We start from the raw sequence: 57,671 nt of genomic DNA on the forward strand, positions 1-57,671 counted from the left end.
ATTCCTTTATCTTAGGGTATATGGGAATGTTCGATTAAAACCGCCACTTTGCGTGGCGACATCGAACCACCAGCTTTGAGCTGGCGCAGTCGCTACGTTTCTAGGCAGGGCGCTTGCGCTTTTCTTATATGACAACGGGAATTGTTGACTTCCAAAAGCTCGATTTTGTTGGAGAGCATCAAATACCTCAACCAAAACGCACATCATTTAATGAATAAATGATGTGCGTTTTTTAGTGCTTATGGCATGTGTAAATAAAGTAATCTTTAATCATAACGTCAATGTACAAGCATAAAATATGGTAGGGATTAATACTACGGGAGGAAGCCTACTATGCGTATTTCTTTATGCTTTATTTTTCTATTATTTATAGTCTTGTATTTTCCCGGTTTTGTTCAAGCATCTGTCGATGTATCGGCTAATAATGCTGTTCTTATGGAGCAATCAACCGGTAGGGTGTTATATGAAAAGCAAGCACATGAAAAAAAACCGATTGCAAGCATTACGAAGGTAATGACCGCAATAATAGCAATTGAATCAGGTCAAATGGATAAAAAAGTAAAAACGAGCAGACGTGCAATTTATACGGAAGGTTCTTCTATTTATTTGGAACAAGGAGAAAAGATGAAACTTGAAGATCTTGTTTATGGATTGATGTTACGTTCAGGCAACGATGCGGCAGTTGCGATAAGTGAGCAAGTAGGAGGAAGTGTTGAGGGATTTGTATATTTAATGAATGAAAAGGCAAAATGGCTCGGCATGACAAATACAAACTTTACAAATCCGCACGGACTTCATGACGATTCTCATTTCTCAACAGCTTATGATATGGCATTATTAATGCAATATGCGATGAATAATGAACAATTCAAAAAAATATCCGGCACTATCACTCATACCGCTGACAATAGATCTTATGCATGGAAAAATAAAAATAAATTATTGACGTATTACTACGATCATTGTACGGGAGGGAAAACCGGATTTACTAAAAAATCAGGACGGACATTGCTTACAACTGCCAAAAAAGACGATTTTGAATTAATTGCGGTTACGTTAAATGCTTCGGATGATTGGCGTGATCATATCCAAATGTTTGAATGGGGCTATAAAAATTTCAAGCTTCGTTCGCTGGAAAACAGAGAGGAGATTAATTTTAAATTAAAAGAAACAAACGATCTTTTTACTGGGTATTTACAAGAACCTGTATATTATCCTTTAACAGATGACGAATATTCACATGTTCATTCTTATATCCGACCAGACGATAAAACCACTCAAGGTGTTTTGGGTCAAATGATATTTTCACTAAAATCTAAACCAATTCATCAGACAACAGTTTACAGCAATCCGCCACGGCTAGATCGTAATTATAGTACATCTTTTTTTCGGATAATAAAAAGCATCGCGGGGTTGGAGATAAATGGTTAACATCATTTGGGCGTGCATGGCCATGATCGGCATTATTTATGCGATGTTCAATGGGACGATGGAGCAGGTGAATAACGCCTTATTTGAAAGTGCCGGAGAAGCGGTGACACTTTCGATCGGACTTATTAGCATATTAGTGTTTTGGCTAGGGATAATGAATATCGCTGAAAAAGCAGGTATATTAAAAGTTTTGACATCAATTTTCAAGCCAATTGTCATTCGATTATTTCCGGAAATACCGAAAGATCATCCGACACTTGGATATATTTTATCGAATATAACTGCAAATTTATTTGGATTGGGAAACGCTGCTACACCGATGGGAATTAAAGCAATGGAGCAAATGAAACAACTCAGCGGCACAGATAAAGCATCCAGGTCGATGATTACTTTTTTAGCATTAAACACTTCGAGTTTAACCATTATTCCAACAACTGTTATTGCAATAAGAATGCAACACCACTCTGCTTCCCCGACTGAAATTGTCGGCACTACCATCCTTGCAACGATATGCTCAACAATAGGAGCTATTTGTGTTGACCGTCTATTTTACAAAATGAATAAAAGTAAATATGGAGGGGATTAGGTTGAGCGTAATCACAACAATCAGTACGTGGCTCATTCCATGTTTTATTTTAATCGTTTTACTCGTTGCGACGTGGAAAAAAGTGCCGACGTACGAATTGTTTGCAGAAGGAGGAAAAGAAGGTGTGAAGATGGCATTTTCCTTGCTTCCTTTTCTAGTAGGCATGATTGTATCTATTTCCATTCTTAGAAGCTCCGGAGCGTTGGAAGCTTTTATTCATTTTATCGCTCCAGCCCTTTCCCTCGTCGGTATCCCGGCGGAAATTGTTCCACTAGCTCTTGTGCGGCCGATATCAGGAACAGCGGCACTCGGTATGACGACAGAACTCATAGATCACTATGGTCCGGATTCATTTCTCGGCAGACTAGCCTCTACAATGCAAGGAAGTACCGACACAACCTTGTATATAATTACTATTTATTTTGGTGCTGTCGGAATTAAAAAAATGGGGTACGCACTAAAGGTTGGACTAATTGCTGATTTAATTGGTATAATAGCGTCCATAGTAGTAGTAAATATCATATTCGGGTAAAATTAGAAGCGTTAATCTAGATTAACGCTTTCATTATGGAAAAAATAGGTGATATTAATGAGTGAATCGTTGGAACGATTGCAGAAAGTTATAGCTCAAAGTGGGATTACTTCTAGAAGAAAAGCTGAGCAATTCATTCTTGATGGAAGAGTGAAAGTAAACGATGAAGTAACGACAGTACTTGGAACAAAAGTTTCCCTAAAAGATAAAATCGTTGTAGACGGGGTCCCGTTGGAAAAGGAAGCTCCAGTTTATTATATGTTGTACAAGCCAAAAGGCGTTATATCGAGTGTAAAAGATGATAAAAACAGGAAAGTAGTTATGGACTATTTGGCAGGTATTGATGAACGTGTATTTCCAATCGGGAGACTCGATTATGATACGTCAGGACTTATTTTGCTAACAAACGACGGCGAATTTGCACATTTATTGATGCATCCAAAACATGAAATTAAAAAAGTGTATATGGCCAAAATAAAGGGTATTCCTTCCAAGAAAGAACTATCTCGATTAAGGAAGGGTGTTATATCAAATAACGAGCGCCTCAAAGCGATCGATTATAATATCGTGTCAACTGACAAGAAAGCAAATTCAACCGTTTTGGAAATAACGTTGCATGAGGGAAAAAATAGGCATGTTAAACGAATGATGGAGCAACTAGGTTATCCAGTTTTAAAATTGAAAAGAGAAAAATATGGCATGTTAACACTTAAAGGCCTTAAAACGGGAACATATCGAGAGTTGACACCATATGAAGTGAAGCAAATGAGAAACATGGCAAATCAAAATGTTAAACAATAGACAAACATCGCACCACCTATCAATGATACAATGGCTGTGGGAGTGATTAGCTTGAACATGGAAGAAGTTAGAAAAAAGAAAAAAGGACGAATTAAAAGACGCTTGTTTTTCAGAACAGTCGTTTTGGTTGTGTTACTAGCTGCAGTAGCTTTCGCTCTATTTTCCAATTTTAATAAGGATAAGACAGTTTATGACGTGGGTGATAAAGCTCCTGATTTCAAATTACAGCAAATAAGTGAAAACAATGAATTGGAGACCATTCAATTAAGTGATCTAGAAGGTAAAGGTGTTATGCTTAACTTCTGGGCGACATACTGTAAACCTTGCGAGGCAGAAATGCCCTTTATGCAAAAATTATATCCGGAATATAAGGATAGAGGAATTGAGATCGTAGCGGTTAGTCTGGATGCCACTGAATTGGTAATCGACAGATTCATTGATAAGTACGACCTAACCTTTCCAGTCCCGCATGATAAAAAAAATCAAGTGAGCGACAAATATAAAGTAGGGCCTATACCTAGCACGTTTTTTATTAGCCCGGAAGGTATCATTGTGGAAAAGATAGAAGGTGCCCTAACACTGGAACGACTGGAAGGCTATTTTCAAGAAATAGAGCCAAAGCAGAATTAGTATTGTGAGGGATTTGAATGAATAAAATAAAGTGTGAATGCGGGCATGTGAATCCAGAAGGTACCGTACTTTGTGAAGCTTGCGGTAAACCGATAGAGGAAAACCAGCATATTGATGGCAATAATGATAAGAAGTTATTGAATATGCGTTATGACGGAACTGCTCGAAGGTCACAAACTTACAATAAATCAATTATTGATAAAACATGGAGTTTTTTTTCATCCGTTAAAGTAGGCGTTTGGTTAATTGTACTTGCTCTAATCGGTTCGGCTATCGGCTCAATTTTCCCCCAAGAAATGTACATACCTGCCGATGCTGTTTCACGAGAACCTTCGATATTTTATGAAGCACGATATGGGTTGTTCGGTAAAGTGTTTTATCAACTGGGCTTTCATAACCTTTATAGTTCCTGGTGGTACATGCTGTTAATTGCGCTCATCGGTGTCTCCCTCGTTATTTGCAGTCTTGACCGCGTTGTACCATTGTATAAAGCGTTAAAAATGCAAAAGGCTAAACGTCATAAAACGTTTTTAAGCAGACAGCGTTTATTTAGCGAAACAGATGTCGTATCAAATAAAGATAAAAAAACGGTGATCGAGCGGCTTAAAAAACAACGCTATCGCGTGCGGGATGAAGATGGCCATATTTTAGCCGAAAAAGGGCGATTCTCAAGATGGGGGCCGTACGTTAATCATATTGGATTAATTATTATTTTAGCGGCTGCTTTATTACGCATGACCCCTTTTTTATTTCTTGATGAGTATGTTTGGATTCGTGAAGGGGAAGAACTGGCTATCCCTGGAACGGACAGTGAATATTTTATCAAAAATGAAAAATTTACGGTTGAATATTATGATGAAAATGATGAGCGATTTAAAGATGCCCTTGAAAAAGAAGGCGCAATGGTTGCCAAAAACTATCAGACAGATGCGATTATTTATAAGGCAAAAGAATCTTCTTTAACCGGAGCGAAACCAGAATTAGAAAAAGTCGTACAAGGACAGATTAGAATGAATCAGCCAATTAAGTTTGACGGCTATACGATTTATCAATCAGGCTATCAGGAAAACGAATTTACAAACATGACGTTTAAGATTCATGAAACGGACGATGAAGAGGAGAAGGCAATCGATACCGTTACAATTGAACTTACTTCGCCGAAAACAGAATATGAACTGGAAGATGGTTCAAAACTTGTTGTCGACCAGTACTATCCGGATTACTACCTTGATAATGGCGAACCAAGATCGGAATCCAAATATCCTAGAAATCCCGCATTTGTATTTTTCTATTATCCTTCTGGAGAAGAGGAACCAGAAGTTAGCTTTGTTGGGATTGGAAAAAACATTGACGCTACTGGTGAAAACGACTATAAATTGGGGATTGTAGATTTTGAAATGCACAATGTCAGCGGACTTACTGTACGCAAGGATTATACGTTGCCGCTATTTGGACTGGGAGCACTAATATTTATGATTGGTGTTGTACAGGGAATGTATTGGCAGCATCGTAGAATTTGGATCAACCCTACTGGTGAAGGTGTTTTACTCGCTGCACATACGAATAAAAACTGGTTTGGTGTGAAAAAAGATATCGAAAAAGCGGTAGCAGATACGAATATTAATATGGTCGTCGATCAACAGGAATTGGAAGAAGATCAGAAGTAACTACGATAAAAAAACAGAACACAAAAATGTAAATCATTACCGAAAGTATTCTGTTTTGTTTCAGCGATAAAGGAGGATCTTCATGGAAAATTTATACAGTATTAGCAGTACGGCACTTTATACAGCGTTTGTTCTGTATTTAATTGCTACATTCTTTTTTGGTGCTACGATTCGCGATAAAAATAAAAATCAAATGGATGGGCGACGCGGTAAAGCAGCGTCCATTGGAATTACCATTACAATAATTGGTTTCCTGGCGCAAATTGTTTATGTAATTACCCGGTGGATGGCAAGTGGACATGCACCAGTCAGCAACATGTTTGAGTTTATGACATTTTTTGGAATGTGCATGGTGTTGGCATTTATTATCTTGTATTTCATTTATCGTCTGACAGTTTTAGGGTTATTTGCACTTCCGATTGCATTAGTCGTCATTGCTTACGCAAGTATGTTCCCAAGGGAAATTGCTCCACTTGTTCCTTCCTTGCAGAGCCATTGGTTGTATATACATGTAACAACCGTCTCTCTGGGGAACGCTATTTTATCACTAAGCTTTGTGACTGCCTTAATTTATTTAACAAGGCAGGTTGATCAAACTACACTTAATAAACGAAGCGCTTGGTTGGAGGCAATATTATACACAATCGTCGTGGCTATAGGGTTTGTTGTCATCACAACAACCTTTAATGTGATGGGATACAACGCACAATTTGAATATCCTTCCGGTAATGGAACAATTGTTTCCAATTATCATTTACCAGCGATTGCGGGTCCGAATGGCGGTGTATTAATAACAGAAGGGGCTATGGCTCCATTGTTTGAAACACCGAGTTGGATGCATGGTGCTGATGCCGGTCGAAAATTTAATACGGTTGTTTGGTCTGTAATTGTAGGAACTATTTTATATGGGTTGATTCGCTTGTTTACCAGGAAGCGAATTGGTGCAGCGATCCAGCCACTTTTGAGAAAAGCGAAACCGGATTTATTAGATGAAATTACGTATCGTGCAGTAGCGATTGGATTTCCAGTATTTACGCTTGGCGGTCTTATTTTTGCAGCCATTTGGGCGCAAATAGCGTGGGATCGTTTCTGGGGTTGGGACCCTAAGGAAGTCTGGGCACTTATAACGTGGTTTTTCTATGCAGCATTTTTGCATTTAAGATTGTCACGCGGTTGGCACGGAGAGAAATCGGCATGGTTAGCTGTTGGCGGATTTGCGATTATTATGTTTAATCTGGTTGCTGTAAACCTTGTATTGGCAGGTCTGCATTCTTATGCATAATACATTGAAAAAATAACCTATTAATGAACATGATATCTTCCGCTTTAAGGAAGATGTCATGTTTCTACTTATACTTTTACTCGTAGTTCGTTTATACTGAAAGAAGAATGAGTTGGAGGAGGATCCTAAATGCCCGAAAATACATCCGTATTAGTAGTTGATGATGAAGATAGAATTCGAAGGTTGCTCCGTATGTACCTGGAAAGAGAAGGTTATACCGTCGAAGAATCAGACAATGGGACCGACGCCCTTCATATGGCATTGTCAAATGATTATGATGTTATATTACTTGATATAATGATGCCTGGAATGGATGGAATAGAAGTGTGTCAAGCGTTGAGAGAGGAAAAGAATACACCTGTTATTATGCTCACTGCTAAAGGGGAAGAATCGAACCGTGTGCAAGGGTTTGAAGTGGGAACAGATGATTATATTGTTAAACCTTTTAGTCCAAGAGAAGTTGTCTTACGTGTAAAGGCTGTACTTAGAAGAACTTCAGATGCAAAATATAATAAAGATATGACGCAATCAGCAAATTTGCTAGCATTTCCCGAGCTAACAATTGATCTTGATGCATACCGTGTTACTTCAAACGGTAAAGAAATTAGCTTAACACCGAAAGAATATGAATTACTATGTTTCTTAGCGAAGGCTCCTGATAAAGTGTTTAAACGGGAGGATTTATTAAAAGAAGTCTGGGAATATGAGTTCTTTGGGGATTTGCGTACGGTTGATACACACGTAAAACGATTACGCGAAAAATTAGCAAGTGTTTCCAAAGAAGCTGCGAAAATGATTGTAACTGTTTGGGGCGTTGGATATAAACTTGAGGTAGATGATGCATAATGTTTTGGCGCAGCGTAGTAGGCAAACTAGCAATAACTATACTATTGCTAGTTTCTTTTGTGTTATTTATACTGACAATCTTATTACTTGAATTTTTCGAAGGCTTTCATATTCAAGAAGCAGAAAAGGATATGATGCAAACGGCGACAAAGGTTTCTGTTTTAGTGGAACAACATGATGAAGAGGATTTAGTTATGGGAACGACGGAACGAGTAAAAGATCCTGTAAGTAGAGTAGTCATTGTTTTTCAGGATGGATCCTTGTGGTCTTCTGATACGACAAATGAGGATTTACTTCATTTGGATAATGAGTGGTTTTTAAACAACGAAGATATTAAACAAGCAGCTGCGAATAACAAGTCCTTCAATAAACAAATGGTTATCCCCGACAACGAAGTCGAAGTAATGATTGTTGCAGATCCGATTAAACATAACAATGGTGTTGTTATAGTGTATCAATCTCTTGATGCAGTCGATCAAACAAAGGCGGAAACGACGAAAATTATCTTTGTTGCTGCTGGGATTGCGATTATATTAACAACTGTTTTTGCGTTCTTTTTGTCCACTCGAATAACATCTCCGTTAATAAAAATGCGGGAAGCTGCCTTCGATTTAACGAGAGGAGAATTTAACACGAAGGTCCCTATTTTGACTCATGATGAAATAGGAGAGCTTGCCATTGCCTTTAACCGAATGGGGAGGCAATTGAAGTTTCATATAAATGCACTAAGACAGGAGAAAGAGCAGCTATCTGGAATTGTGACCTCGATGGCTGATGGGGTTATCACACTTAACAGATCAGGTGAAATGATTATAACGAATCCACCTGCTCAGAAATTTGTTCGAGATTGGTATTTTGAAAATGGCAAAGTGTTGGATAAGGATAATATGTTATTACCGGAAGAGTTAAACCAAATTTTGCAAAAAGTGATTAATGGGGAAAATGAAGTATTGCAGGAGCTTAGCTTACAAGGCCGCAATTGGGTAATGATAATGACACCGTTATATGATCAAGCTTATGTACGAGGCGCCGTAGCGGTCATACGTGACATGACCGAAGAAAGGCAAATGGACAAGCTTAGAAAGGATTTTATTGCTAATGTGTCACATGAATTAAGAACCCCTATTGCTTTATTACAAGGGTATAGTGAAGCTATTGTTGACGATATTGCTGATACAAAAGAAGCGAAAAATGAGCTGGCTCAAATCATTCATGAAGAATCACTACGAATGGGACGTCTTGTGAATGAGTTACTTGATATAGGCAGAATGGAAGCCGGCCATATACAACTACAGCTTGAGTCGAACAACGTGGAAAGTTTTATTGATCGGATTCTTAAAAAATTCACACAAGCCGCAAAAGAAAATAATGTTCGATTGGAATTGACGAAAAGTATTGAAAAAGATGAAGCGGTTTTTGATGCCGATCGTCTGGAGCAAGTGTTGACCAATTTAATTGATAATGCACTCAATCATTCAAATGACAATGGTAAGGTCCACATTGAGGTGACAAATACAGCAGACATGCTATACGTTGAAGTAATAGACAATGGCAGTGGTATACCGGAAGAAGATTTATCTTTTGTTTTCGAACGGTTTTATAAAGCGGATAAATCTCGTACTAGAAATAAAAAGAAAAAAGGAACCGGGCTTGGATTGGCGATAGCCAAACATATTGTTGAGGCACATTCTGGAACGATTGCTGTAAAAAGTAAATTAAATGAAGGGACAACATTCAGCTTCAAAATTCCACAAAACAAAGAAGATTAGATTGTTTATACGAAACAAATTCGTTATAATAAGGTTTCAAAATATAGAATGAATTTGGTGACTGCTAAGTCTTAATAGGGAATCCGGTGAAAATCCGGAACTGTCCTCGCAACTGTAAATGAAGCGAAATAAGCATAATCCACTGTATGTTTTGGCATATGGGAAGGCGCTTAAAGTAGGTATTCATCAGTCAGTAGACCTGCCAAGTTTATAAATTTTTGCTTCGAGGATTGAGCGTCTAAAGAGATGATGAATAATCATTACGACTTGATATTGTAATAAATCATTCAGTATGTAAACTTTACACTGAAGGCTTGTTCATTTAATTTAAACCGAATTGCGAAATATCCTCGATGCTCTAATACAATACAGGAGGAAAAAAATGACTAATTGGAGCAGACGTTTTATCGTATTTATTCTTACTATCGGGTTACTTGGGGCTTGTGCAGCGAATAATGACAACCAAAATCAAGAACCGACTGCCGAAGAGGAAACAAACCAAACAGAACAGAGTGAAGAGGCTCAAGAAGAAAACATTGTTGTCACATTATCAAAAGATGATGGTGAAGAAATTATAGAGGAAAAGGAAATACCTATTGAAGAAGGAGCCATTCTTATGGATGTCATGAAAGCAAACTTTGACATTAAAGAAGACGGTGGTTTTATTCATTCAATTGAAGGGGTTGCTCCTGAAAAAGGAGAAGAGAAAGCATGGATGTATTTCGTTAATAACGAAATGCCTATGGTAGGTGCATCAGAGTTTGAATTGTCTGCAGGTGATGAGGTCACATTTGATCTTCAGTCCTATGAATAAAGTGAATTTCAGCCCGTATCGGATCACTTTATTGGCACTACTTGCGGCACTTGCCGTCGTAGGGAGATATGCATTTGTATTTCTCCCAAATGTCCAACCGGTAACATCACTAATCATTATTTGTGGGGTCTTGCTAGGCCCCCTTTCTGCAGTGCTTTTGGCGATTTTGACAACTTTTTTATCAAATATGCTATTGGGAATGGGTATCTGGACAATATGGCAAATTGTCGCATGGGGAGCCATCGGAGTAATTAGCGGTATGATTGGCAGTGTATTCGGGGAGCTGAGACTGCATACTATCATGATTTATTCGATTTTTTGTGGCTATTTTTATGGACTTATCATCTCGCTTACTACATACCAAGTAACCGGGAAGTTTTGGCCTTACTACATACTTGGACTTCCGATGGATACTTATCATGCGATTGGTAATGCAATATTTATGCTTCTTGTATATCCGATTATATCACTTTTATTTAAAAAGTATTCCAAAGCACACTTATAAGATTTCGACGAACTTCACTGCTCGGTATGGAAATAATCCGTGTTCTATTAAGCGTAAATAAACATGAGAGATGGTTTGAAATGAGTGGAGGGAAGAACTCTATGTTGTTGAAAAGCGTGATACTAACTTGTTTTGACAAACTACAAAAAGAAAGATCCTCAAGCGCAGTATATCATATTTTAACCGCAAAACGTTCCATACAGACGATCCAGGATATTCATTTATATCAATTGCAATCATTTTATGGTATTTATAAAACTTTGAAAAAAAGTATATTTGAACATACATTACATCAAATGAATAAAGATGGGTTGCTAAATGGTCTATCCGAAGAAGCGATGGTCCATGATCTCACGCCTGCAGGGGAAAAGTGGTTGAAGGAGAACTATAAAGTATGTAGCCTACACTATTTTAATGGAATTATGTTTGAAGAAATGAGTTTACCATTTGCTGAGAGGCTTTTATTGCTCATTCAAGTTTTTACAAATAGTAGGATGAATCATAATACATATATCCCTGTAGTTGATAAAAGAGAAATTGAATTATGGGTAAAAAAATATTATAAACAGATGAATAATCAACAAGAAAATTTTTTAGAAAAACTATATAACGAATTGGAACAAATTTTGGATTGTTTCTCAAATAAAGAAGCAGAAATATTTGTACAGCGCCTAACAGGATATAAATATTATGGTAAAAGCATGGAACAAATCGCTATACGATATGCATCTACTTTTCAGGATGTTCATTTGTTGCTTGAACGAACATTACATCGCATGCTCCAGATTATTATCACCAACAAAACGACTTATCCACTATTATTCTCCATCATTAAAGACCTTGTGCAAACAGATAAACTAACCCAATCAGCAAGAAAAACGTATTATTATTTGGACAAGCAATACACTCCGCATGAAATAGCGAAAATTCGTAAGCTAACTGTAAATACAGTCTATGACCACATTGTGGAAATTGCCGTAGACGATAAACATTTTCCAATTGAAACCTACGTTGATCAGTTCAAGCAAAAAGAAATTATGAATGCTGTACAAAGAAGCGGCTCCTATAAACTAAAATCGTTGAAACAATATGTTAGTGAAGAGATCACCTATTTTCAAATACGCCTTGTATTAACGATGATTACACATATTAAGGGAGGAGAGGAGTATGAACCAAACGCCAGTGCTGGAGACACAACTTCAAAGACATTTTAACTATTCCACATTTCAACCGGGACAGAAAGAAATTATAGAAGATGTATTAAAAGGAAATGATGTGATAGGCATATTACCGACCGGATCAGGGAAATCTTTATGCTATCAATTGCCGGCCAAACTTCTTGAAGGCACAACAATTGTAATTTCACCTTTAATTTCTTTAATGATGGATCAGGTTAAGCAACTAAAAGCTAGCCAATTCAAAGAAGTAGTTGCTCTAACCAGTTTTATTCCATACGGGCAGCGACAATGTTTATACAAAACTCTTCATCGGTATAAATTGGTATATATGTCACCCGAATTATTGCAGCAACAGGAAGTGATGGATGAATTAAAAAAAATTAAAGTGAGTTTATTTGTTATTGACGAAGCACATTGCATCTCACAGTGGGGATTTGAATTCAGGCCGGATTATTTAAAGCTCGATCTCATTATCCGTCAGTTGGAAAACCCGCCTGTTTTAGCGTTAAGTGCGACTGTCACTGAAGCAATACAACGGGATATTCGAACGGCTTTAAAAAGACCACACATGATTCAGCATATATACCCCATGGACAAAGAAAACATTATATTTACAGTAAAAGAAGTATTGAATAATAATGAAAAAATGACGTGTCTTCTGCGAATCTTACGTCCTTATCGATTGCCTGCAATTATTTATTTTTCAAGCAGAGCAGAAGCAGAAATAATTGCACAAAGACTATCTAATGAACTCGCAGCTTTTCGAATTGCTTATTACCATGGGGGAATGGAAAGTATAGACCGTGTTATGGTTCAACAACAATTTATGAATGACCAATTGGATATAGTATGTTGTACGAGTGCATTTGGCATGGGAATTAATAAAAGCAATATTCGGTTAGTTATTCATTATCATCTGCCTGCACAGTTAGAGGCCTTTATTCAAGAAGTAGGAAGATCAGGGCGTGATGGAAAAAGCAGTGTAAGCTTGTTGTTATACTCCAAAAATGATGTTAATATCCATCAACACTTAATACATAAAGAATTGCCTTCCGAGGAAGAAATTAATGAAGTATGGGAAAAATTATATATCATGCATTTACAGCGACAGTTAATACCGCCGGAAGCAGAAAAAAAGTTCGAATTAAATGAAAATCAATGGCGATTTTTGCACTATCAAGCCGAAAAGCATGGTATGATTACTAATAATATCATTAATTTTGAACCAAAAACATGGGAAAGTTCTCGAAAACAAATACAACAATTTAAAAATGAGAGACAATTGATTAAACAACAGAAATTAAATGAAATGGTTGATTGGATATATGAAAAAGGGTGTCTCCGTAAACGATTATATGCCAATTTTCAAGAAGGATATAAGGAACCGGCAGTTTCATGTTGTAAAAATTGTGGTTTCTCTTTAACCGATTGGAATGCGGACAATCCGGTTATTGATATGGAACAATCATTGACTTGGCGAGATCAATTAAAACAAATATTGTTAGTTGGAGAATTAAATGAAACAGACGGAGTTAATTAAAAAATTGTCTGATAAAGAACTATTTAAACAATTAATCATAACACAAATGATATTATTATTTATAAGTTTTGTGTCCAGCTTTTTTTTATTTGATAATGTGTCAGAGTGGTTTACATATTTTGACTTTAATGGATTTAATATTGTTTATTATGGAGTTATTCCCGGTATTGTGATTGTGTTGATCGACTTAGTTCTCATCGTATTGGTACCAAAGCGGTTTTATGATGACGGGGGAATAAATGAAAGGGTATTTAAAAATCGAACCGTATTAGAAATATTTGCAATAGCATTGATTGTAGCCGTTGCAGAAGAATTTTTATTTAGGGGAGTAATACAAACCACATTCGGCTATATTACAGCCAGCATCATATTTGCACTTGTACATGTTCGTTATTTGCATAAACCGATTATGTTTTTATCCGTTTTATTTGTCAGTTTCTATATTGGGTATTTGTTTGTACTTACCGAAAATCTGGTCGTTACAATCACTGTGCATTTTATTGTTGATTTCATACTAGGCATTGTCATACAAAAGCAAAAGTGAGGTGTGGTAAATTGAGCGTGCAAAATAATAATGAAGATCATCAAGCAGCAAAACTGCAACAGTTATTTGCAGAGATTAACCATGAAGGAACAAAAGATGAACCAAATGAACCTGAAAACAATGGGTCAAACAAAGATGATGATGCACAGGATATGATTGATAAAGTGGATATATTGAACTTGCCACCAAGAAGTGAAATACATGGAAGTAAAAATAAAAACACACGGATTAAATTTAAAATGCCATTTATTAGAATAGTCGCTGTTATAATCCTATTGATCATCGTTTCAGGATTGGCTTATTATATGTACCTAAATGAATTGCTTATATTTACTATATTTAGCTAAATGTATTGGCTACTACATAATCAGCAGGAGTCATACTGGTTATTATAAATGTCATAATTATATGCTGATGAATCTGCATATAATGTAACTAAGGCGATTCAAATTCCCTAATATTTTGTTCGATGGTAACCGCAACATGAAAATGTTCCGAAACTAGATCGGAGGAACTTAGTTTTGTTATTAGCTGCCTTTTTCCTGCTGTTGATTTTAATTTTTTATATGATATATAAGGCACACTACGATATAATCAATTACCAAACAATCGTAGATAATAAATTGCCAACGGCTTTTAATGGGATGAGCATATTTTTTATAGCGGATATCCACCGCCGACTTATAAAGGATGCAACATTAAATAAGATCAGTCATCCTATTGATTTTGTTATGATCGGGGGAGATTTAACGGAAAAAGGTGTACCTTTTGAACGGACCAGAAAGAATATAACGAAACTCAAACGATGGAATGTTCCGATCTATTTTGTTATGGGGAATAACGATTATGAAGTGTTGCCGGGTACATTTGAAACCTTACTACAACAAGAAGGTGTTGTAGTGTTAAAGGATGATTTTACACAAATACATAAAAGAACGTCTTCTATATATTTGTATGGATTTGATTATGATCCTGATCATGCTAATCATTTATTTGTTAATTGGGATAAGGAGTCAGTCGCATTTCGGATTTTGCTTACACATACACCTCGTTCATTTGAGGAGTTGCCTCATGAAATTCAGAATAAATTCAACATTGTATTTGCTGGTCATACGCATGGTGGTCAAATACGATTGGGTCCTCTTGGATTGTATCGAAACGGAGGATTAAGTAACGTCGGGGATACGAACGTGTTGATTAGTGAAGGATATGGGTATTCACTTTTACCCTTTCGACTACAAACAACAGCTGAATGCCATGTAATAACGCTTAAAGAAAAAGAGTGATCGGAAGACAGAGCAGAAGCGGTCTTACACACGGTAACTCGTTAAACAATAGAATTAAATGATACAAGTTCAAATTTACATTGATCATCATATAATGTAATACACAAATGATACCAACATAGCTTAATCTTATTCGAATTAAAAGTTACATTATTTAGGAGGGTGCGGCATGCGGATTGAGCGAGTTTCTGACGATCAATTTACCATTTTTTTAACCTTTGATGATTTAGTTGAACGTGGCTTTACACGCGATGATTTGTGGCGGGATGCGACAAATGTGAAGAATTTATTCAGCGACATGATGTATGAAGCAAGTACGGAACTGGAGTTTGAGTTAGAAGGTTTACTACTTGTGCATGTTCATTTAATGCAAGCACAAGGGATGCATATCATTGTTACACAAAAGGCAGATCCATTTGATTTTGATGAGGAATTTATTGAAATGGAAGTTTTATTGGATGAGAGTAGAGAATTGATCTTTTACTTTGATGACTTTGAAGACGTTATTAAAGTGTCAGATCATTTATATACACGTAATATAATAGATGGACAAATATATTTCTTTAATAATAACTATTATGTACTATTGGAACAAAAAGATTTGAAGCAAAATAAAGAAGATATTATTGCAATTATGTCAGAGTATTCGACACCGAGCATTATTACATCTTATCGATTAAAAGAATACGGAAAAGAAATTATTAATGCTCGTGCAATCGAGAAAATTGTTCACTATTTTCATCCAGATCACTCTTGAAAATGATAGTATGTTACCCGTAAAAATGATACTATTTAATTAATCAAAAGGAATAAATAGATCAGTTTTAAGCGACAGGGAGTGTATGGTGTGAAAATAGCAGTTTTATATGGCGGTGTTTCGAAAGAGAGAGAAGTATCGTTATCATCAGGAAAAGGTATTATAGAAGCTTTGAAACAAAATGGACATGAAGTCGTTCCCATTGATTTTCATCCAGATAAGTTGGAGAAAATTATTGAACTTGATGTAGATATTGTGTTTATTGGATTGCATGGAAAATTTGGCGAGGACGGTACAATTCAAGGTTTATTGGATTTATTACGTATCCCTTATGTTGGATCTGGTGTTCTTGCTTCTGCTTTAGCGATGGATAAATCAAAAGCAAAGGAAATATTTTCATTGAATAAAATCCCGGTTGCTAACAGTAATGTGTATACCGTAAACGATGCTACAAATATAGAGGAAATAGCGAAGCAAATTAAACTAAATTATACTCCGCCATTTGTAATTAAGCCAAACAGAGAAGGTTCCACCCTTGGTTTGACAATTATTAAAAATGAAGAGCAAATAAATCCTGCAATTCAAAACGCTGCGGCAAGTGACGACAAAGTGTTAGTAGAAGAGTTTTTAGAAGGGATTGAGATTACAGTACCGGTACTTGGATCCATCGGTAAGGAGCAAGCTTTGCCAGTAATCGAAATTATCCCGAAAAATGATTTGTATGACTATGATGCAAAGTATTCGGTAGGTGGTAGTGAGCATGTTATCCCTGCAAATATTAGCGATGCATTGACAGAAAAAATTCAACAATACGCTGTTCAAGCACATCAGCTGTTAGGTTGCGAAACGTACTCGCGAGCTGATTTTATTTTAACAAAAGAAAATATTCCTTATATTCTAGAAGTAAACACATTGCCCGGTATGACACCGACCAGTTTATTTCCAGATTCAGCAAAAGTAAATGGGATGAGTTACGAAGAAATGATTGAGGCTTTCGTCCAACTTTCAATGTAAAATTTATTTCAGTAATTTGCAAAAGTTTATTTCATATTATTGATTATTTATAATGAAAGTGTATACTAATCACTGAGTAGAGCTATTATAAAATATTTATTAGACAATCTAGGAGGTAAATTTATGGTAGCCGATAAAGCAGCAGATTCTTCCCAGGAAAATACAGAAAAAATGGATGTACTGACTTCAACACGAGCTGTTGTTAAAGATGCATTAGAGAGACTAGGTTATCCAAATGAACTGTATGAGTTGTTGAAAGATTCACTTCGTATGCTGACAGTTCGTATCCCTGTAAGGATGGATGACGGGTCTATCAAAGTTTTTACTGGCTATCGTGCCCAACATAATGATGCGGTCGGTCCAACTAAAGGGGGCGTAAGATTCCATCCGGACGTTACGGAAAAAGAAGTTAACGCGTTGGCGATCTGGATGAGTTTGAAAGCAGGCATTGTAGATTTGCCTTATGGTGGTGGTAAAGGCGGTATTATTTGCGACCCGCGAGAAATGTCCTTTCGAGAGCTTGAGGGATTAAGCCGTGGCTATGTTCGAGCAATAAGCCAAATTGTTGGACCAACAAAAGATATACCAGCACCTGATGTATTTACAAATTCGCAAATTATGGCCTGGATGATGGATGAGTATAGCCGAATTGATGAATTTAACAACCCAGGATTCATTACGGGTAAACCAATCGTATTAGGCGGCTCACACGGAAGGGAATCTGCAACTGCAAAAGGTGTGACCATTTGCATTGAGGAAGCTGCTAAAAAAAGAGGCTTTGAAATAAAAGGAGCAAGAGTAGTTGTTCAAGGTTTTGGTAATGCAGGGAGCTTTTTAGCTAAATTTTTGCATGAAGCAGGTGCGAAAGTGATCGGAATATCCGATGCGTATGGGGCTTTGCATGATCCGGATGGCCTTGATATTGATTATTTGCTCGATAGAAGAGACAGTTTTGGTACAGTAACAAAGCTTTTTGACAAAACAATAACGAATGAGGATTTACTGGAACTTGATTGTGATATTTTAGTTCCTGCCGCAGTCCAAAATCAAATTACTGAACATAACGCACATAACATAAAAGCAAATATTGTAGTTGAAGCTGCAAATGGCCCGACAACGATGGATGCTACAAAGATATTGACAGATAGAGGTATTTTATTAGTACCGGATGTATTGGCTTCTGCAGGCGGCGTTACCGTTTCGTATTTTGAGTGGGTACAAAATAACCAAGGATACTACTGGCCTGAGGATGAAATCGAAGAGAAACTTTATAAAGCAATGATTAAAGCTTTTAATGCCATATACAATACAGCTGAAACACGCGGAATTGATATGCGTCTCGCTGCATATATGGTTGGGGTAAGAAAAATGGCCGAAGCTTCACGCTATCGTGGCTGGATTTAAAATCTAAGATTACGACAAAAACTCCTAACATTATGATTAGGAGTTTTTTGGTTTAACGCATAAAGAAAAGCGCAAGCGCCCTGCCTAGAAACGTAGCGACTGCGCCAGACGGGAGCTGGTGGTTCGATGTCGCCACGCAAAGTGGCGGTTTTAATCGAACATTCCCATATACCCTAAGATAAAGGAATCATGCCCCTGCAAAAGGGGATACGTGAGTTGGGCGCAAAGCCCGTTTTTAGTTGGCCTTCCTTTGTCTTACCGAATCGATGATAACTTTCACCCAAGGGCATAAGGGCGACTAAGCCTCTGGCTAAAGACATCGGCAAGTCTTCTTTATCGCAAGGCGCTGCGGGAAGTCGCCTAGTTTCTGGGCTGGCAGGCTTAGAACGCCACGTCTTGTGGTGCCGCCTGGGACTGCGCGTAAATGCTCGCCCCACCGAAAAGATTTGCACTAGAACATCCTGTACGTCGAAGCTAGACAGCTATGCACAAAATTATATACATTCTTATCTTGTAAAAAAGGAAGTGCAAGTGATGAATAATGAACATACAATTATTATTGGCGGCGGTCCCTGTGGTTTATCCTGTGCACTTGAATTGCAAAAACATGGCATACAACCACTAATCATTGAAAAGGCTGGAATTGTAAATACGATCTATAACTTTCCTACCCATCAAACCTTTTTCAGTACAAGTAAAAAGTTAGAAATAGGAGAGATTCCTTTCATTACAGATAAACTAAAACCGGTTCGTAGCCAAGCTTTGGCTTATTACCGCGAGGTTGCTAAAAGAAGTAAGCTGCGAATTTACACGTATGAAAAAGTTCAAGATGTAACGAAGATTGGTCGAACATTTGAAGTCTTGACAGAAAAAGATTCAGGAGAGCAATGTACCTATCATGCAAAAAATATAATTGTTGCTACCGGTTATTATGATCAGCCAAATAAATTGAATATTCCCGGCGGAACCTTGCCAAAGGTTAGCCATTATTTTAAGGAAGCACACCCTTACTTTGATAAAGATGTTACAGTGATTGGTGGAAAAAATTCAGCAGTAGATACCTCGTTGGCTCTATATAAAGCGGGCGCAAGAATTACTGTTTTATACCGTGGCAATGACTACTCCAAGAGTATTAAACCATGGATACTGCCTGATTTCGATTCATTGGTCAAAAAAGAAGTAATAAATATGGAGTTTAGTGCACGTGTTACAAAAATCACAACAAACCATGTGCATTTTGAAACGAATGGCAGATCAAAAAAAGTTAAAAATGACTTTGTTTTTGCCATGACCGGTTATAGACCAGACACAAATTTCATGGAATCGATCGGAATAAATATTAATCCCACCAGCGGAAAGCCGAGCTATCATGAATCAACATACGAAACAAATGTGAAAGGAATATACGTAGCTGGAGTCGTTGTATCTGGATATAATGGGAATGAAACTTTTATCGAAAACGGAAGATTCCATGGAGAAAAAATAGCATCAGCCATTATGGAAAATTAAATGTTTATCATTAGAACTCTTTCTTTAAATGGAGAAAGGGTTCTTCTTATTTTTCATGAATAAAAAAACTCTTTTCACAGAAAATAGGTGTACAACCAATATTTTTTGTGGGAGGAAAAAAGATGAAACGAAAAAAACTGTTCCTTTTATTCATTGGCTTTATTGTTTTTTCGTTCGGATATCATCCGTCAAATTCTATACACACAGTGCAAGCATTCAGTTCTCAAGTAATTCAACAAGGAGCAGTTGGTGAAGATGTCATTGAATTGCAAGCAAGGCTCCAGTATATCGGGTATTACAACGGAAAAGTTGATGGAGTTTTTGGATGGGGAACCTATTGGGCATTACGAAATTTCCAGTATGAATTTGGATTGGAAATTGATGGAATGGCAGGTGCCACGACAAAACAAAAACTGGCTGATGTAACAAAATACAATGAAAAATACGTTAAGCAACAAATAAATGCCGGGAATAAATTTACACATTATGGTGGTGCGGAACAATCTGATAATCAATCACAAAAAGATTCGGGTAAAAAGGAAACGGGAGAAAAGCAAACAGAAAAGCCTCAATCAACCGCGGTTAACGTTCCTAAAGGATACTCACAAAATGATATTAAACTATTGGCGAACGCAGTCCACGGAGAAGCAAGAGGGGAACCATATGTCGGACAAGTTGCGGTTGCAGCGGTTATATTGAATAGAGTAAAAAGTCCTACGTTTCCCAATACAGCATCCGGAGTAATTTTTGAACCGAGGGCATTTACTGCTGTAGCAGACGGTCAAATATGGCTTACACCAAATGAAAGTGCAAAACGGGCAGTTCTGGACGCGATCAATGGATGGGACCCTTCAGGAAATGCACTCTATTATTTTAACCCAGATACCGCTACATCAGGTTGGATATGGACTCGCCCGCAAATCAAGAAAATTGGCAAGCATATATTTTGTAAATAGAAAGGTGTGAAGTAAATGATTCGGGGCATAATTATAGGAGTTCTTTCTATAGGTGTAATTGGACTTGGGTATTTTGGATACCAAGAACATCAAGAAAAAAATGCAATTTTGATCCAGGCAGAAAATACGTATCAGCGATCCTTTCATGAACTTAGTTATCATATGGATATACTACATGACAAAATTGGTACGTCACTGGCAATGAACTCTGAAGATAGACTGTCGCCACAATTTGTTGATATTTGGCGAATAACTTCCGAAGCACTTTCCAATGTAGGTCAGTTACCTTTGACACTACTGCCATTCAATAAAACAGAAGAATTTCTTTCTGATATCGGTGATTTCACGTACCGTACAGCTGTACGGGATTTAAATGATGACCCATTAACCGATGAGGAATTAACAATTTTTAAAGATCTTTATAAACAAGCGGGGGATATAAAAGATGAATTGCGCCAAGTGCAGCATGTCGTATTGAAAGATAATTTAAGATGGATGGATGTGCAACTGGCACTTGCGACAGAAGATCAACAATCGGACAACACCATTATTGATGGATTTAAAACGGTTGAAAAAAAGGTTGAAGGTTTTTCGGAAGGAAGTACGGATTTTGCCGCTCTTGGAGCAACAACAAAGGAGCATCAATATAAAAATATTTCCGGTGAAAAAATAAGTGAAAAAGAAGCATTGAAAATAAGTAAAGAATTATTTCAAACTAAAAATGAAAAAAATGTAACAATTGCTGAAAGTGGGGAGGGGGCTGATGTACCCACATACAGTATTTCATATAAAAACGAAAATAAGAATGCCTATATGGATATGACACAACAAGGTGGACATCCCATTACCATTTTAGTGGAAAGACCATTGCAAGATAAAGAATTAAGTTTGAATAAAGGGCTGCAGAAAGCTGAAAATTACTTGAAGCAATTTGAATTTGAAAATATGCAAATTTATCAAAGTACAGAATTTGACGGAATTGGTGTTTACTCCTTTTTGTATCAAGAAGATAATGTTCGGGTTTATTCCGACGCAATAGAAGTGAAGGTAGCGCTGGATAATGGAGATATATTAGGTTTAACAGCTAGAAACTATTTTATGAATCATGAGGATCGAAATATAGCCCAACCAAAATTGACCGCTGAAGAGGCGAGGGATAAAGTTAATAGTCAAGTCGACATAAAAGAGGAGCATATGGCGATTATCGACAACGATCTCGGCGAGGAAGTGCTAACGTATGAATTTTTAGGTGTTTTAAATAATGAAACCTATCGTATTTTTATCAATGCATTAAATGGCACAGAAGAAAAAGTAGAAAAATTATCAGGAGCGGAAGGAATATTTTAAATAATCCTTTTCTTTTTAGAAAACTTCTGTAATAATAGGCATATGGAACTATGTAAATTAGACTTTTTATAGTTCTTAGTGCTTGGTTATTTGCAGGGGGGATACATATGAAAGTCGGTACCGTTCTTACATTGGAAACAGAGACGTCAACTTCGAAACAAATAGAGAAATTGCGGTGTAAAATTATTGATATAAATGAAAATTATTTATTTATTGACATTCCTGTCAACATGCATTCACATAAAACTGTCTTTGTTGGACGAGGAGAAAAAGTTAAGATCACATATGTCGATACAGATCAAGCAGTATATCAATTTCATTCGATAGTAAAAGCAAGTGTGAAACTTCGAATACATGCACTTAAAATTCCCATACCCAGAAAAGAATTTATTAAGCGGATCCAGCGAAGACAGTATGTTCGCATAAAAACAGCAGTAGATGTAGCAATTCATTGCCATGAAGGGGATTCAACAGCATTTACAACTGTAACTAGAGATATAAGCGGCGGCGGATTATCCATGATAGTACCAGAACAGGTAAACGCAGTTAACTTAAATAAGGTGGAACTTTGGATTTCATTCCGTCTAAACTCAGGTAAACACATATACATTAATACCGATGCTAAAGTGATTTCGGTTAAAGTGGAAAAAGGAATCACGACCGCTTCGCTTAAATTTGAGTCAATTACTCAACAAGACAGACAGCATCTAATATACTTCTGTTTTGAAAAACAAAGAGATGCAAGAAAAAAAGAGTGGATGTAGTATTTTTGCAGATAAGAGTATGAATCTTTTCTACCGCTCACTGATTAGAATGTCACGTCTTGGAACCTACGCTTTCGTTCCACTGTAAAGATTTAGAAGATGCGTATAACTCCTCGCCCCATCAAAACCATAGTGGCAAAGACAGTACTAGCCCATCCCGTGATTCATAAATGCATTTAGAGCTTTTTCACTATAAAGGCATGGTGATGAGCCAAGATTTCTAATTTAAATTATGTTATTATTTAGTACAGGGGAAAAAACTTGGCAAGTGCCAAGTTTTTTCAAATTTATTGTAGGTTACACGGCAAGGAGAGGAATGGGATATTTAGTATGAAAAACGATAAAAAAGCAGCTATTGCTATTGATGGTCCAGCTGCAGCGGGAAAAAGCACAGTTGCAAAAATAGTTGCTAAGAAACTTTCTTTTGTATATATTGACACAGGTGCAATGTATCGGGCACTTACATTGAAAGCCTTAACTGAAAAAATACGCCTTGATGACGAGGATGTATTGTCAAATTTACTTAAAACGACCACCATTGATCTTAATTTACAATCCAATGGACAAAGCGTATTATTGGATGGGAAAGATGTAACACGTGACATTCGAAATGATCAAGTGTCGAATAATGTTTCCCTTATTGCAAGGTCATCAACAGTACGTAAAGAGATGGCGTACAGACAAAAGGCTCTTTCAGAACAATATTCTGTTGTAATGGATGGAAGAGACATTGGAACGAACGTGCTTCCGAATGCAGACGTAAAATTTTTTCTAGTTGCATCTGTTGAAGAGAGGGCCAAAAGAAGGTATGAAGAGAATCTAGAAAAAGGGTTTGCCTCTAACTTGCATGACTTAAGAAAAGAAATTGAAAAAAGAGACTTGATGGATACAAAACGTGAAATTGCTCCACTCCAAAAAGCTGCAGATGCAATTGAAATTGATACTACTTCCTTATCCATTGATGAGACCGCAGAAACAATTATAAATGAAATAAGGACTAAATTAAAAGTTTAAACAAGACGCAAAACGGTAATAGGAAAATAATTGAGAATACGTATGAAATTGATTCTTCACACACGTAAATACATATCTTTTACTTGACAATTAAAAATAAATAGTAGAAGTTAATAAGAAGAAGTGTGTTATACTGAAGATAATCATGAATAATGATTAACAAAAAGTTACGGTTTAAGAAAACACATTTGTACTTTTATTTTCTAATAGGTTTAGGAGGCAATAGGTCATGAGTGAAACAAATATGAACGGTTTTGAAGCAGTTAATGTAGGCGATACACTTAGCGGGAAAGTAGTAAAGATTGAGGATAAACAGGTTTTTATTGATATTGGCCATAAAGCAGAGGGGATCGTGCCAATAAGTGAATTATCCAATTTGCATATAGAGCACCCGTCTGATGTTGTATCGGAAGGCGATGAAATAACATTAAAAGTTAAAAAAATAGATGATGAAGATATTGTACTTTCAAAAAAAGCAGTAGAAGCAGACAGTGCTTGGGCAGATTTGGAAGAAAAATATGAAAGTAACGAAACATTTGAAACCGAAGTAAAAGAAATTGTTAAGGGTGGACTTGTCGTAGATGTTGGACTGCGTGGTTTTATACCGGCATCGTTGGTTGAAACGTACTTCGTAGAAGATTTTTCCGAATACAAGAATAAAACATTAAAAGTAAAAATAGTTGATTTGGATAAGGAACAAAATCGGGTCATATTATCACATCGTGCAATCACTGAAGAAGAAGAAGTAATGAAAAAGCAGGAATTGTTGCAGTCAATTGAAGCAGGACAGGTATTGGAAGGAACTGTGCAGCGGTTGACCAACTTTGGTGCTTTTGTAGATATTGGTGGAGTTGATGGATTGGTTCACATTTCCCAACTGGCGCACGAACACGTGGAAAATGCCTCTGATGTTGTGTCTGAAGGTGAAACGGTCAATGTGGAAGTCTTATCCGTAGACAGGGACAATGAACGTATTTCCCTTTCACGTAAAAATACACTTCCTGGACCATGGAGCGGAATTGAGGATCGAATGTCCAGAGGCGACACGGTTGAGGGTACGGTAAAAAGACTTGTTGACTTTGGTGCATTTGTTGAAATAGAGAAAGGTGTAGAAGGCCTCGTTCATATTTCTCAAATAGCGAATCGGCATATTGGTACACCGCATGAAGTACTAGAAGAAGGGCAACAGATTCAAGTCAAAGTTCTTGATGTAAATGAAAATGAGAAAAGAATTTCATTAAGCATTAGAGAGTTGGAGCAAGAACAAGAAGAAGCAGAATACAAGCAGTATACGAAAGAAGAGGACCAGTCTAGCTTTCAATTAAGTGATATTATTGGCGATCGATTAAATAAGTATAAATAAAGGTTGAAACGTATTTTGAGTTGCCTCTTTAGTTGGTATATGACCGACTATAGGGGCATTTTTTGGGTGCAGTGTTAAGAGGGAAAGTCGTGTTAGTTGCTGAGTCTTGCATGCTTTGTCGCGATGTAGTATCACAAAATCTACACTAGCGCATCCTTTGCCTCGGGGCTAGATGTTGATTTCATGTAGTATAAATTATCCGTAACTGCTAGAGTATAAACAATAAAAGAACGAATTTTACATTTGAATCATCTAAATATATTATTATTACGTTCGTTGTTTTTCATCCGGGTAACTTTTTTTCTCAGGAAAAGCTACAAATATTACGATAGTACGATTAGTGACGACAATATACTTTATTAAGATTGTAAATTCAAAAGTATTTTCTGTCCTCATTATCGTTTAAAAACCCTTCTGTTAAGCTATAATGCTAATGGTAGGTGGTAATGTGGAAGATGGAATGATTTATTATTGGCTAAGCTGGATATTCTGGATTGCTGTAACTTTTTTTATGGAAAAGACTTGGATCCGGGTCTTTTTTTCTGCATGGATTTTACTCATGATCATCGGTTCAAGCCTATATATCCCCCTTTTGAAAGGGAATGTTTCATTGTCCTTCTTGATTCTATTTGCCGGGACTATTGTACTTTATACTAAGATTAAAAACGTTTATTATGCTTTATTTGCTTCGTTTACAATTACAATAGGTTATGCGGCAATTTTAATATGGGAAAAGGTAACGCCCATATGGTTTATTCTGCCTAGAGAAATCTTTATTTCCCTGATCATATGCATTATGGTGACTGTTTTTACAGACAATTTTATAAATCGAATATTGATCGGCTTGCTAGGTGTCATCTTTGGTGAAATATTGTATTCTTTTATGTTGTCAAGTTATAATATGCAGCATTCTACAGGTCAAATGGAATTTTTTGATCAAGTAACAGTAATGGTACTATTTTTATTTCCACCTTACTTGTTGCAAAAAGCGAGAACGATAATGGTAGATATATATCGCTATACACGGTTTTCTGCAAAATAAAAACAGAACAATCGTTGTGAATTATTTTTTATTTTGCTAAACTGAATTGAAGTTAATGGAAAGTAAGGGTGAACCTTTCATGAGGAAATCAACTGTAGCAATTGTAGGAAGGCCAAATGTCGGTAAATCAACTATTTTTAACCGATTGGTTGGCGAACGAATTTCGATTGTAGAAGACGTACCTGGGGTGACAAGGGATCGAATTTATGCTCATGCCGAATGGCTTGCTGCAAATTTTAATTTAATAGATACCGGTGGAATTGAAATGACGGACGAACCATTATTGGTAAAAATGAGACATCAGGCTGAAATAGCAATCGACGAAGCAGACGTTATTATTTTTTTAGTCAATGGTCGAGAGGGAATCACAGCTGCAGACGAAGAAGTCGCTAAGTTACTCTATAAATCAAAAAAACCGGTTGTACTTGCTGTTAATAAAATTGACAATCCTGAAATGCGCGAACAATTATATGAGTTTTATGCGCTTGGTTTCGGGGAACCATTCCCTATATCAGGGGCCCATGGTTTAGGACTGGGAGATCTATTGGATGAAGTTGTACGACAGTTTCCAGCTAACAAGGGACAAGTAGAAGATGAACAGATTATTCATTTTTCATTAATTGGGCGACCGAATGTAGGAAAATCATCTTTAGTAAATGCTATTCTGAATGAAGATCGCGTAATTGTCAGCCCAATTGAAGGAACGACAAGAGATGCCGTGGATTCATATGTGCAACTAGAAAATAATGAATTTGTTATTATTGATACTGCAGGAATGCGTAAAAGAGGGAAAGTATACGAAACCACTGAAAAATACAGTGTATTGCGTGCGCTAAAAGCGATAGACCGCTCGGATGTTGTACTTGTTCTTTTGGATGCGGAGACAGGGATTAGAGAACAGGATAAAAAGATAGCCGGTTATGCGCATGAAGCAGGACGTGCAATTGTGATTGTAGTGAATAAGTGGGACACAGTAAATACAAAAGAACAAACAATGAAAGCTTTTGAAGAGAAAGTTCGTGTTCATTTTCAGTTTTTGGATTATGCACCGATTATCTTTTTATCAGCAAAAACCAAAAAAAGACTGCATACGCTTCTGCCTGGAATACGTCTGGCCAGTGAAAATCATGCAAAACGAATTGCAACAAACGTTTTAAATGATGTTATTATGGACGCACTCGCGATGAATCCAACACCGACGATAAAAGGACGGCGTTTAAAAATACTCTATACAACACAAGTGGCGGTAAAACCTCCGGTATTTGCTGTATTTGTAAATGATCCGGAACTAATGCATTTTTCGTATAAACGATTTTTGGAAAACAGAATTAGAGAAGCATTTGGATTTAGCGGCACTCCAATTAAAATAGTTGCCAGAAAAAGAAGTTAAGGGGGAATAGAAATGACTAAAGTTGCAGTAATGGGTGCGGGTAGCTGGGGGACAGCATTAAGTATTGTTTTAGCTGACAATGGACACGATGTACGGCTATGGACACACAGGCAAGAACACGCAGAATTGATTAATTCTACGCATAAAAACACACAGTATCTCGACGTTCCTATACCGGAGAAAATTAATGCCTATTCCGACCTGAAAAAAGCAATAGAAGGAGTAGAGGCGATTATAATTGTTGTGCCGTCCAAAGCAATTAGAGAAGTATGCAGCAAGCTAGAGCCATATATGAGTCCAAACATTACACTTATTCATGCGACTAAAGGTATTGAACCAGGCTCTCTTAAAAGAATTTCACAAATGATCTGTGAAGAAATTCCCGACTACGCATATGAAGATATTGTTGTGCTTTCAGGCCCTAGTCATGCAGAAGAAGTTGGTAAGCGACATCCTACAACCGTAACTGTGTCTGCAGTAAATTTAAACAAAGCAGTGTATGCCCAGGATTTATTTATAAATAAATTTTTCCGGGTCTATACAAGTTCTGATGTCATTGGGATAGAACTGGGTGGTGCTTTAAAAAACATTATTGCTCTAGGTGCAGGCATGTCAGATGGATTAGGGTTTGGAGACAATGCAAGAGCAGCTTTGATTACGAGAGGTTTAGCAGAAATTGCGAGACTTGGAACTTCCTTGGGAGCTAATCCACTTTCTTTCCTTGGCTTGCCAGGAGTAGGTGATTTAATTGTAACGTCGACAAGTGTACACAGCAGAAACTGGCGAGCAGGTAATTTGCTAGGTAAGGGCAAACCATTGGAAGAAGTTTTACAACAAATGGGGATGGTTGTTGAAGGCGTAAGGACAACTAAAGCTGCTTATGAATTTGCCAAAAAGCAGCAAGTTGAAATGCCTATTACAACAGGTATTTATGATATTATTTTTAATCATAAAGCACCTAAAGAAATAGTTGAACAACTAATGAACCGCGATAAACGAGAAGAAATGGACGATCTGGCATCATTACTAAAAAACCGAGATGCTCGATAACAAGAAATGTCTTCCTTGCATATAATATGTTGACATATTAGCAAGGAGGGATTGTGTGAGTAAACAAAAAGGACCATTTGATAAAATAGAAAAAAAAACAAATATGAATCAAGGGGATATTTACAAAATAGCTAATTCAGTTAAAAATGCCGATTTCTCTGATGAAAAAACGGTAAGAAATCTTGTCCGCCACTTATCAAAAATGGCAAATAAACAAATATCCAAAGAAAAGGAAGACAAGATTGTACAAACAATAATTCAAAATAAAATGCCAACAGACATGCAGTCATTAAGCAAATTTTTTAAATAATTACTTTCATGGGCAAGTGAGGATACATTCATTTGTATGCTCGCATAATATAATACGCACAAGCATTCATGGATAGAGTTGCTGTGGGAATTGTTTAGTCAAAACCGAGGTGAAGTCGCCCCTTCATCTCGGAATTTTTCTGTTAATTAATCCATAAGCTTCTCGCTGTGAAAAAAGGTGGTATTAACTGCTAACGGATAGGAACCTATGTTATAATCGTCTTGCACCGGAAGTATAGGGAGTGAAGATATGTCGGCATCGGGTTTAAAAGAAATAATTTCATTTGCTGGAATAGCGTTGCTCATATTAGCAATTGCATTTATACAATTAAGCAGGAGAAAGTTAACCGGATGGCTTGCTGGAGTTGTTTCCCTACTTGCATACATATGTTTAGTGATAGGGGCACTCATTGTGTTTTTTATTGTTTTCAGCGGACCATCGAGTTAATAATGGAGGAAACTTTACATGAAATTTATGCAAAAATGGCTCGCTTTAATTTTTATCACAACTTTTTTAACGGGATGCTTATTTCCTCAAAGTGAACTTTCAAAAAACCAAAAACCAAACCAGGATCAATTGGATATGGTCCAGCAAGCTGTCGATAAGTACAAAGAAGAAACAGGCGGGTTATTGCCAATTAGAACTAAGCCTAATGAAACACCCATATTTCAGAAATATTTAGTTGATTTTAACATCCTTAAAGAGAACAATATTATTACAGAAACACCAGGTAATGCATATGAATCAGGTGGGGTTTATCAGTATACGATCCTGACCCCTGAAGAGGATCCTCGTGTTAAACTTATTGATTTACGCAACACGGAAACGATTCGCAATATTAATGTCAAGCTGGAGATGTATCGTTCAAAAAATATATATCCACCTTTTGCAAAAGAAATTGAAAAAGGCATATATAAACTGGATTATGAAAAACTTGGCTTTAACAATGAACCACATGCAGTGAGTCCATACTCCAGAGAGAGCCTTCCAATTGTTATGGATACAGACGGAAAACTTTATATCGATTACCGAATTGATTTAATGAAAGCATTAAATGAGTTCTCACATGATTATGAAGAAGGTGACGATATACGATATATATTGGCGGATAATACTCCATTTGTACCAGTATATTCTTTGCCGTATACAATAAAGAATGGTGAACCCATTTTTCTCGTTAATAATTAATGACCCGCATAAAAACTGCCCTTGAAACATATATTGTTTCAAGGGCTTTTTCATGTTTAAGGAACATCGGCTTACTGCCGATCTATTCGTACATATGAAAGAATGTGAACGAGTATACGAAAGCTTAAAATAAAATTTATTCAATTAAATCATATTTAAGTCATATTTTAATAGGACAACGTCATAGACTTGTAATGTCAATTATTCGTAGGTTGTATGTAATGGTATGGAATGAAACTGGGAGGGGATCGTTTGGAGAAAATCGATATTTTTAAAGATATTTCGAAGCGGACGAATGGAGATATTTATCTTGGGGTCGTAGGTGCAGTCCGCACCGGGAAATCCACATTTATTAAAAAGTTTATGGAGCTTGTCGTGTTGCCGAACATTGATGAAGAAAGCGAACGGGGACGCGCGCATGATGAACTGCCTCAAAGTGCAGCAGGTAAAACGATTATGACGACGGAGCCTAAATTTGTTCCGAATCAGGCTGTGTCCATTCATGTCGAAGAAGGTTTGGACGTAAATGTAAGGCTTGTTGATTGTGTAGGATATGCTGTGGAAGGTGCAAGAGGGTTTGAAGACGAAAATGGGCCGAGGATGATTCATACTCCTTGGTATGAGGACCCAATTCCTTTTCATGACGCAGCTGAAATTGGTACACGAAAGGTTATTCAAGAGCATTCCACTATTGGAGTTGTTATTACAACGGATGGTACATTTGGAGAAATTGAACGCTCCGATTATGTGGATTCCGAAACGAAGGTAGTGGAAGAGTTAAAAGAAGTTGGCAAACCTTTTATTATGATCATTAATTCTGTTCGACCTACGAGTACAGAAACGGAACTGCTTCGTCAGGAACTATCAGAAAAGCATGATATTCCTGTATTGGCGATGAGTGTTGAAACGATGACTGAACATGACGTTTACAATGTATTAAGAGAATCACTGTATGAATTTCCTGTTCTGGAAGTTAACGTTAATCTACCGAGTTGGGTAATGGTTTTAAAGGAAGAGCATTGGTTGCGGCAAAGTTATCAAGATGCCATCCACTCAACAGTAAAAAATATAAAAAGGCTTCGTGATGTTGACCATATTATGGGGGAATTTTCGGAATATGATTATATTGATAAGGCGAACCTGGCTGGGATGGAGATGGGTGAAGGAATTGCCGAAATAGATCTGCATGCACCTGATCACTTATACGACCAAGTACTAAAAGAAATTGTTGGAGAAGAGATACGAGGAAAAGATCATTTACTTGAATTGATGCAGGATTTTGCGCATGCAAAACGCGAATATGATCAAATCGGTGGAGCCCTCCAAATGGTAAAACAAACAGGGTATGGAATTGCAGCTCCCTCAATTGAGGATATGGATTTGGAGGAACCGGAAATTATTAGGCAAGGATCGCGATTTGGTGTTCGTTTAAAAGCGGTTGCACCATCCATCCACATGATTAAAGTTGAAGTTGAATCAGAGTTTGCTCCAATTATTGGTACTGAAAAGCAAAGCGAAGAGTTAGTTAGATATTTAATGCAGGACTTTGAAGAGAATCCTTTGTCCATATGGGAATCCGATATATTTGGAAGATCACTCAATTCAATTGTGAGAGAAGGCATACAGGCTAAGATTTCATTAATGCCCGAGCATGCCAGGTATAAATTAAAGGACACATTGGAACGGATTATTAATGAAGGTTCTGGTGGTTTAATAGCGATTATTTTATAACAGCTTGCCAAAAGCTGTTTTTCTTTTTGGGTTTTACTTGAATCAATAATGAAACGAGCTTATGTAATCTATGCCAGCTTTTTTTCCCATTTTGTTCTTTATCACATAAAAAATTGAGTACTATTAACTAAAAATGCAAAAAATCTTGAGAAAATCAGTAAATAATGTTGAATTTTATTGCAAAGTCAGTTAGTATAAGCCTTATCATCAATGAAAATGATGACTCTATAGTATAAAACTAGACGAATTGGTGAACAAATGGAAGTAGTATAATCGTTTGTTCTATGTTAGTCGATTTCATTGGGAGGAGGTGAATGTCATGAATAAAACGGATTTAGTAAACGAGGTTGCTGAAAAAAGCGAACTTTCCAAAAAGGATGCTGCCAAAGCAGTAGATGCAGTATTTGACTCTGTCATGGATTCACTTAAAAAAGGTGAAAAAGTTCAAATCATTGGATTCGGTAACTTTGAAGTACGTGATCGCTCAGCTCGTAAAGGCCGCAATCCTCAAACAGGAGAAGAAATTGAAATTCCTGCAAGTAAAGTTCCAGCATTTAAAGCAGGTAAAGCCCTTAAAGATATTGTTAAATAACGATAGCTATTTTTACATAGGGCATAAGGGTACGTTTATTCGTACCCTTTTTTATATTGGACAAATAATGTAATTGTACAATCGACCTTTCTTATTAACGTCTAACGATTGACAACGTTGTTTTAATAAGCGATATTAGGATAAGTAATTTAACAAAGGTAGGTTTGTCATGGAGAATCCAAATTTAAAATCCGATTATTTTGTGATTAAGGCATTAGAAGACGGTGTTCACGTAATAGGTCTAACAAGAGGTGCTGATACTAGGTTTCATCATTCCGAAAAATTGGATAAAAACGAAATAATGATTGCTCAATTTACTGAGCACACTTCAGCGATGAAAATTCGAGGAAAAGTAACGATCCAAACCGAACACGGTGAAATGAGTAACGACCAATAAATTTTTAACATCAGAAATTTCGAACATCCGATCAAACATTATTTAATTTCACGGTCACTTTTATCAGGAGGATTTCTATGGGCTGATGTATAAATTATGTTATAATAGCTAATAGAAACAGATGAAAGGGCTTAGGTGGTTGTATTGTCCAGTTCTACGATCGATACCGAGGAAATGCTAGCTTTAATTGATGACAAAATTCAACATTCATATATAGAGAAATACATAGAGAAGCCTGTTATTGATGAAAATAAATTGTACGTATTAATATCGATATTGAATAAAGCAGCGATATCTGAATGCAAGAAAAAGCAATATATTATTACAGCAATGCTAGTACAAATTGCATTAGATACACATGAACTTGTACCTATAAAGACCAGTGAATCGAATAAAGTAAACAAAACAAAAAAGCAGCTATTTGTTTTAGCTGGCGATTATTACAGCGGTCTTTATTATTCATTGTTGGCGGACATTGAAGATGTTAATATGATTCAATCATTAGCAGCAGCAATTAAAGAAATTAATGAATACAAAATGAACTTATACTATGGTGAATATAATACGTTTCAAGACTTTGTCAAATTAACCGGTAAAATTGAAACATTACTAATTAAACGTGTTGCTGAATCGATGGATGAACAATATATAATCCCATTAGTCGAAGAATGGCTAACGTTAATCAAACTAATTAGAGAAAAAGAAAAAATGTTTGAAGATCAATATTCCAGCATGTTTGAATATTGGTTTTTATCTACAAGCAGTGGTTTCTCTTCCATTTCTTCTATGCTAGATCGTTCAGTAAATACAAAAGTACAAAATATAGAATCTTTATTGGGAGAGGTACCGTCCCAATATGGCCTACTGGAATTTCGTGTACGGCAGCAGCTAAAACAAATAGAACATAACAGCAGCTCATTGGTGGAAGAAGGGTAATGGATGAAAGCGAATAAGAAGGAAGAGCGAGTGCATCATGTGTTTGAAACAATTTACGACAAATATGATGAAATGAATTCAATTATTTCGTTTAGGCGCCATAAAGCATGGCGAAAAGACGTTATGAAGCGTATGAATGTTCAAAACGGAGCGAAGGCTCTCGATGTTTGTTGTGGTACAGGTGACTGGGCAATTGCACTGGCACATGCTGTGGGCGCTTCAGGTAGTGTGATTGGACTGGATTTTAGTCAAAATATGCTGTCCATTGCTGAAGAAAAAAATGAAAAATATCAATTAGAGCAACTTTCTTTTATCCATGGAAATGCTATGGAATTACCTTTTGAATCTGAATCGTTTGATTATGTGACAATAGGATTTGGGTTACGGAATGTACCCGATTATATGTCGGTGTTAAAGGAACTTCACCGCGTTGTTAAGTCTGATGGAACCGTGGCCTGTCTAGAAACATCCCAGCCAACCTTAATCGGATTCAGACAACTGTACTATTTATATTTTCGCTATATTATGCCGCTTGCCGGCAAACTTTTTGCGAAAAGTTATCAAGAATACGCTTGGTTACATGAATCAGCAAAAGATTTTCCCGATAAAAATAAATTGAAAGAAATGTTTATACAAGCTGGCTTTTCGCATGTTCAAGTGAAGAGTTATACAGGTGGAGTAGCAGCAATGCATATGGCAACGAAATAGACTATTATGTGAACTTATGAATAAAAGGTGACATGCATGAAACTAGCGAAAATATATGGATATTTGAAAAAAGATTTGGATGTAATTGAAGAGGCATTGCGAGAAGTTATACAGGCTGAACACCCTGTGTTGCGTGAAGCATCAACCCAACTACTGCAGGCAGGGGGAAAAAGGATTCGACCTGTGTTTGTTTTGTTGTCTGGTCAATTTGGTGACTACAATTTGGAGCGAATTAAAAAAGTTGCCGTATCGTTAGAGTTAATTCATATGGCAACGCTTGTTCATGATGACGTTGTAGATGATGCAGAGCTGCGCCGAGGTTTGCCAACAATTAAACATCGCTATGGAAATCGGGTTGCGATGTATACGGGGGATTATATACTTGCTCGTGCTTTGGAAAATATAACGTTGATTCAAAATCCAATCATACATCGGCAATTATCAAAGACGTTGGTTGAAGTAGTTGAAGGAGAAATAGAACAAATTCAAGATAAATTTAACTGGGATCAGCAATTAAGAGATTATTTGCGAAGAATAAAACGGAAAACGGCACTGTTAATAGCGACAAGCTGCAAGCTGGGAGCTATTGCCGGTAACGTTTCGGAAAGAGAAGCCCACAAATTATATCAATATGGATATAACATTGGCATGTCTTTTCAAATCATTGACGATATATTGGATTTCACTTCAACAAATAAAGAATTGGGAAAACCGACAGGAAGTGATTTACTACAAGGGAATGTTACTTTGCCCGTTTTATTCGCACTCAAAGACCCGGCTTTTCATGATCACCTTTTGCAAGTATTTCGCCAACCTACTATATCAGAAGCAGAATTAAATGCACTACTACAACAACTGAAAGTAACAGATGCTATCGAAAAGTCTTATTTAGTAAGTGAAAAATACTTGGACAGGGCCTTACAAGCTCTTGAAAGTCTCCCTGATAATCGCGCGAAAAAAACATTGCAGGACATTGCAAGCCTAATTGGTAAACGTCGCTCTTGAGTCAGTTAGTTGTAATGTGTACGTATATTTGATAAAATTTTTATCGATTGTAAAGTATATGAACAATACAAAAAAACATATAGACTAATGAGGTGCAAAAAATGGAAAAAACTTTTTTGATGGTAAAACCAGATGGAGTACAACGGAATTTAATCGGAGAGATTATTACACGTTTTGAGAACAAAGGATTTAAGCTTGTTGCCTCAAAACTAATGGTTATTTCAGACGACTTGGCAAAAACCCACTACGGTGAGCATAAAGAAAGACCTTTCTTTGGTGAACTAGTTGATTTTATTACATCCGGTCCTGTATTTGCTATGGTATGGGAAGGGGAAAATGTTATTAAAACAGCCCGCGACATGATGGGTGCCACTAATCCGCAGGAAGCTGCAGCAGGAACAATTCGTGGAGACTACGGTATGACAGTAGGTAAAAATATTATTCATGGCTCTGATGCACAAGAGAGTGCAGAGCGGGAAATTGCTCTGTTTTTTGAAGACAAGGAAATATTATCTTATTTAAAACAAGATAATGAATGGATTTATTAATTCACCAAGCCTCTGTTAACAAAACGGAGGCTTCTTGTTTAGTTCGGTTTATTGGATTAATAGTATCTGTGTAAGAAAGAGGCGTGCAGATGGCTGATAATTATAATGAATTTATTTCGAGTATAAAAGGTAAACTCGGAATTGACCTCAATTTGTATAAGGAAACACAAATGAAAAGACGACTGATTTCCTTAAGGAATAAACGGGGGTTTCATACATTTGCTGAATACTTTAAAGCAATAGATATGGATCAACATTTATTAAATGAATTTATTGATCGAATTACAATAAATGTGTCGGAGTTTTACCGAAATCCCAAAAGATGGGAAGTATTGCGGAATACTGTTTTGCCAATTTTATCTGAAAATAAAAATAAGTTGAATATATGGAGTGCGGCATGTTCAACAGGAGAAGAGCCTTATAGTTTGGCTATCATGGCGAGAGAGCATTTTCCACATCTTAACACTAATATATTAGCGACTGACATTGATGATAAAGTTCTTGATAAAGCTCGACAAGGTGTATACCAGGAACGGGACATGAAAGAATTGCCACACAAATTACAAAAAAAATATTTCGTAGAGGAAAATGGATTATTTTACATTGACGCTTCCTTAAGAGCAATGATTCAGTTTAAAAAACATGACTTGCTTGCTGATCCACATCCGGAAGCAATTGATTTACTCGTTTGTCGGAATGTTCTTATTTACTTCACGGACGAAGCAAAGGAAAAAATATATTATCATTTTAGTAAATCACTTGCTCCTCAAGGAGTACTTTTTGTCGGTAGCACGGAACAAATTTTTAGTCCACAAAAGTATGGTATTACTTTATTAGATACATTTTTTTATCAAAAAACAAATAAGCAATGAATTGCTTCGTATACATACGTAATAATATGGAACCCATACATTGAAATCATATGTTATAATTGAATTTTAATTTATGAATTCTATTTAAAGAACTTAATTACTATTAAAAATTGTACGTGGAGGGGTAACTATGCGTTATATAACTTCAGGAGAATCTCATGGCAAGCAATTAACGACAATTATTGAAGGTGTACCGGCTCGAATGCCGTTATTGACAGATGATATTAATGAGTCCTTATTACGCAGGCAAAAAGGACATGGGAGAGGCCGAAGAATGCAAATCGAAAAAGACCTTGCAGACATTGTAAGCGGTGTTCGTCACGGTTATACATTAGGTTCCCCGATATCACTTGTTGTACATAATGATGATTTTAAACATTGGGTGAAAATAATGGGAGAGGAGCCCATTGAAGAAGATGCAAAAATTCGGCGAGTAGTTTCCAGGCCGAGACCTGGTCATGCTGATTTAAATGGCGCATTAAAATATGGTCACCGCGATATGAGGAATGTACTTGAACGGTCATCTGCCCGCGAAACGACTGCCCGAGTGGCCGCCGGTGCAGTTGCTAAGACATTGCTTAAGCATCTAGGTATTGAAATCGTCGGCTACGTAAAAGAAATTGCTGGAATAAAAGCAGAAGAAAAAACCTCGCTGACGATGGCGGAGCGGAAGGAGATCTCGGAAGAATCCCCCGTTAGAACGTTAGATAAAAACGTCGAACAACAAATGATGGACGCCATTGATCAAGCGAAGAAGGATGGCGATTCAATCGGTGGCGTTGCTGAAGTGTATGTAGAAGGAATGCCTGCAGGAATAGGTTCCTACGTGCATTATGACCGAAAGCTTGATAGTAAAATTGCTGGAAGTGTTGTCAGTATAAATGCTTTCAAAGGTGCGGAAATTGGCATTGGTTTTGAAGCGGCTCGAAAAAATGGTAGTGAAGTACATGATGAAATTGCTTGGGATAAAGAGAGAGGTTATTATCGAAAAACAAATCGATTAGGCGGGTTTGAAGGCGGCATGACAACAGGAATGCCTATTGTAGTTAAAGGTGTGATGAAGCCCATTCCAACGCTGTATAAACCACTTCAAAGCGTGGATATTGACACAAAGGAACCATTTAATGCAAGTATCGAACGTTCAGATTCATGTGCTGTTCCGGCAGCTTCAGTTGTAATGGAACATGTCGTCGCTTTTGAACTCGCAAAAGCGATTACCGAGCAATTTACAAGTGATTCATTTCCACAACTTCAAAAAGCAATTGCTGATTACCGTGAAGAAATCAGGTGCTTTTAGTGAACAAAATTGAAGTTCAGTCTTCTTCCCATGATTATACTGTATATATTGGAGAAGATATTCGCTTTCAAGTGCAAACATTATTAAACAAAGAATACTCCTCCGTAATGGTTGTTACAGACGAACAAGTTGCTGATTTGTATTTGCCAGATATTCGAAAGGGACTATCTGGCATGAAATCAATTGAAACCATTGTACCTGCCGGCGAACAGACAAAAAGTGTGGAATACTATTATAAACTTCATACAGAAGCAATTAAAAATGGACTAGACCGTAAATCACTAATCATTGCTCTTGGTGGCGGCGTCATTGGTGATTTAGCCGGATTTACCGCCGCAACGTACATGCGAGGAATCGATTATATTCAAGTACCTACGACTATTCTTGCCCATGACAGCAGTGTTGGAGGAAAAGTTGCCATTAATCACGAACTTGGTAAAAATATGATCGGAAATTTTTATGCACCTCAAGCAGTTATTTATGACGTCAATACATTAAGTACGCTAAACAAAAGTGAAATACGGTCCGGTTATGCGGAATTAGTCAAGGAAGCATTGCTTGCTGATCAAGCTTTTTTTCATGATTTGTTAACAGTGGATTTAAACAACTTGTCCAATGAACAGCTTGTTACCCATCTCCAGCAGGGAATCAGCATCAAAGCGCATATAGTCGAAGCGGATGAAAAAGAAGCGAATATAAGAATGTATTTAAACTTGGGGCATACGCTCGGACATGCTTTGGAAGCAGAACTGGGGTATGGTGCATTTACACATGGAGAAGCAGTCGCTATTGGTTTATTATTTGCGATTCGTGTAAGTGAATATAAAAACAAAATACAACTACCTTACGATCAACTGTATAATTGGCTCAAAACGAACGACTATCCGCTCCAATTACGTCATCTAAATATTGATCGAATAATAAGCAGAATGAAGTCAGATAAAAAGACAATGAATGATCATATTCAGATGGTTTTATTACAGCAAATTGCCGATCCGGTAGTGATAGAATTGAAGGATGAAGAATTATGCACTTATTTGAATAGATTTTTAAAAGAGTTGGTGATGATATGATTCGTGGAGTACGAGGAGCAACAACCGTTAAGCAAAATGAAGAAAATGAAATGATGGATAATACAAGAAAGCTTGTCCAAGAGATGATTTCTGTAAATGACATTGATGTGCAATCCATTTCACATATTCTTATATCCGTTACAAAAGAACTGAATGCCGGTTTTCCCGCAAAGTCAATTCGGGAAATGGATGGCTGGAATTTTGTACCGGTAATGTGTATGCAAGAAATAGATGTCCCCGGCAGCTTGCCAAACTGTATTCGTGTCATGATGGTCATTAATACAGAACAAACACAGGAAGCTATCCGACATATATTCCAAAATGAAGCCGTACGCTTACGACCGGATCTGGCTCACGCGGAAGGGGAGCAAGCAAATGGAAGCTAAAGCGATTCTAAAAGAAATGGCGCCTTATAGACAGGGTATGCAAATAGATGAAGTTAAAAAGAAATTTAATTTAACCCGAATAGTTAAATTAGCTTCCAACGAAAATCCATACGGTTATTCGGAAAAAGTAAAAGCAGCTTTGCGTAAGCTGGATCTGTCTTTCGAAATTTATCCGGACGGTCACGCTACACATTTACGTACAGCAACTTCCAAAAAATGGGATATAAAAGAATCGGAAATCGTTTTTGGAAGTGGATCCGATGAACTGATTGAAATCATTTGCCGTACGTTTCTTCATGAAGGGTTGAATACGGTGATGGCTGCCCCAACATTCCCACAATACAGGCATCATGCGTTAATTGAAGGGGCTCTCGTTAAAGAGGTACCGACAATTGAGGGAAATCACGATCTGGACGGAATGCTTCAGGCAATCGATGAAAACACAAAGGTTGTTTGGCTTTGTTCACCGGATAATCCTACGGGAACGCTTATTCCGCCGCAAGCTTTCCATCAGTTTATGGAAAATTGTCCTACTAATGTAGTTGTCGTGTTGGATGAAGCTTATTATGAATTTATTGACGGGTCGTTACAAATGGATGCATCCGCAAATATACAGCGATATAGCAATTTAATAATCTTACGCACCTTTTCTAAAGCTTATGGTTTGGCTGGATTACGGGTTGGATATGGCATTGCAAATGAAAAAATCACCGAAAAGATTAATGTTGTCAGAGGTCCATTTAATACGTCGATATTAGCACAAAAAGCTGCAAGCATCGCAATTGAAGATGATTTGTTTATACAGGAAACTGTGGAATCGAATGAGGTTGTTAAGCAAAAGTTTCAGCAGTTTTTAACATCAATCGGATGGCACTTTTACCCATCTCAAACGAATTTTTTGCTTGTATCCACACCGGGTGATGCCGATGAACTTGCTGACTATTTATTGGAAAATGGATTTATTGTTCGATCTGGAAACTTGTTGGGCTATCCTCATACCGTCCGAATAACAATTGGGACTAAACAAGATATGACACAATTGCAACAAGTAATAAAACAATTTCAACTGTTGCTGGATAAAGAGGTATAATTTATGAAACGTAAAGTAGTAATAGCCGGATTAGGATTAATCGGCGGTTCATTGGCTAAAGCTATTGGACAATCCGAGCAAAATTATATTATTGGTTATGATACAAATGCACAAACATTAGCATATGCACACAAACAAAAGATCATAGATGAATCAAATAACAGCTTTGATCATGCTGTGAAGCAAGCCGATGTCGTTATTTTAGCGGCACCAATTTCTGAAACTATTCACATGTTAGAGGAACTGAATCACATCACACTAAGTAAGGATATTATTGTTACAGATGTTTCCTCTGTGAAGGCTTCCATACTGGATACGGCTAATAAAATGACAAATGAAAAGGTGACATTTATCGGCGGTCATCCTATGGCTGGCTCTCATAAAGCAGGTATTCGTGCAGCGAAAGAACATTTATTTGAAAATGCCATCTATGTACTAAGTCCATCTACTAAGTGTCTGAACGGGAAAGTAAATATATTGAAAGATGTGTTAAAAGAAACGAAAAGTCATTTTATTATACTGCAGCCAGAAGAACATGATGAGATGACAAGTGTTGTTTCTCATTTTCCGCACCTTATTGCTTCATCGTTAGTTCATCAAGCAAAAAAATGGGAAACACGTCATGCATATTTACCGGAATTGGCTGCGGGCGGTTTTCGGGACATTACGAGAATTGCTTCAAGCAATCCAAAACTATGGCAAGATATATTTTTGCATAATGGGAATAAAATGACCGGTCTGCTTGAAGAATGGATTATTGAAATGCAATCACTAAAAGATGTTTTAGAACAGAATAAAAAAACAGAGATGATTACCTATCTTGAAGAAGCAAAAGTGTTTAGAGACGGATTAAATAAATCTAAACGAGGTGCTTTGCCATCTTATTATGATCTATATGTCGATATTAAAGATCAGCCGGGTGCGTTAGCTAAAGTTGTACAATTACTTGCTGTTGAAGAAATCAGCATTAAAAACATTCGCATTTTGGAAATCCGGGATGATGTGAATGGTGCGCTTCGTTTAACCGTTTCTACTAAAGAAGAACAAACAAAATGTGTTTACATCTTGCAACGATATGGATATGAAATAACGATTGAGAATTAGGAGGTAATTGTCTTGAGTGAAAGAAAACTTCTACCAATCTCTCAGCCAATTAGTGGAACGATAAAGATTCCCGGTGACAAATCTATTTCACATCGTGCTGTAATGCTTGGTTCTTTAGCTGTTGGGACGACCAAAGTAGCAAACTTTCTTACAGGTGATGATTGCCTTAATACAATAAAAGCTTTTCAAGCATTAGGCGTTTCAATTGATCGAGAAGGAACAAATGTAACGATAACAAGTAGAGGTGCAACTGCGTTGGAAGAACCAAAGCAGCCGTTGTATTTTGGGAATTCCGGAACAACAGCAAGATTAATGATTGGCCTGTTATCTGGATTACCTTTTGTGTCCATCATTCATGGGGATCCTTTTTTAACTATTCGCCCGATGGATCGTGTCGTTATTCCTCTGAAAAAAATGGGCGTATCGTTTGTTGGAAGAGAGGACGGTACCATGCTTCCATTAGCGATCAATGGTGGGAGTTTGAAAGGGATAACTTACCCCTTACCTGTTAAAAGTGCTCAAGTTAAATCAGCAATCCTGCTGGCAGGTCTTTTTGCTGAAGGGAAAACGACTGTGATCGAGCCGGCATTGACAAGAAACCATACGGAAAACATGTTAGCAGCTTTCGGAGCAGATATTCATACGAATAAAAATGAAATAACAATTACGAATAAACAGGGACTTCAAGCAACCGATGTCTTTGTACCGGGTGATATTTCTTCCGCTGCGTTCTTCATGGCAGCAGCTGCTGTCGTACCCGGTAGTAAGCTAACACTAACAAATATTGGACTGAATGAAACAAGAACAGGTATAATCGACGTACTACATCAGATGGGTGCGTCCATCGTTATTGATAACGAACAAATAATTAGTGGTGAGCGAATAGGCGATATTACATTAACCGAAACAGGATTGCGTGGTATTATTATTGAAGGTAATATTATCCCACGACTAATTGATGAAATACCGATTATTGCTTTACTAGCCACACAAGCGGAGGGTACGACAATTATTCGTGACGCCGAGGAACTACGGGTGAAAGAAACTGATCGAATTACAGCAGTAGTCGATGTATTATCAACGCTTGGTGCTGACATTCAAGGTACGAAGGATGGAATGATCATTCACGGAAGAACAGAACTATCGGGAGGCAATATATCCTCTTATAATGATCATCGTATTGCTATGATGGGTGTGATTAGTTCTTTAATTGCAAAAGCTGCTGTCGTTTTAGACGATGTTTCCTCTATTGCTGTTTCTTATCCGCGATTTTTTGAAGACCTGAGGCAAGTTATCAATAAATAATAAGAATCTGCATTTTTGCGGGTTCTTTTCCCTTTTTTGTTTACATGTAATGAAGTGGAAAGGATGCTTTGTAAATGGATGCAATTATGCAAGCACAGCAACTAATGGAAGAAAACAATAGTGAGGAAGCACTGCGACTATTGGAATTGCATTTGAAAAAGGCGAATGATGAAGAACAGTTTACAATTGCCGAGTTGTATTTGCAGTGGGGTTTCCTACAGGAAGCTAGTAACATTTTATCAGCATTATTACAACGTTATCCGGATGAATCGGAATTGAAAGTAATGCTGGGCGATATTTATATAGAATTAGAACAAGATGAAAATGCAATTGATTTATTAAATGACATTGAAGAAAAAGACACAGCATATATCCAGTCACTATTGCAATTAGCAGATCTGTATCAGGCTCAGGGGTTATTTGAAGTAGCTGAACATAAATTGCTTGCTGCAAAACAACTAGAGCCAGATGAACCTATTATTGATTTTGCCTTAGGAGAGCTGTCGTTCTCAATCGGAAAATATAATAACGCCATTACATTTTATGAAAAACTGCTTCCTGCGTCACCTATTATCGCAAATGTAACTATCGTTAGTCGGCTTGCCGAAGCTCACGCAGCTATTGGAAACTATGAAGAAGCGCTAACCTACTATCAAAAAGAAGATATCGAAGACCCAGACACCCTTTTTAAATATGGTTATACAGCTAATCAAGCCAATCGCAAAGATATTGCAATAAAAGCGTGGGAGAAAGTTGTTGAAATTGATCCACACTATCAGTCTGTATATTATGAGTTGGCAAAAGTATATAAAGAGGAAGGAATGGTAAATGAAGCACTTACTATTTCTGTAAAGGGCATCGAGAATGATGAGTTTAATAAAGAACTATACTATTTCGCAGGTGTACTTGCGCATCAATTGAATCAAAAGGATGAAAGTAAAACGTATGCTTATAAAGCGATTGCGTTGGATCCTGAGTACAAAGAGGCAATATTGTTTCTCATTGAATTGCTAAAAGAACAAGATGAGTTTGAAGAAATTAGGGAGACCATTGAATTGGCGAAAGAGAGTGGTGCGTTGGATCCAATTTATGAATGGGAATTGGCACGTGCATATAATGAATTGGAGAATTTCTCTAAAGCATTGACATGTTATAATGAAGCATACCCCCACTTTAAAAATGACGCTGAATTTCTTAAAGAATTCGGTTATTTTCTTGTAGAAGATGGCAAGATAGAAACAGCCATCCCAATCTTGAAAGCTTATTTAATAGAAGAACCGTTGGATGATGAAGTAGAAGCCTATTTGGAGCGGCTTCAATAAGAAAGAAGGAGTTTATGATGCATACGGTCGTCCCAACGAAAGAAAAACGCAACTTTATTTACTGGTTTTTACGGACCTATAAATTAAAGAAACGAGAAAGTGAATGGCTATTATTATATATTGCCGAGCATACAGAAATTTTAAAAAATGTTCACTTTATTCGGGGTGCAAAAAAATGTCCTCGGGGGATTGAATTGGCAAGTACTTGTTCGGCGAAGCCCGCATTTTTGTTTTACAAAAAACAACTGATGACAATAGATGCCGATAAAGCTTATCATGACATTAGGATGAATAAGGGTGAACATTTATATATTGAACTTCATTTTAAAAATGCCATACAAAGTTCACATTACGCGCTTGTTCTGGAAAACAATCCATATCGAACTGTTTCACACCATATACAGAATGCTGATCGCCAACAAACAAACAATTTGTTGGGACAAATCATATTTAATCGCAAACAAACGGAATTAAAAAAGAAAATAGATTCAGCGTTGGATCATAGGGATAGTGTAGCATTTATGAAATTTACTAAAGAACTGGAAAACCTTCAGAGAGATGGCATAGAAAACGACGAAGCGAAAAATTAATATTAATCTTTATTTATACTCATAATTTCTGAAAAATAATTCCATACTAAGAGGGATGTGGAACATTCATTGAAGTGGAGTAAAGATGACTTAAAAAAATATGTAACTGCAAAAGAATACGTTGATACTGTCTTAGTGCCACTTAGTCCATTTCATTATTCAGACGAAAGCCACTTTGACAAAAGCGCACTACAAAGAGAGGCTTTATTCATCTTTTCCAATGAGATTGAAAAAGAACTTTCAGGCAGAATATTGCTTTCTCCCGACTATAATTATATTAAAAGTAATAGTCTACAGTTGGAAACCCAACGACTAAATTCATGGGTAGAAGATGCACGCAAACAGCCGTTTAATCACATCTTTTTTATTACTTTTGATTTAAATTGGAAGAAATATGAGCAGGCTTTAGAGGGCCATTTACTATGGCTGCCGGGAATTCAGGGAGACTTGCATTCGAAGGAAATGATTACAGTTATACGTGGACAAGTAGAACAATTAGGTGAACTAATTCGCACTTATTGGCAAGATAAGTAGTTAGAATTTCACAGTTGATTATGTCAAATTCCAAAACTTTTGTTATCGAAAATGATATATATTGACCGAGTTCTCACTTTAAGCTATTATGGAAATGTCCTAGTAATAAATTCGAAATATATTTGTCCGTGATTAACGTGATAGAGGGGGGAAACCATGAGCGATAAGAAACAACAAGTGTCCCGTCGACAATTTCTAAATTATTCTCTTACTGGTTTAGGTGGCTTTATGGCAGCAGGAATGCTTATCTCACCATTACGTATGGCAATTGATCCGGTTTTGAAGAAACAAGAGACTTCAGGAGGATTGGCAAATGTTGGTCTTTCTGTAGATGATATAACCGAAGAGCCGCAACGTGTGGATTGGGAAGTGGAGCAAGTTGATGGATGGTACGAATCAGATGTAAAAAAAACAGCATGGGTGTTTAAGGATGAAAACGGGGATATTCAAGCATTTTCTCCGATATGTAAGCACTTGGGTTGTTTTGTTTCCTGGGAAGGAAGCGAAGAATATCCAAATGAATTTTTCTGTCCATGTCATAATGGCCGTTATTATAAAGACGGTACAAATGTGCCACATACACCACCACTGGCACCATTGGATGTTTATGAACAGAAGGTTGAGAATGGAATGTTATACCTTGGAGATGCAAAACCTAGAGGGGAGGCGTAATAAAATATGCTGCAAAAGATTTATGATTGGATTGATGATCGCATAGATATTACGCCGATATGGCGTGATGTTGCTGATCATGAAGTGCCGGAGCATGTTAACCCTGCATATCATTTTTCGGCGTTCGTATATTGTTTTGGAGGATTAACATTTTTCGTTGTTGTCATTCAAATATTGTCGGGAATGTTTTTAACGATGTATTACGTTCCTGATATTGAGAATGCTTGGAAGTCAGTTTATTATTTACAGACGGAAGTAGCCCATGGTCAAATTGTACGAGGTATGCACCATTGGGGCGCCAGTGTAATCATTGTTATGCTGTTGTTACATACAATGCGCGTATTTTTCCAAGGGGCATATAAAAAGCCACGTGAACTAAATTGGATGGTTGGCGTGCTCATCTTCTTTGTTATGCTTGGATTAGGATTTACAGGGTATTTACTGCCTTGGGATAATAAAGCTTACTTTGCAACTCAGGTTGGGCTAGAGATTGCCGAACAAGTTCCGTTTATCGGTGCTGAATTAAAAACATTGCTTTCAGGCGATGAAACCATTGTAGGCGCTCAAACATTGACACGATTTTTCGCGATTCACGTGTTTTTCCTGCCGGCTGCCCTATTTGGTTTACTTGCAGTACACTTTATCTTAATACGTAGGCAAGGTATAGCCGGACCACTATAAAAAGAAGAGGAGGGATAGGCTGTGAAGAAAGGTAAAGGAATGCGGTTTGTTGGTGATTCCCGAATTTCCGCGGATAGAACACCTAATATACCTAAAGATTACTCGGAATATCCCGGCAGAACGGAATATTTCTGGCCAAACTTTTTACTTAAAGAGTGGTTGGTTGGCTCTGTATTTCTAGTTGGATTTTTATGTCTTGTTTTGGCTCACCCTTCACCGCTTGAAGGAGTGGCGGACCCAACAAATGCAGGGTATATCCCATTGCCGGATTGGTATTTCTTATTCTTATATGAATTATTAAAATATGACTTTGCTAGTGGACCATATATTATTTTCGGAATCCTGATTTTGCCAGGTCTGGCATTTGGAGGACTATTATTGGCACCGTTTCTTGACAATGGACCTGGACGCAGACCTCCAAAACGGCCAATTGCTGTTGCGATGATGCTTCTTGGACTAGCATCGGTCATTTGGTTGACATACGAATCAGCTGCTGCTGTGGATTGGGAAGAGCGTGCAGAGATGAATAAGCCAATTCCGGCTTCTGATATAGAAATTGATACTGAAGATCCCGGTTATGCTATTTATGAAAGTAATTGTCTAAGCTGTCACGGAGATTCATTGGAAGGTGGAGCTGCAGGACCTTCATTAATCGGGACAGAGCATAGTGCAGAAGAAATAGCAACAATTGCAAAAGAAGGTATTGGCGATATGCCACCGGGCATTTTTGGCGGTACTGATGAAGAACTAGAACAGCTAGTTAACTTTATAACATCTGTCAATGAACAAGCCGAATAATGAAAAAACACCTTTGCCATTACTATTGGTGAAGGTGTTTTCTTCATTATAATATAATCTGCAATCGTGTTATCATAAAAATTCCAACATTAATAATGTTAACAAATTGCGGGAAAATGGATTGTCTGCCGCTAAAGGAGCTTTGGATTATGTATTATAAATATTTATTGCTGAATAAACAATTTCTAATTATACTTTTCTTGATTAATTTGTTTGGTACAATATATGGTTACATTTGGTATAAAAGTCAATTGGTAATCACACCGGCAATTTTTTTACCATTCGTGCCCGATAGTCCGACGGCAACTCTCTTTTTTACAATTTTCCTTGCTTTTCTTATTTTTGGTAAAAATGCCCCATATATAGAAGCGCTTGCAATTACTTCATTATTTAAATATGGAATTTGGGCTGTTGTTATGAATATCTTTACACTCGTTGTTAATGGAACGCTTGGATGGCAGGGATATATGTTGATTGCTTCTCACGGTGCAATGGCATTGCAAGGACTCTTATATGCACCGTTTTATGCAATCAAGCTCAGGCATCTAACTTTTGCAGCAATTTGGATTTTGCATAATGATATTATTGATTATGTTTTTGGCATGATGCCTATTTATTCTTCATTGATCACATACATAAATCAGATTGGTTACTTTACTTTTTGGTTAAGCGTCTTGACTATTATAGTTTCGTATAAATTTACAATAGGAGCAAACAGACACAGTTAAATCAGCCGTTATAAATTTAATATCCTGTACATACATTAATAAAAGAAGATGTATGTGGGGTGATCTCTATCATGAAATATAAAAGACATGTGTGGATTTTTACATCGTTAATAGGGATCTTTGTTTTAGGGTTTGCTATTCCGGGATCGACTTATGCAGGATTCTTTATTATTACGTCGAGTAAAAATTATGATATTATTCCGTTCAACTGGATTATAATTTTATTAGGTGGAATAATTATGCTTACGTTGTCTTATGTCAGTTGGAGGAAGTATAAAGGCATGCAAAACAAACGAAATAAACAACGAGAAAAGAAATCAAATAGTTGACTATTGCCCCGTTTTTGACTAATATTGACTTATACAAAACGATATACGTTGTGGAGGAATGGAATAAATGTCACTAGGCACCTATCTCATTTATTTTGCTTTACTTTTAATCATCCCGCTTTGGGCGCAGTCAAAAGTAAAAAGTACGTACAAAAAATATTCAAAAAAGGCTACATCTTCTCATATGTCCGGTGCACAGGTTGCACGAAAGATTTTGGACGACAATGGACTGTATGATGTTCAGGTACAAGAAACGAAAGGTGTATTAACGGATCATTATGACCCGAGAAAAAAAGTAGTTCGTTTATCAAGCGGCAACTTTCACGGTCAATCCATGTCGGCTTCAGCAATTGCGGCACATGAAGTTGGTCACGCGATTCAGGATGCGGAAGAATATGCTTTCTTGAAATTTCGAAGTGCTCTTGTTCCCGCAGCAAGTTTTGGTTCAAATACGGCCATTTTTGTAATCATCGGTGGCTTTTTATTTGATCAGATGAATTTAGTATTGCTTGGGATTATTTTCATGGCTGCGGCCGTGCTGTTCCAGCTTGTCACATTGCCTGTTGAGTTCAATGCCTCCAGCAGGGCAATGACACAGCTAGTAACGACAGGCATTATTCAAAACAATGAGGAACGGGAAACGAAAAAAGTGCTTGATGCTGCTGCACTAACTTATGTGGCTGCCGCTTTGGTAGCAGTTGCCGAGTTAATTCGTTTTATATTAATGTATGTTGCGAGCAATGATTAATTTTATCTCTCAAAATTTTCATAGATATCGTTAAGAGAAACAGCTCAGTACAAAACTACTGAGCTGTTTTTTGGCATTATATATAATGAAAAAGCTTCTATAAGTTTGTGTACGAAAAGCGAACTGTAACTAGGCTGTGTTGTTATAAGCGACAAACTAAAACACATCCTAATAAGAGTGAACATAGTAAAAAAGAAACATCATTAAAACTGATATAAGATACTTGGATTTTTTAAAAGATAAGAATGTATATAATTTTGAGCATAGCTGTCTAGCTTAAGCGCCCATCCCCTCGAGGTCTTAAGCAATAACTCTTCGTGGCAAAAATCGCCACTACGATTTCTTGCTTAAGCTTGTCGGGGCTGACCAGGGCGCTTGCGCTTTTCTTATTGTTCAATAGGTTTTTTGTTCTCATCTAATGTAAATCCTTCACCAATTACATCGTGAACAGAACTGACAGCAACGAAAGCATGCGGGTCAATCTGATCAATTATATTTTTTAAACGGACGATTTCATTTCTTCCGACAACGCAATACAAAACATTTTGCTTTTCTCCAGTGAAACTTCCTTTACCGGATAAAATGGTAACACCGCGATCCATATTTTGGTTAATTTTATCAGCTATTAGTTCGCTTTTTTGAGAAATAATAGTGGCTCCACGAGCAGAATATGCACCTTCTTGAATGAAATCAATTACTCTTGCGCCAATATAAACAGCTACTAGTGTATACATAGCTTCCACGAGTTCCAATATAACAAAGACGGATGTTGTGATAACAACAAAATCAAATAAAAACATCGTCTTTCCCATACTCCAACCAACATACTTATGGACAATCCTTGCAATAATATCTACTCCGCCGGTAGTTCCACCATATCTGAAAATAATCCCCAGTCCGACTCCGATAAAAACACCGGCAAACAAAGCGGCTAACGTCATATCTGATTGTAAATAAGTAGGAAACGGATTAATTTGAAAGACTCTCAAAAACAGAGAGACACTAATCGTTCCGATAATCGTATATATAAATGTGTTTCTTCCAAGGAATTTCCAACCAATAAAAAATACTGGGATATTTAACAAGATATTTGAGATTGCGGGATCCCATCCCCATAAAAAATAAAACAAAAGAGTGATACCTGTAAAACCTCCTTCACTCAAATTATTTTGCATATTAAAGTGAACGATACCAAACGAAAAGATTGCTGATCCAAGCAGGATAAAAAAAATATTTTTTATTTTTAACCCAAAAATCATATATAATAACCTCCTGACAAAATTTCATGTAATTTTATATACATAGTGATCGATTAAGAAATACAGTTTTATTTTTAAGTATAATCAATAAACTTTGCTCATACAATCATTGTCCTATCTTCAGAAAAAGAATAAATTATTTGTCAAAAACGGTTCTATTAGCTAACATGAAAGAAGATAACATGCTGTAAGAGGAGTTTTTATGATTAAAAAACCATATCAAACGACTGAAATTCAACAAAGAGTGGATAAGTATATTTCACAATTTGAAGAAGGCTATTTTTCACCGTTAAGCCTCCTTGCACGTTTAACCGAGGAAGTCGGTGAATTAGCACGGGAAGTGAACCATTATTATGGAGAGAAGGCTAAAAAACCAAGCGAAGAGCAAATAACGATCGAAGAAGAACTAGGAGATGTTATTTTTGTTCTAACTTGTTTTGCAAATTCACTTAAAATCGATTTATCAGACGCATTTAATCAATCCATTAATAAAATAGAAGAAAGAGATAAAAATCGTTGGACACGAAAAGAATGAATACAACTAGCTAGTTGAGGAGGAAAATAGATGAGTATTAAAGTTATTATTGCAGGGCCACGCGGGAGAATGGGATCTGAAGCAATTAAAATGGTTACGAAAGAAAAGTCGTTACAGCTCGTCGGTTGTATTGACCGTAAAAATAATGGTAAGACCTTACAGGAAATTGAATTAACTACATTTGTTGACCTTAACGAATATAGGGATGTTCCGATCTATGAAAATCCATCAGAGTGCTTCGAACGGGTGGAAGCGGACATATTTATTGATTTAACGATTCCGGATGTTGGTTTTATGAATACAAAATTAGCCATTCAGCATAAAATTCGTTCGGTAGTAGGGACTTCAGGGTTTACACAGGAACAACTGAATGAGTTGTCAAATTTAGCGAAATCAAACAATGTAGGATGTATTATTGCTCCTAATTTTGCCATAGGCGCTGTCTTAATGATGCAATTTTCGAAAATGGCTGCTAAATATTTTCCAGACATTGAAATTATTGAAAAGCACCATGATCAAAAAGTGGATGCACCATCAGGTACAGCGATCAAAACGTTGGACTTGATACAAGAATCGAGAGAAAATAAAAACCAAGGCCATCCAGACGAAACAGAAATTATTAAAGGCTCTCGTGGCGGAGATGTCTCTGGAATGAGAATTCATAGTATACGCTTGCCAGGGCTTGTTGCTCATCAAGAAGTTGTATTTGGAGGGAAAAGCGAGTTGTTAACAATCAAACATGACTCGTTTAACAGAGATTCATTTATGGAAGGTGTTAAATTAGCCATAGATTCCGTTATGGAGAAAAACGAACTCATATATGGACTAGAAAATATATTGGAATTTTAATAAGTAGTCGTATAGTCTTACAATAAGCTGAACAGGCAGGTGTTATTCGATGAATATTGCACTCATTGCACATGATAAAAAAAAGACAGATATGGTGGAATTCAGTATTGCCTACATTCATGTATTGAAGGAACATGATCTTTTCGCAACTGGTACAACCGGTAAATTAATAGCTGAAGCAACAAAGCTTCCTGTTCATTGTTTTCAATCCGGTCCTATTGGAGGCGATCAACAAATAGGTGCAAAGGTTGCTAACAATGAAATTGATATGATTATCTTTTTCAGAGACCCCTTAACCTCCCAGCCGCATGAACCAGATGTCAGTGCATTAATGCGATTATGCGATGTCCATCATATTCCGCTATGTACAAACTTGGCAGCTGCTGAAATTGCAATTAGGGGAATGGAGCGTGGTGACTTCCGTTGGAGAGATGTCGTGAAAAAACAAAGAGAAAAGGGATTTGTATGAAAAAGATAGGTATCACTTGCTATCCAACAATTGGGGGATCAGGGGTGATCGCAACCGAATTGGGAAAACTGCTGGCAAAGCAAGGTTATGAAGTTCATTTTATAACTTCCAGTATGCCCTTTCGGCTTAATTGCACGCATCCGAATATTTTCTACCATGAGGTTGAAGTAAATCATTATCCAGTGTTTCAATATCCACCATATGATCTTGCATTGTCTGCTAAAATGGCAGAAGTAATTGATCGAGAAAAACTCGATATTTTACATGTTCACTATGCAATGCCTCATGCTATATGTGCAATATTGGCACGAGAGATAGCGAAGCATGATGTGAAAATTGTAACGACCTTACATGGCACGGACATAACAGTGCTAGGGATTGATCCTACGTTTGAACAAATGATTAAACACGGTATAGAAAAATCAGATGCCGTTACAGCTGTTTCGCATAGTTTAGCAACAAACACCGCGGAGACCTTACATATTCAAAACGAAATTTCCGTTATTTATAATTTTATTAATGAAAGTGAATATTACGTAAAAAATGATCCATCAATAAGGGATAAATTTGGAATCGGGCAAGACGAAAAGGTAGTTATTCATATTTCAAATTTCAGAAAAGTAAAGCGCATTACGGATATTATTCATACATTTAAAAAAATAACTGAAGCAACCAATGCTAAACTGTTGCTTGTCGGGGATGGGCCGGAATCATCGAGAGCACATGAACTTGTGGAAAAAATGGAAATTTCAAATCACGTAATATTTTTAGGTAAGCAGAAAAAAATTAGTGATCTGTTAGCTATTTCCGACTTAAAATTACTATTATCAGAGCAAGAAAGTTTCGGGCTCGTTTTATTGGAGGCGATGGCTTGCGGTGTACCATGCATTGGAACGAATGTAGGAGGAATTCCGGAAGTCATCACACATAACGAAACAGGCTACCTTGTTCATTTAGGTAATATAGAAGAAGCAGCAAATTGTGCGCTTCATATTCTAACTAATCACGATGTTCATACAGACTTTTCGAAAAACGCAATCCTTCAAGCTCAAACAAAATTTCATTCAACAGAAATCGTTCAACAGTATATGGAGCTTTATGAACGAGTCCTCAAAAAACAGACGGTATAAATGGAGAAGTAAATTATGATTAAAAGCCCTTTTTTGAAAGCAATGCACGTTATTGAAACAATTGAAAAAAATAATCACCAAGCTTTTTTTGTTGGGGGCTGTGTACGTGATTTGCTACTTGGGAGGGCTATCGGCGATATTGATATCGCTACTTCAGCTTCTCCACAAACGATTAGCAAGATTTTTGATTCTGTTATTCCCGTCGGTATAGAACATGGAACCGTGATCGTAAGACATGCCAATGAATCATTTGAGGTAACTACATTTCGCAAGGAAGGCAAGTACTCGGATCAGCGTCACCCTGATGAAGTCCAATTCATAACGAATATTGAAGAAGATTTAAAAAGGCGTGACTTTACAATTAATGCATTGGCTATGCGTAAGGATGGGCATATCATCGATTTGTTTGAAGCGAAAAAAGATTTAAGCATTCGTCAAATCCGTACGGTCGGTAATGGTCTGGAACGCTTTAGAGAAGACCCGCTAAGAATTATTCGTGCATTACGGTTTGTAAGCCAGCTTGGATTTTTCATCGAAGAAGATACAATGCAACATATGAAACAAGTTAAAAAAGAAGTCGAAAACTTGGCTGTTGAACGTATTACAAATGAATTTCAAAAGTTTTTTGCCGGTACATATGTAAACAAAGGGATCGACTCTTTTATCGAGTCGGGAGTATATAACTATTTACCGATTTTTAAGTATCATTCATCACTTATTACCCGACTGCCAAAATCTTTCCATCCTATTTCATCTTTTGGAGCAGTCATCGCACTATTTCATAAGCTGGATGAACATATACTTGTAACTGAATGGATAAATGCATGGAAATGCTCGAACAATGCAAGAAATGAGGCAATCACACTCGTAAAAGCATTAACTTATTTTGAGAATCATGGTTTAGATGAATGGCTTATCTATCAATTGCCGGAAACGTATATGAATCGTTTTGTAAACCTTGTTCATATTCTTTATCCAACGAGAAAATTAGATATAGCGGTCGTACAAGCAATGCACCGGGATTTGCCGATAAACTCGAGGCAACAACTTGCGCTAAAAGGTGATGAATTGATGCGATTATTTCCGAATTTGCAGAAGGGCCCATGGATTCGTCGAGAACTAGAGCGCTTAGAGAAGCAGGTCGTATTCAAACGCTTAAAAAACGAAAATAAACAATTAAAGGAGTGGATTACATGTCATCCACCCGAAATAAATTAATTCAATTATTAGCAGAACGAAAAGACCAATTTACATCAGGTCAATTATTATCGGAAAAATTACAAATATCTAGAAGCGCGATTTGGAAGCATATGCGCGAATTAGAAAAAGACGGTTACATAATTGAAGGGAAGTCCAATAGAGGGTACCGAATCAGTGGCTATCCAAGTAAACTAAGCGAGAACACAATACAATGGGGATTAAGCACGAAATGGCTAGGGAAAAAAATTATTCATAAAGAAAGTACAACTTCAACCCAGCGACTAGCTCATCAAGCTGCCCTTGATCATGCAGAGCATGGGACGGTTATTATTGCAGATCAACAAACAGAAGGAAAAGGAAGAATGGATCGTTCTTGGTACTCGACTAAAGAGAAAGGAATTTGGATGAGTATAATTCTTCGACCGCGGATTTTACCATATCTTGCTCCTCAACTTACTTTACTTGCAGCAACTGTTATAGCCGATGTGATCCATTCGATCTCCACAGTGAAACCACAAATTAAATGGCCAAATGATATATTGATTAATCGAAAAAAATTAGCGGGAATATTAACTGAAATGCAGGCAGAGCAAGATAAAATTCAATATGTTGTTATTGGAATGGGATTGAATATTAATCAATCACAAACAGAGTTGCCAGAAGGTATCCGGTCAAAAGCTACTTCTTTGAAAGTGGAAACAGATCAAGCATGGAATTTACAAGAGGTAATACAAAAAATGTTAGTCACTTTTGAAAGAAAATATACCGAATATATGGAAAACGGGTTTCCCGGAGTAAAAAATGAATGGGAAAATTATGGTTTTCGGTTGAATGAAGCTATATGGATTAAAACGATGCAATCAACATGGCTAGGAACTTTTATTGGCATTTCTGAAGATGGTGCGTTATTAGCCGAAACGAAGGATAGAGAAGTAAAGAAAGTGTATTCCGCAGAAATTTCATGGTTTGATGAGGGGGAAGAATATTATGCTGAACCGAATTGATTTAACTAAAATGAAAGCATCAAAAGAAAAAATAACAATGGTAACAGCTTATGATTATCCATCTGCCAAACAAGCAGAAATGGCCGGTGTTGATACGATTCTCGTCGGTGATTCAGTCGGAATGGTCGTTTTAGGCTACTCGACCACTGTACAAGTCACATTGGAAGATATGATTCACCATACAAAAGCAGTTAAGCGTGGAGCTTCAAATACGTTTACCGTTGTCGATATGCCATTTATGTCTTACCATATATCGATGCAGCAGTCGTTAGAGAACGCCACGAAGCTTTTTCAGGAAACAGGTGCCCAAGCGATTAAATTAGAAGGTGCATCGGAAGATATATTGACGTTAACAAAACGACTATCAGATGGAGGAATACCAGTTTTTGCTCACTTAGGCCTAACCCCACAAACTGTTAATGTCCTTGGAGGATATAAGGTTCAAGGAAAAGATAAAAACTCAGCTGAAAAGTTGTTAAATGAGGCAATCCAATTAGAAAAAAGCGGCGCGATCGGACTTGTACTGGAATGTGTACCAAAGGAATTAGCTAAAATAGTAACGGAATCGATTGGTATTCCTACGATAGGTATTGGAGCAGGGAATGACTGTGACGGACAGGTTCTTGTTTATCATGATATTTTGCAATACGGAGTTGACAGATTGCCAAAATTTGTGAAGCCGTATGCCGACATTAATAAGATTAATGTGGAAGCATTACAATCCTATATAACTGAAGTAAAAGATGTATCTTTCCCTACATCAGATCATACTTTTTTCATTAAAAATAAAGCTGACTTACCAGTAAATAAAAGCAGGTAGACGATAATGAAAATTATTAACAAAGTGGAAGAAATGTACAAATACACCCGTTCATGTAAATCTGAAATAACTGGCTTTGTTCCAACTATGGGTTACTTTCATGAAGGGCATTTAGAATTAATGCAACGGGCCAAAGAGGAGAATGATTTACTTATAACAAGTATTTTTGTTAACCCTTTACAGTTTGGCCCCAATGAAGATTTTGACCGGTATCCCCGTAATGAGGAAAGAGATATTCAACTGGCACAGGAAAATGGCGTGGATATTTTGTTTATTCCAAGCATGGAGGAAATGTATCCAAATAAAATGACTATAAGCCTTTCAATAAATGATCGGACAAATGTATTGTGCGGCCGTTCTCGCCCAGGGCATTTTAATGGTGTTATTACCGTGTTAACGAAATTATTTCATATCATTCAACCAGACAAAACGTATTTTGG

General features: G+C 37.0%; 63 protein-coding genes and 1 riboswitch (1 of these 64 running past the window's edge). Of the genes, 62 read left to right on the forward strand and 1 reads right to left on the reverse strand.

Translation table 11 applies throughout. The features are described from left to right. Positions 1-333 precede the first annotated feature (333 nt). From ACLIBG_RS07450 to ACLIBG_RS07715, 54 genes are all read left to right on the forward strand, one after another. The gene (locus tag ACLIBG_RS07450) at positions 334-1,431 is read left to right on the forward strand and encodes a D-alanyl-D-alanine carboxypeptidase family protein (protein ID WP_439312132.1); all 1,098 of its coding nucleotides are present in this window, start codon (positions 334-336) and stop codon (positions 1,429-1,431) included. Further along, positions 1,424-2,017: a nucleoside recognition domain-containing protein gene (locus tag ACLIBG_RS07455; RefSeq protein ID WP_439312133.1), complete on the forward strand. Its 594-nt coding sequence runs from the start codon at positions 1,424-1,426 to the stop codon at positions 2,015-2,017. The genes ACLIBG_RS07450 and ACLIBG_RS07455 overlap by 8 nt, the downstream gene beginning before the upstream one ends. A 1-nt stretch (position 2,018) precedes the next feature. Beyond that, positions 2,019-2,549, forward strand: coding sequence for a spore maturation protein (locus tag ACLIBG_RS07460; protein ID WP_439312134.1), 531 nt, complete (start codon positions 2,019-2,021; stop codon positions 2,547-2,549). Between the two features lie 57 nt (positions 2,550-2,606). After that, the gene (locus ACLIBG_RS07465; RefSeq protein WP_439312135.1) at positions 2,607-3,350 is read left to right on the forward strand and encodes a pseudouridine synthase; all 744 of its coding nucleotides are present in this window, start codon (positions 2,607-2,609) and stop codon (positions 3,348-3,350) included. 51 nt (positions 3,351-3,401) lie between these two features. After that, positions 3,402-3,980, forward strand: a complete 579-nt coding sequence (gene resA, locus ACLIBG_RS07470) for a thiol-disulfide oxidoreductase ResA (protein ID WP_439312136.1) — start codon at positions 3,402-3,404, stop codon at positions 3,978-3,980. 17 nt (positions 3,981-3,997) lie between these two features. After that, positions 3,998-5,647, forward strand: a complete 1,650-nt coding sequence (resB, locus tag ACLIBG_RS07475; RefSeq protein WP_439312137.1) for a cytochrome c biogenesis protein ResB — start codon at positions 3,998-4,000, stop codon at positions 5,645-5,647. 82 nt (positions 5,648-5,729) lie between these two features. After that, positions 5,730-6,929, forward strand: a complete 1,200-nt coding sequence (ccsB, locus tag ACLIBG_RS07480; RefSeq protein WP_439312138.1) for a c-type cytochrome biogenesis protein CcsB — start codon at positions 5,730-5,732, stop codon at positions 6,927-6,929. A gap of 129 nt (positions 6,930-7,058) precedes the next feature. Beyond that, positions 7,059-7,775 carry a response regulator transcription factor gene (locus tag ACLIBG_RS07485; protein ID WP_439312139.1) on the forward strand — a complete coding sequence of 239 codons (717 nt, stop codon included), beginning with the start codon at positions 7,059-7,061 and terminating at the stop codon, positions 7,773-7,775. Continuing rightward, positions 7,775-9,544 carry an ATP-binding protein gene (locus tag ACLIBG_RS07490; RefSeq protein ID WP_439312140.1) on the forward strand — a complete coding sequence of 590 codons (1,770 nt, stop codon included), beginning with the start codon at positions 7,775-7,777 and terminating at the stop codon, positions 9,542-9,544. The genes ACLIBG_RS07485 and ACLIBG_RS07490 overlap by 1 nt, the downstream gene beginning before the upstream one ends. 38 nt (positions 9,545-9,582) lie before the next feature. Further along, a riboswitch (cobalamin riboswitch) is annotated at positions 9,583-9,765 on the forward strand. 161 nt (positions 9,766-9,926) lie between these two features. Continuing rightward, on the forward strand, positions 9,927-10,358 hold the full coding sequence (locus ACLIBG_RS07495) for a DUF4430 domain-containing protein (protein WP_439312141.1): 432 nt from the start codon (positions 9,927-9,929) through the stop codon (positions 10,356-10,358). Then, entirely contained in the window at positions 10,336-10,863 is a 528-nt protein-coding gene (locus ACLIBG_RS07500) for an ECF transporter S component (protein WP_439312142.1), read from the forward strand. The genes ACLIBG_RS07495 and ACLIBG_RS07500 overlap by 23 nt, the downstream gene beginning before the upstream one ends. A 101-nt stretch (positions 10,864-10,964) precedes the next feature. Next, positions 10,965-12,077, forward strand: a complete 1,113-nt coding sequence (locus tag ACLIBG_RS07505; protein ID WP_439312143.1) for a helix-turn-helix domain-containing protein — start codon at positions 10,965-10,967, stop codon at positions 12,075-12,077. Then, complete coding sequence (locus ACLIBG_RS07510; RefSeq protein WP_439312144.1) at positions 12,031-13,581, forward strand: RecQ family ATP-dependent DNA helicase; 1,551 nt, start codon at positions 12,031-12,033, stop codon at positions 13,579-13,581. The genes ACLIBG_RS07505 and ACLIBG_RS07510 overlap by 47 nt, the downstream gene beginning before the upstream one ends. Beyond that, complete coding sequence (locus ACLIBG_RS07515) at positions 13,559-14,125, forward strand: lysostaphin resistance A-like protein (protein WP_439312145.1); 567 nt, start codon at positions 13,559-13,561, stop codon at positions 14,123-14,125. The genes ACLIBG_RS07510 and ACLIBG_RS07515 overlap by 23 nt, the downstream gene beginning before the upstream one ends. Positions 14,126-14,136: 11 nt before the next feature. After that, positions 14,137-14,472 (forward strand): hypothetical protein, encoded by a 336-nt coding sequence (locus ACLIBG_RS07520; RefSeq protein WP_439312146.1) that lies wholly within the window; start codon positions 14,137-14,139, stop codon positions 14,470-14,472. 174 nt (positions 14,473-14,646) lie between these two features. Next, the gene (locus ACLIBG_RS07525) at positions 14,647-15,411 is read left to right on the forward strand and encodes a metallophosphoesterase (RefSeq protein WP_439312147.1); all 765 of its coding nucleotides are present in this window, start codon (positions 14,647-14,649) and stop codon (positions 15,409-15,411) included. Between the two features lie 169 nt (positions 15,412-15,580). After that, positions 15,581-16,168 carry a genetic competence negative regulator gene (locus tag ACLIBG_RS07530; RefSeq protein ID WP_439312148.1) on the forward strand — a complete coding sequence of 196 codons (588 nt, stop codon included), beginning with the start codon at positions 15,581-15,583 and terminating at the stop codon, positions 16,166-16,168. 90 nt (positions 16,169-16,258) lie between these two features. After that, positions 16,259-17,182, forward strand: coding sequence for a D-alanine--D-alanine ligase (locus ACLIBG_RS07535; RefSeq protein WP_439312149.1), 924 nt, complete (start codon positions 16,259-16,261; stop codon positions 17,180-17,182). A 123-nt stretch (positions 17,183-17,305) separates the two neighbouring features. Beyond that, positions 17,306-18,586 (forward strand): Glu/Leu/Phe/Val family dehydrogenase, encoded by a 1,281-nt coding sequence (locus tag ACLIBG_RS07540; protein ID WP_439312150.1) that lies wholly within the window; start codon positions 17,306-17,308, stop codon positions 18,584-18,586. Between the two features lie 534 nt (positions 18,587-19,120). Further along, positions 19,121-20,095 carry a YpdA family putative bacillithiol disulfide reductase gene (locus ACLIBG_RS07545; RefSeq protein WP_439312151.1) on the forward strand — a complete coding sequence of 325 codons (975 nt, stop codon included), beginning with the start codon at positions 19,121-19,123 and terminating at the stop codon, positions 20,093-20,095. A gap of 122 nt (positions 20,096-20,217) precedes the next feature. Beyond that, on the forward strand, positions 20,218-21,051 hold the full coding sequence (gene sleB / locus ACLIBG_RS07550) for a spore cortex-lytic enzyme (RefSeq protein ID WP_439312152.1): 834 nt from the start codon (positions 20,218-20,220) through the stop codon (positions 21,049-21,051). Positions 21,052-21,066: 15 nt separating this feature from the next. Then, a complete protein-coding gene (gene ypeB / locus ACLIBG_RS07555; protein WP_439312153.1) occupies positions 21,067-22,398 on the forward strand; it encodes a germination protein YpeB in 1,332 nt (443 codons plus the stop codon). 107 nt (positions 22,399-22,505) lie between these two features. Next, entirely contained in the window at positions 22,506-23,162 is a 657-nt protein-coding gene (locus tag ACLIBG_RS07560; protein ID WP_439312154.1) for a flagellar brake protein, read from the forward strand. 330 nt (positions 23,163-23,492) lie between these two features. Beyond that, on the forward strand, positions 23,493-24,176 hold the full coding sequence (gene cmk / locus ACLIBG_RS07565; RefSeq protein WP_439312155.1) for a (d)CMP kinase: 684 nt from the start codon (positions 23,493-23,495) through the stop codon (positions 24,174-24,176). A gap of 229 nt (positions 24,177-24,405) precedes the next feature. Next, positions 24,406-25,539, forward strand: a complete 1,134-nt coding sequence (gene rpsA, locus ACLIBG_RS07570; RefSeq protein ID WP_439312156.1) for a 30S ribosomal protein S1 — start codon at positions 24,406-24,408, stop codon at positions 25,537-25,539. A 448-nt stretch (positions 25,540-25,987) separates the two neighbouring features. Next, a complete protein-coding gene (locus ACLIBG_RS07575; RefSeq protein ID WP_439312157.1) occupies positions 25,988-26,581 on the forward strand; it encodes a YphA family membrane protein in 594 nt (197 codons plus the stop codon). A gap of 79 nt (positions 26,582-26,660) precedes the next feature. After that, a complete protein-coding gene (der, locus tag ACLIBG_RS07580) occupies positions 26,661-27,971 on the forward strand; it encodes a ribosome biogenesis GTPase Der (RefSeq protein WP_439312158.1) in 1,311 nt (436 codons plus the stop codon). Between the two features lie 12 nt (positions 27,972-27,983). Beyond that, on the forward strand, positions 27,984-29,021 hold the full coding sequence (locus tag ACLIBG_RS07585; RefSeq protein WP_439312159.1) for an NAD(P)H-dependent glycerol-3-phosphate dehydrogenase: 1,038 nt from the start codon (positions 27,984-27,986) through the stop codon (positions 29,019-29,021). 55 nt (positions 29,022-29,076) lie between these two features. After that, positions 29,077-29,331: a stage VI sporulation protein F gene (locus tag ACLIBG_RS07590; protein ID WP_439312160.1), complete on the forward strand. Its 255-nt coding sequence runs from the start codon at positions 29,077-29,079 to the stop codon at positions 29,329-29,331. Positions 29,332-29,580: 249 nt separating this feature from the next. Continuing rightward, positions 29,581-29,778: a DUF2768 domain-containing protein gene (locus ACLIBG_RS07595; RefSeq protein WP_439312161.1), complete on the forward strand. Its 198-nt coding sequence runs from the start codon at positions 29,581-29,583 to the stop codon at positions 29,776-29,778. 18 nt (positions 29,779-29,796) lie between these two features. Further along, a complete protein-coding gene (locus tag ACLIBG_RS07600; protein WP_439312162.1) occupies positions 29,797-30,519 on the forward strand; it encodes a hypothetical protein in 723 nt (240 codons plus the stop codon). A gap of 252 nt (positions 30,520-30,771) precedes the next feature. Continuing rightward, complete coding sequence (gene spoIVA, locus ACLIBG_RS07605; protein WP_439312163.1) at positions 30,772-32,250, forward strand: stage IV sporulation protein A; 1,479 nt, start codon at positions 30,772-30,774, stop codon at positions 32,248-32,250. Positions 32,251-32,569: 319 nt separating this feature from the next. Further along, entirely contained in the window at positions 32,570-32,842 is a 273-nt protein-coding gene (locus ACLIBG_RS07610; protein WP_439312164.1) for an HU family DNA-binding protein, read from the forward strand. Positions 32,843-33,011: 169 nt separating this feature from the next. Beyond that, entirely contained in the window at positions 33,012-33,239 is a 228-nt protein-coding gene (mtrB, locus tag ACLIBG_RS07615; RefSeq protein ID WP_439312165.1) for a trp RNA-binding attenuation protein MtrB, read from the forward strand. A 144-nt stretch (positions 33,240-33,383) separates the two neighbouring features. Next, positions 33,384-34,175 carry a heptaprenyl diphosphate synthase component 1 gene (locus tag ACLIBG_RS07620; RefSeq protein ID WP_439312166.1) on the forward strand — a complete coding sequence of 264 codons (792 nt, stop codon included), beginning with the start codon at positions 33,384-33,386 and terminating at the stop codon, positions 34,173-34,175. A 3-nt stretch (positions 34,176-34,178) separates the two neighbouring features. Next, positions 34,179-34,883, forward strand: coding sequence for a demethylmenaquinone methyltransferase (locus ACLIBG_RS07625; RefSeq protein ID WP_439312167.1), 705 nt, complete (start codon positions 34,179-34,181; stop codon positions 34,881-34,883). Positions 34,884-34,919: 36 nt separating this feature from the next. Next, positions 34,920-35,888 carry a heptaprenyl diphosphate synthase component II gene (hepT, locus tag ACLIBG_RS07630; protein ID WP_439312168.1) on the forward strand — a complete coding sequence of 323 codons (969 nt, stop codon included), beginning with the start codon at positions 34,920-34,922 and terminating at the stop codon, positions 35,886-35,888. Positions 35,889-35,989: 101 nt separating this feature from the next. Further along, complete coding sequence (gene ndk, locus ACLIBG_RS07635; protein ID WP_439312169.1) at positions 35,990-36,436, forward strand: nucleoside-diphosphate kinase; 447 nt, start codon at positions 35,990-35,992, stop codon at positions 36,434-36,436. 89 nt (positions 36,437-36,525) lie between these two features. After that, positions 36,526-37,308 (forward strand): CheR family methyltransferase, encoded by a 783-nt coding sequence (locus ACLIBG_RS07640; protein ID WP_439312170.1) that lies wholly within the window; start codon positions 36,526-36,528, stop codon positions 37,306-37,308. 130 nt (positions 37,309-37,438) lie between these two features. Next, positions 37,439-38,605 carry a chorismate synthase gene (gene aroC, locus ACLIBG_RS07645; protein ID WP_439312171.1) on the forward strand — a complete coding sequence of 389 codons (1,167 nt, stop codon included), beginning with the start codon at positions 37,439-37,441 and terminating at the stop codon, positions 38,603-38,605. After that, positions 38,605-39,678, forward strand: coding sequence for a 3-dehydroquinate synthase (gene aroB, locus ACLIBG_RS07650; protein ID WP_439312172.1), 1,074 nt, complete (start codon positions 38,605-38,607; stop codon positions 39,676-39,678). Before aroC ends, aroB begins: the two co-directional genes overlap by 1 nt. Beyond that, positions 39,675-40,064, forward strand: coding sequence for a chorismate mutase (gene aroH / locus ACLIBG_RS07655; protein ID WP_439312173.1), 390 nt, complete (start codon positions 39,675-39,677; stop codon positions 40,062-40,064). Before aroB ends, aroH begins: the two co-directional genes overlap by 4 nt. Continuing rightward, positions 40,054-41,154, forward strand: coding sequence for a histidinol-phosphate transaminase (gene hisC / locus ACLIBG_RS07660; RefSeq protein WP_439312174.1), 1,101 nt, complete (start codon positions 40,054-40,056; stop codon positions 41,152-41,154). Before aroH ends, hisC begins: the two co-directional genes overlap by 11 nt. Before the next feature lie 3 nt (positions 41,155-41,157). Then, positions 41,158-42,258 (forward strand): prephenate dehydrogenase, encoded by a 1,101-nt coding sequence (locus tag ACLIBG_RS07665; protein WP_439312175.1) that lies wholly within the window; start codon positions 41,158-41,160, stop codon positions 42,256-42,258. A gap of 12 nt (positions 42,259-42,270) precedes the next feature. Then, positions 42,271-43,563 (forward strand): 3-phosphoshikimate 1-carboxyvinyltransferase, encoded by a 1,293-nt coding sequence (gene aroA / locus ACLIBG_RS07670; RefSeq protein WP_439312176.1) that lies wholly within the window; start codon positions 42,271-42,273, stop codon positions 43,561-43,563. Positions 43,564-43,637: 74 nt separating this feature from the next. Then, positions 43,638-44,885, forward strand: a complete 1,248-nt coding sequence (locus tag ACLIBG_RS07675) for a tetratricopeptide repeat protein (RefSeq protein WP_439312177.1) — start codon at positions 43,638-43,640, stop codon at positions 44,883-44,885. Between the two features lie 17 nt (positions 44,886-44,902). Further along, positions 44,903-45,475: a ReoY family proteolytic degradation factor gene (locus tag ACLIBG_RS07680; RefSeq protein ID WP_439312178.1), complete on the forward strand. Its 573-nt coding sequence runs from the start codon at positions 44,903-44,905 to the stop codon at positions 45,473-45,475. Positions 45,476-45,544: 69 nt separating this feature from the next. Next, the gene (locus ACLIBG_RS07685; protein WP_439312179.1) at positions 45,545-46,009 is read left to right on the forward strand and encodes a DUF2487 family protein; all 465 of its coding nucleotides are present in this window, start codon (positions 45,545-45,547) and stop codon (positions 46,007-46,009) included. 156 nt (positions 46,010-46,165) lie between these two features. After that, positions 46,166-46,681: a ubiquinol-cytochrome c reductase iron-sulfur subunit gene (locus ACLIBG_RS07690; RefSeq protein ID WP_439312180.1), complete on the forward strand. Its 516-nt coding sequence runs from the start codon at positions 46,166-46,168 to the stop codon at positions 46,679-46,681. A gap of 6 nt (positions 46,682-46,687) precedes the next feature. Then, positions 46,688-47,362 (forward strand): menaquinol-cytochrome c reductase cytochrome b subunit, encoded by a 675-nt coding sequence (gene qcrB, locus ACLIBG_RS07695; protein WP_439312181.1) that lies wholly within the window; start codon positions 46,688-46,690, stop codon positions 47,360-47,362. Positions 47,363-47,383: 21 nt separating this feature from the next. Then, on the forward strand, positions 47,384-48,160 hold the full coding sequence (locus ACLIBG_RS07700; protein ID WP_439312182.1) for a c-type cytochrome: 777 nt from the start codon (positions 47,384-47,386) through the stop codon (positions 48,158-48,160). A 149-nt stretch (positions 48,161-48,309) separates the two neighbouring features. Then, positions 48,310-48,888, forward strand: a complete 579-nt coding sequence (locus tag ACLIBG_RS07705; protein WP_439312183.1) for a DUF1405 domain-containing protein — start codon at positions 48,310-48,312, stop codon at positions 48,886-48,888. A 71-nt stretch (positions 48,889-48,959) separates the two neighbouring features. After that, entirely contained in the window at positions 48,960-49,217 is a 258-nt protein-coding gene (locus tag ACLIBG_RS07710; protein WP_439312184.1) for a sporulation protein YpjB, read from the forward strand. Between the two features lie 67 nt (positions 49,218-49,284). Then, positions 49,285-49,965 (forward strand): zinc metallopeptidase, encoded by a 681-nt coding sequence (locus ACLIBG_RS07715; protein ID WP_439312185.1) that lies wholly within the window; start codon positions 49,285-49,287, stop codon positions 49,963-49,965. Between the two features lie 386 nt (positions 49,966-50,351). Here ACLIBG_RS07715 and ACLIBG_RS07720 read toward each other — a convergent pair whose 3' ends face one another. After that, positions 50,352-51,224: a YitT family protein gene (locus ACLIBG_RS07720; RefSeq protein ID WP_439312186.1), complete on the reverse strand. Its 873-nt coding sequence runs from the start codon at positions 51,222-51,224 to the stop codon at positions 50,352-50,354. A 202-nt stretch (positions 51,225-51,426) separates the two neighbouring features. On the opposite strand from ACLIBG_RS07720, the gene ACLIBG_RS07725 reads away from it, so the two are divergent. The 8 genes in view from ACLIBG_RS07725 to panC are tightly spaced (at most 49 nt apart) and all read left to right on the forward strand, a layout consistent with a single transcriptional unit that may run on beyond the window. Continuing rightward, the gene (locus ACLIBG_RS07725) at positions 51,427-51,759 is read left to right on the forward strand and encodes a nucleotide pyrophosphohydrolase (RefSeq protein WP_439312187.1); all 333 of its coding nucleotides are present in this window, start codon (positions 51,427-51,429) and stop codon (positions 51,757-51,759) included. Positions 51,760-51,789: 30 nt separating this feature from the next. Beyond that, a complete protein-coding gene (gene dapB, locus ACLIBG_RS07730; protein ID WP_439312188.1) occupies positions 51,790-52,608 on the forward strand; it encodes a 4-hydroxy-tetrahydrodipicolinate reductase in 819 nt (272 codons plus the stop codon). 49 nt (positions 52,609-52,657) lie between these two features. Next, entirely contained in the window at positions 52,658-53,077 is a 420-nt protein-coding gene (locus ACLIBG_RS07735) for a methylglyoxal synthase (protein WP_439312189.1), read from the forward strand. Next, the gene (gene bshA, locus ACLIBG_RS07740; RefSeq protein WP_439312190.1) at positions 53,074-54,207 is read left to right on the forward strand and encodes an N-acetyl-alpha-D-glucosaminyl L-malate synthase BshA; all 1,134 of its coding nucleotides are present in this window, start codon (positions 53,074-53,076) and stop codon (positions 54,205-54,207) included. Before ACLIBG_RS07735 ends, bshA begins: the two co-directional genes overlap by 4 nt. A gap of 15 nt (positions 54,208-54,222) precedes the next feature. Next, on the forward strand, positions 54,223-55,425 hold the full coding sequence (locus ACLIBG_RS07745; RefSeq protein ID WP_439312191.1) for a CCA tRNA nucleotidyltransferase: 1,203 nt from the start codon (positions 54,223-54,225) through the stop codon (positions 55,423-55,425). After that, positions 55,401-56,411 (forward strand): biotin--[acetyl-CoA-carboxylase] ligase, encoded by a 1,011-nt coding sequence (locus ACLIBG_RS07750; protein WP_439312192.1) that lies wholly within the window; start codon positions 55,401-55,403, stop codon positions 56,409-56,411. Before ACLIBG_RS07745 ends, ACLIBG_RS07750 begins: the two co-directional genes overlap by 25 nt. Beyond that, positions 56,395-57,231: a 3-methyl-2-oxobutanoate hydroxymethyltransferase gene (gene panB / locus ACLIBG_RS07755; protein ID WP_439312193.1), complete on the forward strand. Its 837-nt coding sequence runs from the start codon at positions 56,395-56,397 to the stop codon at positions 57,229-57,231. The genes ACLIBG_RS07750 and panB overlap by 17 nt, the downstream gene beginning before the upstream one ends. Before the next feature lie 6 nt (positions 57,232-57,237). Beyond that, a protein-coding gene (gene panC / locus ACLIBG_RS07760) for a pantoate--beta-alanine ligase (RefSeq protein ID WP_439312194.1) crosses the window boundary here: on the forward strand, positions 57,238-57,671 show its 5' portion. 430 nt of this gene lie beyond the right edge of the window; 434 of the gene's 864 nt are visible here — the first part of the coding sequence; its start codon is at positions 57,238-57,240; the stop codon falls past the right edge of the window.

Origin of the sequence: Virgibacillus sp. W0181, assembly GCF_051846915.1 — a bacterium.
GTDB lineage: Bacteria > Bacillota > Bacilli > Bacillales > Amphibacillaceae > JBPYCR01.

What these genes read in the sequence shown, in the direction of transcription:
- cmk (WP_439312155.1), top strand. Translation starts at nt 23,493, where the DNA reads ATGAAAAACGATAAAAAAGCAGCTATTGCTATTGATGGTCCAGCTGCA.
- qcrB (WP_439312181.1), top strand. Translation starts at nt 46,688, where the DNA reads ATGCTGCAAAAGATTTATGATTGGATTGATGATCGCATAGATATTACG.
- ACLIBG_RS07600 (WP_439312162.1), top strand. Translation starts at nt 29,797, where the DNA reads ATGAAATTTATGCAAAAATGGCTCGCTTTAATTTTTATCACAACTTTT.
- ACLIBG_RS07725 (WP_439312187.1), top strand. Translation starts at nt 51,427, where the DNA reads ATGATTAAAAAACCATATCAAACGACTGAAATTCAACAAAGAGTGGAT.
- ACLIBG_RS07485 (WP_439312139.1), top strand. Translation starts at nt 7,059, where the DNA reads ATGCCCGAAAATACATCCGTATTAGTAGTTGATGATGAAGATAGAATT.
- mtrB (WP_439312165.1), top strand. Translation starts at nt 33,012, where the DNA reads ATGGAGAATCCAAATTTAAAATCCGATTATTTTGTGATTAAGGCATTA.
- ACLIBG_RS07750 (WP_439312192.1), top strand. Translation starts at nt 55,401, where the DNA reads ATGTCATCCACCCGAAATAAATTAATTCAATTATTAGCAGAACGAAAA.
- ACLIBG_RS07710 (WP_439312184.1), top strand. Translation starts at nt 48,960, where the DNA reads ATGAAATATAAAAGACATGTGTGGATTTTTACATCGTTAATAGGGATC.
- ypeB (WP_439312153.1), top strand. Translation starts at nt 21,067, where the DNA reads ATGATTCGGGGCATAATTATAGGAGTTCTTTCTATAGGTGTAATTGGA.
- ACLIBG_RS07610 (WP_439312164.1), top strand. Translation starts at nt 32,570, where the DNA reads ATGAATAAAACGGATTTAGTAAACGAGGTTGCTGAAAAAAGCGAACTT.
- ACLIBG_RS07720 (WP_439312186.1), bottom strand. Translation starts at nt 51,224, where the DNA reads ATGATTTTTGGGTTAAAAATAAAAAATATTTTTTTTATCCTGCTTGGA.
- ACLIBG_RS07505 (WP_439312143.1), top strand. Translation starts at nt 10,965, where the DNA reads ATGTTGTTGAAAAGCGTGATACTAACTTGTTTTGACAAACTACAAAAA.
- ACLIBG_RS07450 (WP_439312132.1), top strand. Translation starts at nt 334, where the DNA reads ATGCGTATTTCTTTATGCTTTATTTTTCTATTATTTATAGTCTTGTAT.
- der (WP_439312158.1), top strand. Translation starts at nt 26,661, where the DNA reads ATGAGGAAATCAACTGTAGCAATTGTAGGAAGGCCAAATGTCGGTAAA.
- ACLIBG_RS07560 (WP_439312154.1), top strand. Translation starts at nt 22,506, where the DNA reads ATGAAAGTCGGTACCGTTCTTACATTGGAAACAGAGACGTCAACTTCG.
- panB (WP_439312193.1), top strand. Translation starts at nt 56,395, where the DNA reads ATGCTGAACCGAATTGATTTAACTAAAATGAAAGCATCAAAAGAAAAA.
- ccsB (WP_439312138.1), top strand. Translation starts at nt 5,730, where the DNA reads ATGGAAAATTTATACAGTATTAGCAGTACGGCACTTTATACAGCGTTT.
- dapB (WP_439312188.1), top strand. Translation starts at nt 51,790, where the DNA reads ATGAGTATTAAAGTTATTATTGCAGGGCCACGCGGGAGAATGGGATCT.
- aroC (WP_439312171.1), top strand. Translation starts at nt 37,439, where the DNA reads ATGCGTTATATAACTTCAGGAGAATCTCATGGCAAGCAATTAACGACA.
- ACLIBG_RS07455 (WP_439312133.1), top strand. Translation starts at nt 1,424, where the DNA reads ATGGTTAACATCATTTGGGCGTGCATGGCCATGATCGGCATTATTTAT.
- ACLIBG_RS07595 (WP_439312161.1), top strand. Translation starts at nt 29,581, where the DNA reads ATGTCGGCATCGGGTTTAAAAGAAATAATTTCATTTGCTGGAATAGCG.
- ACLIBG_RS07735 (WP_439312189.1), top strand. Translation starts at nt 52,658, where the DNA reads ATGAATATTGCACTCATTGCACATGATAAAAAAAAGACAGATATGGTG.
- ACLIBG_RS07640 (WP_439312170.1), top strand. Translation starts at nt 36,526, where the DNA reads ATGGCTGATAATTATAATGAATTTATTTCGAGTATAAAAGGTAAACTC.
- hisC (WP_439312174.1), top strand. Translation starts at nt 40,054, where the DNA reads ATGGAAGCTAAAGCGATTCTAAAAGAAATGGCGCCTTATAGACAGGGT.
- ACLIBG_RS07495 (WP_439312141.1), top strand. Translation starts at nt 9,927, where the DNA reads ATGACTAATTGGAGCAGACGTTTTATCGTATTTATTCTTACTATCGGG.
- ACLIBG_RS07665 (WP_439312175.1), top strand. Translation starts at nt 41,158, where the DNA reads ATGAAACGTAAAGTAGTAATAGCCGGATTAGGATTAATCGGCGGTTCA.
- ACLIBG_RS07690 (WP_439312180.1), top strand. Translation starts at nt 46,166, where the DNA reads ATGAGCGATAAGAAACAACAAGTGTCCCGTCGACAATTTCTAAATTAT.
- ACLIBG_RS07465 (WP_439312135.1), top strand. Translation starts at nt 2,607, where the DNA reads ATGAGTGAATCGTTGGAACGATTGCAGAAAGTTATAGCTCAAAGTGGG.
- ndk (WP_439312169.1), top strand. Translation starts at nt 35,990, where the DNA reads ATGGAAAAAACTTTTTTGATGGTAAAACCAGATGGAGTACAACGGAAT.
- ACLIBG_RS07490 (WP_439312140.1), top strand. Translation starts at nt 7,775, where the DNA reads ATGTTTTGGCGCAGCGTAGTAGGCAAACTAGCAATAACTATACTATTG.
- ACLIBG_RS07680 (WP_439312178.1), top strand. Translation starts at nt 44,903, where the DNA reads ATGCATACGGTCGTCCCAACGAAAGAAAAACGCAACTTTATTTACTGG.
- ACLIBG_RS07515 (WP_439312145.1), top strand. Translation starts at nt 13,559, where the DNA reads ATGAAACAGACGGAGTTAATTAAAAAATTGTCTGATAAAGAACTATTT.
- sleB (WP_439312152.1), top strand. Translation starts at nt 20,218, where the DNA reads ATGAAACGAAAAAAACTGTTCCTTTTATTCATTGGCTTTATTGTTTTT.
- ACLIBG_RS07585 (WP_439312159.1), top strand. Translation starts at nt 27,984, where the DNA reads ATGACTAAAGTTGCAGTAATGGGTGCGGGTAGCTGGGGGACAGCATTA.
- ACLIBG_RS07675 (WP_439312177.1), top strand. Translation starts at nt 43,638, where the DNA reads ATGGATGCAATTATGCAAGCACAGCAACTAATGGAAGAAAACAATAGT.
- ACLIBG_RS07540 (WP_439312150.1), top strand. Translation starts at nt 17,306, where the DNA reads ATGGTAGCCGATAAAGCAGCAGATTCTTCCCAGGAAAATACAGAAAAA.
- bshA (WP_439312190.1), top strand. Translation starts at nt 53,074, where the DNA reads ATGAAAAAGATAGGTATCACTTGCTATCCAACAATTGGGGGATCAGGG.
- resB (WP_439312137.1), top strand. Translation starts at nt 3,998, where the DNA reads ATGAATAAAATAAAGTGTGAATGCGGGCATGTGAATCCAGAAGGTACC.
- ACLIBG_RS07625 (WP_439312167.1), top strand. Translation starts at nt 34,179, where the DNA reads ATGAAAGCGAATAAGAAGGAAGAGCGAGTGCATCATGTGTTTGAAACA.
- ACLIBG_RS07510 (WP_439312144.1), top strand. Translation starts at nt 12,031, where the DNA reads ATGAACCAAACGCCAGTGCTGGAGACACAACTTCAAAGACATTTTAAC.
- ACLIBG_RS07545 (WP_439312151.1), top strand. Translation starts at nt 19,121, where the DNA reads ATGAATAATGAACATACAATTATTATTGGCGGCGGTCCCTGTGGTTTA.
- aroH (WP_439312173.1), top strand. Translation starts at nt 39,675, where the DNA reads ATGATTCGTGGAGTACGAGGAGCAACAACCGTTAAGCAAAATGAAGAA.
- hepT (WP_439312168.1), top strand. Translation starts at nt 34,920, where the DNA reads ATGAAACTAGCGAAAATATATGGATATTTGAAAAAAGATTTGGATGTA.
- ACLIBG_RS07715 (WP_439312185.1), top strand. Translation starts at nt 49,285, where the DNA reads ATGTCACTAGGCACCTATCTCATTTATTTTGCTTTACTTTTAATCATC.
- rpsA (WP_439312156.1), top strand. Translation starts at nt 24,406, where the DNA reads ATGAGTGAAACAAATATGAACGGTTTTGAAGCAGTTAATGTAGGCGAT.
- ACLIBG_RS07705 (WP_439312183.1), top strand. Translation starts at nt 48,310, where the DNA reads ATGTATTATAAATATTTATTGCTGAATAAACAATTTCTAATTATACTT.
- ACLIBG_RS07530 (WP_439312148.1), top strand. Translation starts at nt 15,581, where the DNA reads ATGCGGATTGAGCGAGTTTCTGACGATCAATTTACCATTTTTTTAACC.
- ACLIBG_RS07745 (WP_439312191.1), top strand. Translation starts at nt 54,223, where the DNA reads ATGATTAAAAGCCCTTTTTTGAAAGCAATGCACGTTATTGAAACAATT.